We start from the raw sequence: 55,522 nt of genomic DNA on the forward strand, positions 1-55,522 counted from the left end.
ATCGTTTGATGTGGGAAGGGCCTCCTGGATTAGGGGGCCCTTCTCGCGTTTACGGCCCTGTGTTTACGGACCTGCCTGCGTGTTCGCTTGGTTGGTGGGGTTTGGTCGGGTTCCGTTCGGGGCGGGGCCCGGTCGGGCTTGTTCGGGCGGGTTTCGGGCGGGTGGGTTTCGGGCGGGCAGACCGCAGGCTTGTGGTTGGGCGGGCCGCAGCCGGTTGGCCGCGGGCGGGCTCGGGCTCGGGCGCGGGTTTTCGGGTGGTTGGTTTGGGGTTCCGGTGGCGGGGCCCCTTTTTTGTGTTCACGGTAATGCAGGTGCGGGGCAGATCCCTGAAAGCGCCTTGAAGGGACGAGGCGATCAGCGTGCTTCCAGGAGTGGTTCGATGCGGTAGGGGATCTGAGTGGAGAGCGAGATCGTGGTGTCCGTGCGTTGCACGGCCGGCGAGGCGAGGATATGGGCGATGATGTCCTGCAAATGGTCGGTGCTCCTGGCGACCACGCGGCAGAGCAGGTCGTGCTGACCGCTGGTCCCGTGCACCTCCAGGATCTGCGGCACGGCGTGTAGCGCCTGCACGGCTTCGGCCAGCCGTCCTTGGGCGATCTGCAACCATACGAACGCCAGGATCGGATAGCCGGCCTGCGCGGGTGAGACCGTGGGGCCGAAGTCCTCGATCACTCCTCGGGCGGTCAGCTTCTCGACGCGGGCCTGTACGGTCCCGCGCGCCACGCCCAGCACTCGGGCGAGTTCGGTGAGGCCGATGCGCGGGTGTGCACGCATGGTCACCAGCAACCGGGCGTCCAGCTCGTCCACCACTACTCCTCGGCTGTGCGATTCGACCAGGGAAAGCGAATTTTTCCGTACCAAACCCAGCGTATCGTGCAGGGAAACTGGGCGCTCTTGCCAGGAATCGTTGGAGTTGCTGTTATCTAGGACATGTTCGAGGAAGCACAGTATTTCGCCCCGATTGCGGCGCAGGATGACGGCTCGGTCGTGGTCGAGCTGGCGTCGTCGCATCCGGGTTTCGCCGACCCGGTGTACCGGGCGCGACGCAACGCGATCGCCGGGCTGGCGATGCATCACCGCAGGGGAACTCCGATTCCCTTCGCGGAGTACACCGAGCAGGAGCATGAGATCTGGGCGCTGGTCAGCAAGGAACTGGCTGCCAAGCATGCCCGATATGCCACGGCCGAGTATCTCGCCGGCACCGCCAGGCTGGGCCTGCCGGAGGCGCGGATTCCGCAGTTGGAGGAGGTCAGCCGGCTGCTGGAGCCGTTGACCGGATTCCGCTATCTGCCGGCCGCCGGGCTGGTGCCGTTGCGGGACTTCTACGGCGTGCTGGCCGACGGGTACTTCCACTCGACCCAGTACATCCGCCACCATTCCGTGCCCTTCTACACGCCGGAGCCCGACGTCATCCACGAGGTCATCGGACACGCCAACGCGCTGGCCAGTGACCGCTACGCGGCGCTCTACCGCCTGGCCGGGGCCGCCGCGCGGAGGGTGGAGAGCGTGGAGGCGCTGGAGTTCGTGTCCAAGGTGTTCTGGTTCACGTTGGAATTCGGGGTGATGCTGGAAGGCGCGGAGCTCAAGGCGTACGGCGCGGGGATTCTGTCCTCGTACGGGGAGATCGAGGAGTTCAGGGGAATGGACATCCGGCCCTTGGACATCCAGGAGATGGGCACCACTCACTACGACATCACGAAATATCAGGATGTGTTGTTCCGGGCCGACTCTCTCCAGCATCTGGAGGACGTCGTGGGTGGCTTCTGGGGCACCTGCGACGACGACTCGATCGCGAGATTGCTCGCCGTACGTGCCTAGCGGTCCTCACCGCTTTGTCGTGATGATTCATGAATGATCGCGGGGAAGGCGACACGCTGCCTCCTGGCGCTCGTCCTTCTGTTACCCATGGCGGCCTGGCTGCTGGCCGGGCAGGCGCCGGTGGCTCGTCCCCAGGCGCCCGCCCCGGCCAGGGCGGCGCCCGTGGGGCATCAGGAGCAGCCGCTCAGCATGGAGATGGTCAAAGAGGAACGGACCGCACCTCAGCCGCCCATCTCCGCCAAGAAGATCACCAAGCGTCTCGACGGGTTCCTGGCCGGCCGCCCGGGCCGGGTCACCGCCATGGTGCAGGATCTCGCCACCGGCCGACGCTACCGCTATCACCGCGGCGATCTCCTGATCACCGCCAGCTCCGCCAAAATCCAGATCCTGATGGCGCTCCTCCTCAAAACTCCGTGGCGCGAGCTCTCCGCGGCGGTCAGGCGCGACGCCGACCTCATGATCCGTTACAGCGACAACCACGCCGCCGACCGCCTCTGGCTCCGCATCGGCGGCGCCCCCGGCTTCAACCAGGCGGGCAGGAAGTACGGCCTGCGCGACACTCAGGGAATCGCCGGCACCTGCGTCGACCTCTACTGCTGGGGCATCACCCGTAGCTCCGTGGACGACCAGATCCGCTTGATGCGGGCACTGGTGTCCGAAAGCGGTCCACTCCCGGCCAAGGACCGCGCGCAGGTTCTCAGGCTGATGAGCGACGTCATCGATGGCCAGGACTGGGGCGTCAGCGCCGCGGCCTGCGAGGGCGACCGCGTGGCACTGAAGAACGGCTGGCTGAAGCGCGTATCGACCAAGCGGTGGGCCGTCGTCACCGTCGGGCTGATCCGCGACCAGGGTCACGACTACGCCGTCGCCGTGCTCTCCGAGGGGAGTGCTGACGTCGACCAGGGCATCGCGACGGTGGAGGGCGTTACCACGCGGATCATGACGTCTTTCCGGACATGCCGGACGTGACCAGGCGACAGCATCCGCGTAGCGGCTGGACGAGCGTGTCGTGCACCAGGAGGGGTGTCGTAGAGAATGCCTGGCGCCCCTCATGATGGAGAGTATGAGTTATCGCGTATGCCTCGTGTGCATGGGGAACATCTGCCGATCAGCGATGGCCGAGGTGGTGTTGCGCCACACGCTCACCGAGTTCGGGCTGGCCAACCGGGTGATGGTCGACAGCGCGGGCACCGGGGGCTGGCATGCCGGTGATCCCATGGACGCGCGGGCCCTGCGAATCCTGACCGATCACGGCTATGACGGCTCCGCTCACCGGGCACGGCAGTTCACCGATGACTGGTTCGACCGTTATGACCTGGTGCTGGCCATGGACCGGGACAATCTGGCGGTTCTCAAGAGGATGGCGCCACCCGAGGTCGAGGTGCGGCTCTTCCTGTCCTTCGACCCCAACGCGCCAGAAGGTGCGGAGGTGCCCGATCCCTATTACGGCGAGACCGAGGGCTTCGAAGAGGTGCTGGAGTTGGTCCGTGTCGCGTCCGAGGGCATCGCCAAGCACATCGCCGATGAGATCGACTGAGGACCTCGGCTCGTCCCACGGCTGGCGGCTGCGGCGTGGCGTGATGGAGGACGGGCGTGAGGTGTTCGCCAAGACCGGGGCCGCTTCCGAGGTGTTCGCCTCCGAGGCCGCCGGGCTGCGCTGGCTGGGCGAGGCGATCGCGGTCCCGGAGGTGATCGAGGTCACCGGTGACCGGCTCGTGCTGACGTGGGTGGACTCCGAACGGCCCACCGCGCAGACCGCCGGACGATTCGGGCGCGACCTCGCCCGGCTGCACCGTGCGGGGGCGCCCGCCTTCGGCGCGCCCTGGCCCGGCTTCATCGCCGAGTTGCCGATGGACAACACGCCCGCGGACGACTGGCCGGAGTTCTACGCCACTCGCCGAGTTCTGCCCTTCGTACGGCAGGCGAGGCTCCCTTCGGCCGACGTGCGGCTGATCGAGCAGGCAGTGGACCGGTTCGCCGAGGTCGCCGGGCCGCCGGAGCCTCCTGCCCGCATCCATGGCGACCTGTGGAGCGGCAACGTGCTCTGGTCGGGCGGCTCCGGCGTCCTCATCGATCCCGCGGCGCACGGTGGCCACCGGGAGACGGATCTGGCCATGCTGGCCCTGTTCGGCGTGCCGTACCAGGATCGGGTCTTCGGTGCGTACCAGGAGGAGAGTCCGCTCGCCGAGGGCTGGCAGGAGCGGGTCCCTTTGCACCAGCTGCATCCGCTGCTCGTACACGTGGTCCTCTACGGAGAGACGTACCGGGGCGGTCTCATGGCGGCGGTCGGACGAGTGCTGGCGCTGTAAACCAGGCGGGGCGTCATCAGGTAGGACCTGTGATCAGTTAGGCCCCGTGATCAGGCAGGTCCATGATCGGGCAAGGCTGTGATCAGGAGGGCTGTGATCAGGCAGGGCTGTGATCAGGTAGGCCCCATGATCAGGCAGGTCCGTGATCAGGAGGGCTGTGATCAGGAGGGCTGTGATCAGGCTCAGGCAGGGCCGTGATTAGGTGGGACGTAGCCCTGGGTCCGTGATCAGGCGGGGCCGCGCTGCCGGTAGGCGCGTTGGCGGCAGGCGTGCGAGCAGTATTTGCGAGGGCGTCCCGAGACGGATGCTTTCACCGGCTTGCCGCATATCCGACAAGTTTCGTCACGAATTTCGTCACGTCGGTGGATGAGCAACTCGATGCCGTCGAGGATCCGCGCCAGGCCGAACTCGAAGGAATCCTCGGGCGGGTCGTAGCCGCCGGCCTCCCACAGGTAGGTGAGGGTCGGGTACCGGTCGAGCCGTTCGAAGAGCGAGTCGCGGGAGCTCCGCCACTCCTCCTCGCTCACGCCACTCTCGCGCTGCCGCCGGGCGGCCTCCACCAGTAGCAGGGCCTCGGCGTCGAGAAAGCGGCCGACCAGGCCCACCGCGGCGATCATCTCGGCAGGGGTCAGGCCGGTGTCCCGGACCGCGCTCAGCATGCGCTCGTAGTGGGCGATGCCGTTGGGTCCCGGCAGATGGCGGCTGCCGCGCACCTCTGCCAGCCAGGGGTGCCGCCTGCGCAGCTCCCACGACTCACGCGCGTAGGCCTCCAACATGGCCCGCCAGCCGACCGTCGCTGTGTCCGTCGCGGTTTCCGTCCCGGGAACCGTCGCGGTGTCCGCGGGAACGGTCGCAGTGTCCGTCCCGGGAACCGTCCCGGGGGTCGTGTCTGAGTCCGTTCTGGGGTCGGTCGCGGGGACCGCCGTCTCGAGATCTGTTCCGGGATTCGTCTCGGGATTCGTCTCGGGATCTGTTCCAGGATTTGGCCCGAGGTTCGTTCCGGGAGGCGCCGTTCCGGGTGTCGTGTCCGAGGATGTCACGGGAGGAATCAAGGGGCGTTCGCCGATGACTGCGTCGCGCATGAGGTCGATGAGCTGGTCGCGGCCGGGGACATGGCGGTAGAGCGACATCGTGGTGAAGCCGAGCCGGTCGGCGACCTTGCGCATGGACAGCCCGGCCAGCCCCTCGGCGTCGGCCACCTCGATGGCCGCGCGGACGATCCTGGCCAGACTCAGGCCCGGCCGCGGCTCCGTGTCGGAGCCTCGCCACAGCAGCTCGCCCCCGTGATCGGGGTTTCCGACCCTGCCTCTCATGAACGCCCTTTCCGGGTTTATGTCGTAATACTACGTGTGCGCCATAAACAACAAAGAGAGGGCTGCCGTGTTCCACCTCCACGTCTCGCCTGCTGGTGACGATGCGTGATCGGGCACTCCGGAGCGTCCGTTCGCGGGCCTCAACCGGGCCCGATCGGCGGCGCGCCGGCTGGCCGGAGACGTTGTCGTCCACCTGGGCGGTGGCACGTACACGCTGACCACTCCACTGGAGTTCGGCGAGGCCGACTCCGGCCGGATCGTCTCCCAGGCGCGTGGACACAGCACCGCCGAGCAGGAGGAGGTCGTGCTCGGCGGCGGCCGCGAGATCACCGGCTGGTGGGAGGACGGCGGCATCTGGGTGGCCGACGTCGGCCCGCTGGACACGCGCCAGCTCTAGACGGCCGCCGGGCCGAGCGGGCCTCCATCGACGGCCTGTCCGGCGCGGCCACCATGACCGCGACCGGCTACGTCGCCGACAGCGCCGCCCCGCAGAGCCGGCGAAGCCCCGGCGCCGTCGAGTTCGTCCATCGCGGCGTCTACCCGTGGACCGCGGCCCGCTCCGGGGTGGCCGCCGAGTCGGGCGACGGCCGCGAGACCACGATCACCATGGCCAAGCCCGCTTTCGGCTCGGCCGTCGAGCTCTGCAACTCCACCTGGGAGGGGCAGTCGTCACGCGGCCCGGGACTGCCCACCCGGGTGGAGGACGACGCGAGCGCGATCGCCGGTGAGCGGGAGGTGGACGCCGCCACGGCCGCCCTCCAGGCCCCGGGCCGACCTGCTGACCCGGCGAGACGGGCCTCTCGCTAACGAGCGGAGCCGTTCAGGCGGCTGAGCACCTCGTCGTGCAGGAGGCCGTTGGTGCAGACCAGACTGCCGCCCTCCAGGCTCGGCACTCCGGCGACATCGGTCCAGACGCCGCCGGCCTCCTCCACGATCACCGTGAGCGCCGCCATGTCCCACGGCGACAACTCCGGCTCGGCCGACACGTCCACCGAGCCCTCGGCGACCATCATGTGTGACCAGAAGTCGCCGTAGGCCCTGGTGCGCCAGCAGGCGCGGCCCAGGTCGAGGAAGTTGTCGAGCCTGCCGGTCTTCTCCCAGCCGCCGAAGCTCGAGTAGGAGAACGACGCGTCGCCCAGCGTGCCGATCGACGACACGTGCATCCGGGTCGCCTTGGTCAGGCTCTTGCCGGTCCACGCTCCGCCTTCGGCCGCCGCCCACCAGCGTCGCCCGAGGGCCGGGGCCGACACCAGGCCGACGACGACCTTGCCGTACTCCATGAGCGCGATCAGCGTCGCCCACACGGGCACGCCGCGCACGTAGTTCTTGGTGCCGTCGATCGGGTCGATGATCCATGACCTGGCGCCCCAGCCGGTGCGGCCGAACTCCTCGCCGACGACCGCGTCACGTGGGCGCGCTCGCCGAAGCGTGCCGCGGATCGCCTCCTCGACGGCTCGGTCGGCATCGCTGACCGGGGTCAGATCGGGCTTGGTCTCGACCTTGAGGTCGACCGCCTTGAACCGTCGCAAGGTCAGGTCATCGGCGGCGTCCGCCATGACATGCGCGAGGCGTAGATCATCGGTATAACCCTGCACGGTCAGCCACGCTATCGTGCCGGGTATGCCGAGCATCAGTGCGGCCTCGCCCCTTTCTGGTGAGGCACTTCCGGTTACTCGCCAGTAGCATGTCTGGCATGTCACTCGACGTCGGCGATTTCCTGCTCCAAGCGGTCCCTTTCGCCCGGACTCTCGGCATCACGTTCGACCACGTCGGCGACGGCCGGGCCGTCTGCCGGCTCCCCGACCGTACCGACCTGCACAACCATCTCGGCGGGCCGCACGCGGGCGCCCTGTTCACGCTCGCCGAGTCGGCCTCGGGGGCGGCCATGCTGTCGGCCCTCGGAGACCAGCTGTCCCGGGCGGTCCCGATGACCACGACCGCCACGATCCACTACCGCAAACCCGCCATGGGCGAAGTGGTCGCCGAAGGGCGCCTGCTGGCCTCACGCGACGACGTGATCGCCCAGTTGGACGCGGGTGAGCGCCCGGAGTTCGACGTCGCCGTGGACGTCACGAACGCCGAGGGCGTCGTCGTCTCCAGCCTGACCGTCGGCTGGACCCTGCGCCCCAACACCCGCTGACCACCGGAGCCCGTCTCGGCGTCGCGAGGGCCGGCCGTTCGGGCGGATGGATCGGCTCGTGCCGGGTCGGCGAACCCCCTCTCATGGGTCGCGGACTCGTGATGGAGGCCCGCGACCGTCCGGTGAGGGGCGTGCACGGCCGAGCGGGTTCGCGCTGCGGAGCACTGGGGTGGCGAGGCGCCGGAGCCCGTCGGCGGTGAAGAACTCCTCGAAGCCCAGCAGTGGATCAGGAGGAGTCGTCGGGGATGCCGTCGCGGCTGGCCAGCAGGCGGCGCAGGGACTGGAGGCGGACGCGGCCGGCGTGGCCGGCCGTCACCCAGGCGTCGAGAGCGCAGCCGTCGCCCAGGTGAGTGCAGCCCTTCGGGCAGTCGACCGTGCCTTCGACCAGGTCGGGAAAGCCGGCGAGGACGGTCTCGACCGAGACGTGGGCCAGGCCGAAGCTGCGCACGCCGGGGGTGTCGATGATCCAGCCGCCTTCGGGCAACTCCAGCGCCACCGCCGAGGTGGAGGTGTGCCGGCCGCGGCCCGTCACCGCGTTGACCTGCGACACGGCACGGTTGGCATCGGGGACGAGGGCGTTGACCAGGGTGGACTTGCCCACGCCCGAATGGCCGACCAGCACGCTGATCCGCCCCTGGAGGTGCTCGCGCAGCTCGTCGAGCGGGCCGCCCTTGTGCACGATCACGTGCGGGACACCGAGTGGTTCGTACAGCGCCACCAGCTCGTCGGGGCGGGCGAGGTCGGGTTTCGTGAGGCAGAGCAGCGCGTCGATCTCGGCGTCGAACGCGGCGACCAGGATCCGGTCGATCATGCGCGGCCGGGGCGTCGGGTCGGCCAGCGCGGTGACGATGACCAGCTGGTCGGCGTTGGCCACGACCGGGCGCTCGATGCCGTCGGTGTCATCGGTGTCGTCGGCCGAACGGCGCAGCATGGAGGTGCGCGGCTCCACCCGTACGACCCTGGCCAGTGTGTGGGGCTCGCCGGACACGTCGCCCACCAGGGCCACCCGGTCGCCCACCACGATGCCCTTGCGGCCGAGCTCGCGCGCCTTCATCGCGACGACCAGCCGCCGCTGCGGCTGCTTGCGCTTCTGCGCCGACCCCTTCGGCCGCTCCGGCTCGACCAGCGTGGTGTAGCGGCCGCGGTCGACGGCCACCACGAACCCCTGGACGGCGTCCTCATGCGCAGGACGGATCCGGGTCCGGGGCCGTGATCCTTTGCCCGGCCTGACCCGCACGTCGTCCTCGTCATACTCCCGCTTTCTCAGCGGCCTACTCCCATGCGATAGCTTGCCTCGCCCGCGGGCCGCACATGCCCGTGGCTCCCGACCCCACACTTACCCGTCTGGCCGGCCCCCGCACCGCCGCGCGCCGCTCCACCGCCGTCACGCGCCGCTCCACGGACCCGCGAACCGCCCATGGTCGTCGGGCGCCGCCACGTCATCGGGATTCCAGCATGGCCGTCCACATCTGGACGAACTCCGGCAGCGTCTTGGCCGTGGTCGAGATGTTGGCCACCTCGATGCCGGGGACCGCCAGGCCGATGACGGCGCCGGCCGTGGCCATGCGGTGGTCGTCGTAGCTGTGGAAGACGCCCTCGTGAAGGGGGCGCGGGCGGATGATCAGGCCGTCGTCGGTCTCCTCGGCGTCGCCGCCGAGCCGGTTGATCTCGGTGACCAGGGCGGCGAGGCGGTCGGTCTCGTGGCCGCGCAGGTGGCCGACACCGCGGATCCAGCTCGGCGAATCGGCCAGGGCGGCCAGGGCGGCGATGGTCGGAGTCAGCTCGCCCACCTCGCGCAGGTCGGCGTCGATCCCGTGCACCCGGCCCGTGCCCGTGACCGTGAGCGGGCCGGAGCCCGCGGCCGGCGGGCCGCCGGCCGCCTCGGAGGCGCCGGACGGGTGGCCGGACGGGTGGCCGGACAGGTGGACCGTGGCGCCCATGCGGGCCAGCAGCTCACGCAGGGTGTCGCCGGGCTGGGTGGTCTGGTGTGGCCAGCCGGGGATCGTGACGGCGCCGCCGGTGACCATGGCCGCCGCGAGGAACGGGGCGGCATTGGAAAGGTCGGGCTCGACGGTCAGGTCCATGGCCGCGATGGGGCCGGGCTCGACGCGCCACACGTGACGGTCGCCGTCGTCGACCGTCACGCCCGCCGCCCTGAGCATCTGGACGGTCATCTCGATGTGCGGCTGGGACGGCACCGGCGGGCCCACGTGGCGGATCGTGACGCCCTTCGCGAAGCGCGGCGCGGTCAGGAGCAGGCCCGAGACGAACTGCGACGACCCCGAGGCGTCGATCGTGACCTCGCCCCCCGAGAGCGGGCCGCGGATGGTGAACGGCAGGGCGTCGTTGTCGACGTGGGCGCCCAGGGCGCGCAGCGCGTCGAGGATGGGGCCCATCGGGCGCTTGCGGGCATGGGGGTCGCCGTCGAACGACACCGGGCCGTCCGCCAGCGCCGCCACCGGGGGGACGAAGCGCATGACCGTGCCGGCCAGGCCCGCGTCGATGCTCGCCCCGCCCCGAATGGGACCCGGGGTCACCCGCCAGTCGACGGCGGCGGGCGTCTCGGAGGTGGCCTCCAGCGTCGCGCCCAGGGCGCGCAGGGCCGCGACCATGAGGTCGGCGTCGCGGCTGCGCAGCGCCTGGCGTACGGTGCCGGGACCGTCGGCCAGCGCGGCGAGCACCAGGGCGCGGTTGGTCACCGACTTGGAGCCGGGCAGGCGGACGGACGCGACGACAGGAGCGGTCGCGGTCGGTGCGGGCCAATGCGGTGCTGAAGCCATGGTCAAAGCCTACTGGCAGCCGGTACGCCCGGCCCCGGCCTGTGGACGACGACCCCGTCCACGGGTAGGTCGTGGCGGGCACACGCGAGCGAAAGCCGTACGTGGCAGTGTGGGGTCATGTGCGGTAGATACGCCTCGGCGCGCAAGAAGCACGAGTTGCTGGAGGAGTTCCAGGTCGAGCTCGACGGCGACCCCGGCAAGGAGCTGGGTCCCGACTACAACGTCGCGCCGACCAAGAACGTCTATGCCGTCCTCAGCCGGGTGCCCAAGGACGCCGAGCGGGCGGTGCGGCAGTTGCGGATCGTGAAGTGGGGCCTGGTCCCCGCCTGGGCGAAGGACCCGTCGGTCGGGTCGCGCATGATCAACGCCAGGATCGAGACGGTGGCCGAGAAACCGTCGTACCGGCAGGCGTTCGCCAAGCGCAGGTGCCTGCTGCCCGCTGACGGCTACTTCGAGTGGATGCCGGTGGCGGCGGAGGGCGCGGGCAAGCAGGCGAAGAAGAAGCAGCCCTACTTCATCCATCCCGCCGACGGCGGGGTGCTGGCGATGGCGGGCCTGTACGAGTTCTGGAAGGATCCGTCGCGCGCCGACGACGACCCGCTGAAGTGGCTGGTGACCTGCACCGTCATCACCACCGACGCCGAGGACGACCTGGGGCGCATTCACGATCGGATGCCGATGATGATCGAGCGCGAGCGCTGGGCCGAGTGGCTCGATCCCAAGCTGACCGACACGGCGCAGGCCTCGGAGCTGCTGGTGCCGGCCGATCCCGGGCGGCTGACCGCGGTGCCGGTCTCCACGGACGTCAACAATGTCCGCAACAACGGGCCGGACCTCATCAAACCCCTCCCTCCCCAGGAGGAAAGCCCTCTTTTCTGAAGGTTAAAACCAGCTTCAAATGGGCATCCGGTGAGGAAAGCGATGCGTCCGTGCACTCGGAGTCACCGCCATACACATTGCCCCCTCTTGCGCCGGGCGGGACCACCGGGGAATCTCGCCGCGGTTTGCATTCCTTTACCCGGAGGTGCGGATTCGTGGATGTCACGACCGCTCGTGAACGGCTGGAGAAGATGCTCGCCGACCTGGACCGGTCGATCGGGGTGCTGCAGGGCGACCCCGTCGCGGTCCGCGAGTATTCCGCGGCCGACGCGGGTTCAGATCTGACCGACGCCGACCGGGCCCAGGCCATGCTGACCGTCGCGACCGCGCAGCGGCGGGCGGTCGTCGACGCGCTCAAACGGCTCGACGACCGCTCCTACGGCAACTGCGTCGACTGCGGCAAGCCGGTGCCGGAGGGCCGGCTCGAAGCACGTCCCGAGGCCGCGCGGTGCGTGCAGTGCCAGGGGAAGCGCGAACGCCGGCGCTAGGACTCGCCCGCGTCAGGCCTTGCGCGCGCTCGCGACGAGATGGATGCCGACCGTGTCGTCGTCGTCGGGGTGCGCCTCGAGCTCGGTGCGCACCAGCCAGGTGAGCGCTCTGCTGTCGGAGCCGAGCACGTGGTCGACGGTCGAGGGTGACAGCACCGTGCGCGGGCGCATCCACTCGACCTCGAGCCCCGCGCCCATCAGCAGCTCGCGCAGCTGGCCGCTGCTGAAGCACCGCGTGATGCTGCCGTCGGGCCATGGCACCAGCATGACCTCGCCGGTCTGCCGCAGGTGCTGCCACTGGCCCTGCTCGGCCAGGATCGCCATGCCCAGCACCAGCGAGTCGACGCAGACGAGGGTCCGGCCGCCCGGCCGCAGCACGCGCGCCACGTCGCTCATCACCGACTCGGACATGAGCTCGATCGACATCGCGCGTTCCTCGGCGACCACCGCGTCGACGCTCTCGTCGGGCAGGAACGACAGGTCGTCGGCGCGTACGTGGCGCACCCGGCCGGCGTCGCGCAGCCGGGACTGGGCGTCGACGGTGCGCCGGAAGTCGAGCAGCTCGATCACCCGATGCCCGGCCCGGGCCGCCTGGCCGGACCAGCGCCCGCGTCCGCCGGACAGATCGAGTACCACGGAGGGCTCGCCGGGTAGCCAGCGGCTCAACTGCTCGGCGACGACCGCGCGGTAGAAGTTCCAGTACGGTCCGAGCGTCCCTGAGCCGTTCAGTTCCTCGGCCGGAATGGGCAGCACACGCGACTCCTGGGTTCCGGGAAATGGCTACCAGCCGGTACGTATGGTTTTCCCCGCACCGGGTCGTTCGTCACCTTCTATCTTGCGGGAACAGACGATGGCGCGAGCGTGTTGCGACGAGCATGCTCTCATTGCTCGACCCCCTCCCCAGTGGCCGGCCGGTCGCTGACAAGCGGGTATTCTCCCCTGAATACGGTGTACCGCCACAGTCGGCCACCGGTGATCTTAGGGGGGTGGGCCCGGTGCCCGCGACAGGCGCGGAGACTCTGGAACAGCGAAGTGAGCGGTTCGAGCGCGAAGCCATGCCTTTCCTCGAGCAGCTCTACTCCGCCGCGCTCCGGATGACCCGGAATCCAGCAGACGCGGAGGACCTGCTGCAGGAGACCTTCGCGAAGGCGTTCGCGTCGTTCCACCAGTTCCAGGAGGGCACCAACCTCAAGGCCTGGCTCTACCGGATCCTGACCAACACCTTCATCAACAGCTACCGCAAGAAGCAGCGCGAGCCCAAGCAGTCGGGCACCGAGGAGATCGAGGACTGGCAGCTGGCGCGGGCCGAGTCGCACACGTCGAGCGGCCTGAAGTCGGCCGAGGTCGAGGCGCTGGAGCATCTCCCCGACGGCGACATCAAGGAGGCGCTCGCGGCCCTTCCCGAGGAGTTCAGGATCGCGGTCTACCTGGCCGACGTCGAGGGGTTCCCGTACAAAGAGATCGCCGACATCATGGGCACTCCGATCGGCACCGTGATGTCGAGGCTGCACCGTGGACGAAGGCAGTTGCGGGCACACCTTGAGGACTATGCTCGCGAGCGTGGCCTGGTCCCGACGGAGGGATCCAAATGAGCTGTGGCAAGCCGCACGACACCGACTGTCGCGAAGTGCTGGACAAGGTCTACGCGTACATCGACGGGGAGCTCACCGAGGGCGATGTGAGCGACATACGCGTGCATCTCGACGAGTGCGACCCATGTCTGAAGGAATACGACCTCGACAAGGTGGTCAAGCAGTTGGTGGCCAAGCACTGCGGCTGCGACCCCGTGCCAGGTGACCTGCGCGCCAAGGTGCTGGCCCGCATCGCGCAGGTGAGGGCCGAGCTCTCCGACTAGGATCTCCACCATGCGCGTCCTTGTCACCGGTGGTGCCGGGTTCATCGGTTCCAATCTCGTCGACCGCCTGCTGGCCGAAGGCCATGAGGTGGTGGCCGTCGACGACCTGTCGTCCGGCGACCGTGACAACCTCGCCCAGGCGTCGACCCATGACCGTTTCCGGCTGGAGGTCCTCGACGTCCTCGACCCGGCGATGATCAGGCTCGCCGCCGAGGCGCGGCCCGAGGTCATCTGCCACCTGGCCGCGCAGATCAGCGTCCGCCGGAGCGTCGCCGATCCGGTGCACGACGCCCGCGTCAACGTCGAGGGCACCGCGTCGGTGCTCACCGCGGCCCACGAGGGCGGCGCCCGTAAGGTGGTGTTCGCCTCGTCCGTCGCGGTCTACGGCCGGCCGGCCACGATCCCGGTGCCCGGCGACGCGTCCACCGATCCGCGCTCGCCCTACGCGGCCTCCAAGCTGAGCGGCGAGATCTACCTCGCGGCGTTCCGCGCGCTGCACGGCATCGAATACACCACGCTCGTGCTCTCCAACGTGTACGGCCCGCGCCAGTCGCCCGAGGGCGAGGCCGGGGTGGTGGCCATCTTCACCGACGGCCTGCTCGGCGGCACCCCCACGATCCTCTACGGCGACGGCACCCAGACCCGCGACTACGTCTACGTCGACGACGTGGTCGACGGCTTCGTCAAGGCCTGCGGCTCGGGCGGCGACGGCCGCAGGTTCAACCTCGGCACCGGCATCCAGACGCCCGACCGCAGGCTCCACTCGCTGGTCGCCGACGCGGCCGGCGCCCCCGACAAGCCGGGGTTCGCCCAGCCCCGGCCGGGCGACCTGCCCGCCATGGCCGTCGACCCGGTGCCCGCCTACGAGGGGCTCGGCTGGGAGCCGCGCACCGATTTGTCCACCGGCCTGAAGAACACCGTCGAGTGGGCCAGAAGTCGCCGCAGGTAGTGGCTTGATTACGCTTTGCTTGCGATTCGTGACTCCGCCGGTGCGACGAGGCCGTCTTCTGTAGCGTGACCTCCAGGACTCGACCTGGAGGCAAGCGGATGTCAAAGGTCATGATCACGCGATTGATCACGGTCATGGTGCTGGTCGTCCCCGTCATGCTGGTGCTGGCCGGGGGTGGCGAGGCGATCTTCCCGCCCGGGGTGTCGTGGACCTGAGCTACCCGTAGGGGGCCGCAATGCGTGATCTGCCGTGGCCTGCGAAGGTCTACCTGGTCGTCGTCATCGGCACGGCGACGGCCCTCCTCGGGCACAGCCTGTTCCTCTCCGAGCGTCCGGTGGCCACGACGGAGCTGGGCACCCTGCTGGTGCTCGCTCTGCTGTTCCTGGTCTGCGAGTCGATGCCGACGCTGCTCAACGTGGAGCAGTTCGCGGTGTCGGTCAGCTTCTCGGCCGCGCTGGCCGCCGTGGTGCTGATCGGTCCCGAGGGCGCGGCGGTGGTGGGGTTCACCGCGACGCTGAGCGTGCGGCCGGGCCTGCCGTTGATCAAGAGGCTTTTCAACGGGGCGCAGTTCGCCATCTGCGGTTACGCGGCCGGGTTGGTCTACGCGTGGCTGGGCGGCGAGTCGGGAGTGCCCAAGGTCAACGCCTTCGACGATCTCATCGGCCCCTACGTCGCGGCGACCACCGTGTTCGTGCCGCTCAACATCGTGCTCACGCTGACCATGATCCGGCTGGCGACCAGGGCGGGGCGCGTCGAGGTGCCGATGCGCGGCATGGTCCAGTTCCTGCTGTCCTACCTGGGCTACGGCACGTTCGGGCTGTTGGTGGCCGGGCTGTGGGCGACCGTGCAGTCGATCTCCGCCGTGCTGGTGCTGCTGCCGTTGTTCGTGGCGCGCTGGGCGTTCGGCCAGTATCACGCCCAGCAGCGCTCGTACGACGCCACGATCGCCGCGCTGTGTCAGGCCGTGGAGACGAAGGACTACTACACCAGGGGCCACTGCACCCGGGTCTCGGCCGCCTCGACCATGATCGCCCAGGAGATCGGCATGGGGCTGGAGCGGCTGCGCGCCATCGGCTACGCGGGCATGCTGCACGACGTGGGCAAGCTCGGCGTGCCGACCAAGGTGCTGCAGAAGGACGGGCCCCTCACCGAGGAGGAGTTCGCCGCGATCCAGCTGCACCCGATGCGCGGGCTGGAGATCGTGCGCGGCATCGACTTCCTCGACGAGGCCTACGCCGGGATCATGCACCATCACGAGCGCCACGACGGCACTGGCTACCCGATGGGCCTGGCCGGTGACGAGATCCCCGAGTTCGCCCGGGTGATCGCGGTGGCCGACGCGTTCGACTCGATGACCTCCGACCGCTCCTACCGGGGCGCTCGGCCCGTCGAGGTGGCCGTCGAGGAGCTGCACAAGTGCGCGGGCACCCATTTCGACCCGGTGATGGTGACGGCCTTCGTCCGGGCGCTCGAACGCCGGCCGTGGCAGCCGCCCCGCCGGGTCGACCTGCCGCCTCCCGAGGCCGACGACAAGCCCACCAAGGACCACGACGACCCGACCATGCCGATCGAAGTGGTGAGCGGGCCGTGACACGCGCCTTCCGGGGGCTCGACTCGGGGCAGTTGCTGCTCATCTGCGCCGCGGGGCTGGTGGCCGTGGCGGGCGTCGCGCACACGGCCGCCGTCGGGCTGGACCATCCCGAGATCGCGGTCGGGTTCGGCGCGCTGATCGCGGTCGGTGAGCTGGCCAGGCTGACCATGCCGGGCAACAGGGAGGTCGCGCCCATCGGCGCCGCCGCCGCCCTCGGCTACACGCTGCTGCTCGACCTCAGCCAGCACCAGCTCCGCCACTCGGCGCTCCAGGTGGTGGCCGTGATCGCGGTCGGGATGATCGCGGGCGCGCTGCCCCACCTGGCGGTCGGCCGCCCGCCGCGCCTCGACGCGATGGCCCGCCGCCTGCTGACGGGCGCCCTGCTCGCGTTCGCCTTCCGGCCGCTGGTCGATCCGCTCTACCTGCTCACCAGGCCGCCGACCGAGACCTGGTGGCCGGCGCTCGCCGTGATGATCGTCCTGATCGCGCTCTCTTTGCTCGTCGACGTGCTGATCGCGGCGCTGCTGAGAGCCGAGCAGGTGCGCACGGCGTTCAGGGTGGCGGTGCGCGACGAGATCAACATGGCGTTCCCGCTCGGCGCCGCCGTGGGCGCCTCGGGCGTGCTGCTCGCGCTCGCCACGCACAGCATGGACCTGGTGGCGCTGCTGGTCTTCGCCGCGCCGCTGCTGGTCACGCAGGTGGCCTTCCGCAAGTACGCCGGGATCCGCGCGACCTACCTGCAGACCGTACGCGCCCTGTCGCGCGTCACCGAGGTGGGCGGCTACGTCGAGCCCGGCCACTCGCGCCGGGTGAGCCGCCTGGCGGTGGCCGTCGGCAGGGAGCTGGGCATGGCCGAGCCGGAGCTCCTGGAGCTCGAGTACGCGGCTCTGATGCACGACATCGGCCAGCTGTCGCTGCGTGACCCCATTCCGGGGGGCGCCACCGTGCTCACCGATCCCGAGCAGGCACGCCGCATCGCCGAGCTGGGCGCCGCGGTGATCAAACAGACCGGGGTGCTCGACCGGGTGGCCGACCTGGTCCGGCGGCAGTGCGATCCGGTCGCGTCCGACCCGCCGCTGTCGAGCCGTATCATCAAGGTCGCCAACGCCTACGACGACCTGGTGGGCGGGTCCACCGACCGCGATCGGGCGGGCGCCGCGCTCGAACGGCTGCGCCTGGGGGCGGGCACCGCCTACGACCCGGCCGCCATCGAGGCGCTGGCTCGCGTGGCCGACCGCTACACCGCCGTCCACCGTCTGTGATACATGGCCTTGACATATGGCGAAACCGTGAGAAGTGGCAGGCCGCTACCGGGTTTCTCGCGGCTCACAATTGTGGGATTCCTACAGATCGCGCTCTCCGGATCGGTGGTTTAGAGGGAAAGGGGTGGGCCCCTTTCGCGCCGTAGTGTTGGCGGCGTGCCTATTGAGACGCTCGGACCCGTCCTGATCGCCAACCGAGGCGAGATCGCACGACGGATCATCCGCACGGTCAAGCAGATGGGGCTGCGCGCCATCGCCGTCCATTCCGAGGCCGACACCGGGCTGCCTTTCGTGCGCGAGGCCGACGAGGCGGTGCTCCTCGGCCCGGCCGACCCCACGCGAAGCTACCTCGACGCCGGCAAGGTGCTCCAGGCGGCCCGCGCGACCGGGGCGAGGGCGATCCACCCGGGTTACGGGTTCCTCGCCGAGAACGCCGCGTTCGCCCAGGCCGTCGTCGACGCCGGGCTGGTGTGGATCGGGCCGGCGCCCGAGGCCATCGCCCGGATGGGCGACAAGATCAACGCCCGAAACCTGATGGAGGCCGCCGGCGTGCCGGTGGCCGCGGGCACCCGCGAGCCCGTGACCGATCTCGACCTGGCGCTCAAGGCGGCCTACGAGATCGGTTTCCCGGTCATGGTCAAGACCGCGGGCGGCGGCGGTGGCATCGGGATGAGCGTCGCCCATGACGAGGAGGGCCTGGTCAAGGCGTACGAACAGGCGGCGAGGGCGGCGGCCAGGTTCGCGGGAGCGGCGGGCGGCGAGGGCGACGCGCCGGCGGGCCCCGCGATCCTGTTGGAGCGCTTCATCGAGCGGGCCCGTCACGTCGAGGTGCAGATCCTCGGCCTGCCCGACGGCCGGGTCGTGGCGCTCGGAGAGCGTGACTGCTCCGTGCAGCGCCGTCACCAGAAGGTGGTCGAGGAGTCGCCGTCGCCCGGCATCACGCCGGAGCTGCGCGAGAGCATGCTGGCCGCGGCGGTGCGGGCCGGCGAGACGGTCGGCTATCTGGGCGCGGGCACCGTGGAGTGCCTGGTCGACACCGACCGGCAGGACTTCGTGTTCCTCGAGATGAACACCAGGCTCCAGGTCGAGCATCCGGTCACCGAGCTCGTCACCGGGCTCGATCTCGTCGAGCTGCAGCTCCGGGTCGCGGCCGGAGAGAGCCCCGAGGTGCGGTCCGCGACGAGCGGTCACGCCATCGAGTTCCGCGTCTATGCCGAGGATCCCAAGCGCTTCTTCCCCGGGCCAGGCAAGATCACCGCGTGGCGGGAGCCCGCCGGCGAGGGGGTCCGTGTTGACTCCGGCTACGCGGAGGGCGATATGGTCACGCCGTTCTACGATCCGCTCATGGCCAAGCTCTGCGTCCACGCGGCCAGCCGGGCCGAGGCGCTGGCCAAGGCGCGCAGGGCGGTCGCGGAGTTCGCCGTCGAGGGGCCGAAGAACAACCTGCCCTTCTGCGCCGAGCTGCTGGACAACCCGGAGTTCGGCTCGGGCGACTACGACACCGGCTTGGTCGGGCGGATGCGCGCGTAGCGACATGACATTGTTGAATCACTGAACGTCAGATCACTGAACGTTAGATCACTGAGAGAGGGGAGTCGCGGTGGCTGAGGTGCGAGCTGAGATGGTGGCCAATGTCTGGAAGGTCGTCGTCAAGGAGGGGGACACGGTCTCCGACGGCGACACGCTGGTCATCCTCGAGTCGATGAAGATGGAGATCCCGGTCCTGACGGAGGACGACGGTGTGATCGCTCAGCTCAGGGTGAAAGAGGGCGACGTGATCCAGGAAGGCGACCTCATCGCCGTCATCGAGTAGCGCGCTCGATGAAGGCGGCTCGGTCGACCACCACGCGCTCGATCGTGCCCCGGCCGACGACCTTGTGCCGGTCGCGGGCTTCGAAGGCGAAGACCAGCCGCCTGCCGTCGGTCTCGGTGAGCTCGGTGGTGAACTCGACGTGGGTGCCGATCGGGCTCGGAGCCAGATGCTGGAGCTCTGCCCGGTTGCAGACCGACGTCTGGCCGGGGGCCAGGTGGGGGCGCAGGGCCTCGACGGTGGCCATCTCGGCGACCGCCAGCAGGCGTGGGGTGGCGAGCACCGGGACATCACCGCTGCCGACCATGCGAGCCGTGTCTTCCTTCTCGACCATGATGAGCAACTGGGAGCGGAGACCCGGAGCGAGCTTCATGCGGTCAGCCTACTGTGATCGTTGTGGGCTCTGACGGGAGGCAGGGCCTGTGGGGTGGACGGTGTGGCATGGGAAGGATGGGCCCTGATCTTCTGGAAACGGGGACAAGTATCGCCACAAGGCCGCAGGATAGGCTTTGTACGGCTTGTGGCATTTGAGTGGCATGTGAGACGGGCGGGGTCGTACACTCTCGGAGTTCCGTGACCTCTGCGTTACCTTGCCGCGACACAAGTTCGCTTTCTTGAGATTCTTGGGGTTGCAGAGTTCGGAGAGGTAGGGGGGTAACGGGGGAGTCATGGTGGCCCAAGGGACGACGCTGGCGGGGCGGTATCGCCTGGATACCCGCATCGGCGCCGGTGGCATGGGCGAGGTGTGGAGAGGCGAGGACATCGTCCTGGCCCGCACCGTCGCCGTCAAGGTGCTGCTCCCGGGCCGCATGGACGATCCCGGCTTCGTCGCGCGCTTCCAGGCGGAGGCGCGGGCGATGGCGACGATCAACCATCCGGGTGTGGTGGACGTCTACGACTACGGGGTGAGCGGCGACACCGTTTACCTGGTGATGAAGTTCGTCGACGGGGAGCCGCTCGACAGGCTGCTGGCGCGGCTGGGCAGGATCCCCCCGCAGCCCGCGATGGAGCTGATCGCGCAGGCGGCCTCGGCGCTGCAGGCGGTGCACGATCGGGGGATCGTGCACCGCGACGTGAAGCCGGGCAACCTGCTGGTGCAGCGTGACGGCACGCTGGTGCTGACCGACTTCGGCATCGCCCGCTCCGACCTGGCCAACCGGCTCACCGACGCGGGCATGGTGCTCGGCACGGCCGCCTACTGCGCGCCGGAGCAGGCCGAGGGCGCGCCGGTGACACCGGCCGTCGACATCTACGCGCTCGGCGTCGTGGCGTACGAGTGCCTCGTGGGGCAGCGGCCGTTCGACGGCGACAGCGCGGTCACGATCGCGCTCAAGCACATTCGCGAAGCACCTCCGCCCCTGCCGGCCGAGGTCCCCCCGCCGGTGCGCGCGCTGGTGGAGTGCGCGCTGTCGAAGGATCCCGCGCGGCGCTACCCGACGGCCAAGGCGATGAGCGACATGGCTCGCCAGATCGCCGCCGGCGAGTTGCCCGCCGCGCTGCCGCCGTCCACCGGAGCCACGATGGCGCCGCCGGTGGAGGCCTACCAGACAGGGGCTCAGCAGGCGCCCGCCCCGAACACGACGTTAGCCGGGCCCAGGCAGGGCAGCAGGCGCGCGGCCAAGGTGCGCCGCAGGGGCGGCCTCGTCGCCGGCCTCGCCGCCGCGGTGGTGCTCGGCGTGGGCGCGGGCGCGGTGGCCCTCACGGGCATGACCACCGGCGACGACCCGGCCCCCACGATGACCACCTCTGACATCGCCGCGTCCGGAAAGATCAAGACGCCCACGCCCACCACCTCGCGGGGCAGGCGCCCCAGCATCAAGCCGTCCTCCCAGGTGCCGACCGTCAGGCAGGAAGCCGAGCCCGAGGAGAGCCGGGAGCCGTCCCGCACTCCGACCCCCACGCACTCGCCGACGCCGTCCACCGACAAGTCGCCGTCCACCTCCCCGTCCCCCACGCCGGTCGTGAAGAGGGAAGTGCCGCGCGTCGTCGAGCTGCCCTACTCCGAGGCGCAGATGCTCATCCACGCCGCCGGCTTCAAGATCGAGATCGACGACCAGACCCGGGGCGAGGTGCCCGCCGAGTGCCTCAAGGTCGGCCAGTCCTTCCCCAACGGGGGCACGATGTTCGACATCAAGAAGAAGGTCAAGCTGGTCCTGATCCCCGCAGGGACGTGCCCCTCGGCCACTCCGACCCCGACCGCCACCCAGACGGCCGGGAAGTAGTAGCGCGTCAGACGCCCGTCGTGTTGCGGGGATAGGCGATCTGCGGATCGGTGGCGATGTTGACCATGTAGGGGATCCCGGAGTCGAACGCGCGGCGGAGCGCCGGCCCGATCTCCGACGGCTTGGTGACCAGCTCGCCGCCGCCGCCGAGCGCGGTCACCACCTGGTCGTAGCGGCACTGCGGCTGCAGCTCGGCGGCCACGTCGTAGCCGTACAGCAGTTGCATCGGGTGCTTCTCCAGCCCCCAGATGCCGTTGTTGCCGCAGATCATGACGACCGGGAGGCGGTGGCGCACCAGGGTGTCGACGTCCATCAGCGAGAACCCCGCCGCGCCGTCGCCCAGCAGCAGCACCACCTGCGAGGACGGCCTGGCCAGGCGGGCCGCGATCGAGTAGCCGAGACCGGTGCCGAGGCAGCCGTAGGGGCCGGGGTCGAGCCAGTTGCCCGGCTGCCTGGGCTCGACGTACTTGCCCGCGTAGGAGACGAAGTCGCCGCCGTCGCCGATGACCACGGCGTCGTCCGCGAGCACCTTGCCCAGCTCACCGTAGATGCGCATCGGGTGGATCGGGTCGCTCTCGGAGGCCAGCAGCTCGGCGTCGCCGGCGATGGCGGCGGCGGCCGTGTCGGCCAGCCTGGTCACCCAGCCGGCGTAGCGCTCCGGCTTCACTCCGGCCTCGCCGCACGCGGTGCCGAGGCTCCAGAGCACCACGGACAGGTCGCCCGCGGCGGACGCGACCGGCCGCATGTGCGTGGCCAGCTGCGACGGCGCGTCGGCGAGGTGCACCACCTTGGCCAGGGGGGCGCCGTCCTTGCCGCCGAACCAGCCGTAGCCGAGGCGGAAGTCGAGCGGGGTGCCCACCACGATGACCAGGTCGGCCTGGGCGAAGGCGAGGCCGCGGGCGCGGGTGACGAGCAGCTCGTGGCCGGCGGGCAGGATGCCGCGTCCCTGGCCGTTGGGGATGACCGGCAGCCGCCAGCTCTCCGCGAAGTCGCGGGCGGCCTCCTCGGCCCGGTCCATCCACACGTCCGAGCCGTAGACCAGCACCGGCCGCTCGGCCTCGGCGATCAGCCGGGCCACGTCGCGCAGCGCGTCGGGGTCGGGCTCCAGCGGCGACGGCGACTGCGTCTTGACATCGTGTACGGGCGAGGGGGCGAACAGGTGGTCCATGTAGAAGTCGAGGAACACCGGTCCCCGGTGCGGCGCGACGGCCGTGCGGAAGGCCGACTCGACGTCCTGGCCGATCGACTCGGCGCCGCTGGAGGTGAACGCCAGCTTGGTGATCGGGGCGAGCAGCGGCGGGTGGTCCATCTCCTGCAGGGCGCCGCTGCCCCAGCGGGACTGCGGCGCGCGACCGCCCATCACCACCACCGGTGAGCCGTTGAAGTGGGCCGTTGCGACGCCGCTGACCCCGTTGGTGATGCCCGGCCCGGCGGTCAGGACGGCCAGGCCGGGCTTCCTGGTCAGCCTGGCCGTGGCCTCGGCGGCGAACACCGCGCTCTGCTCGTGGCGTACGTCGAGGATGCGCATGTCCTCGTGCACCGCCCCGTCGTAGAGCGGGAAGACGTGACCTCCGGAGAGGGTGAACATGGTTTCGACGCCATAGGCCTTGGACACGGCGACGGCGGCGTCACCGGCGTGCTTCGCAGACTCCATGCCGGGAACCTACCAACGAGTCACAAGAGTAAACAGCCCGCCAAGCCCGGAGCTCATCGGCAGCAGAGGAAGACCACCCCGTCAGGTGTCCCCGCGGTGATCTTCCTTGGCGACTCTTTGTCGGTCAGGACGTTGACGTCGATCCGCAGGGCGTCGGTCGTCACGTCGTAGGTGAGCTCGGAGGGCACGAACACGTCCACGTCGCCGGCCGCCCTGGCGACGGCCCTGACCTCGGACGGCGACGCCCGGAACGACAGCTCCACCCTGGCCGACCCCACCTCCACGTCGACGTGGTAGCCGGTCAGCCCGTCGGCCCGGACGTCGCCCGAGCCGCTGCGGACCCACAGGTCGCCCCGTGTGTCCTCGATGTGCACCGGGCCGGAGACGGAGGTCGCCCGCACGTCGCCGTGGACCCGGCTCACGCCGAGCCCGCCGTTGACGGTGGCGATCTCGAGGTCCGTCTCGGGGGGCACGAGCAGGAGGTAGTCGGCCTGGCAGAGCGGCGGGTCGAACCGGTCGGAGCCGGGGCAGACCGCGCTCAACCGTAAGGTCCGCCCGTCCCAGTCCTCGGTGACCGCGGGCTTGTCCGCCGACCACCGCAGCATCCGTTCGAGTACGAGCTCCCCGGCCTCGCCCGGCAGGACCTGGAGGCTCACGTTGCCCCGCTCGGCCTCGAGCTTGAGCTTGGCCAGCTCGAAGGGGATGGACCTGCGGGTGGACTCCTTCGGTGGTTGCGCCTCGGCGAACGCGTGCCAGAGGCCGACGGTGGAACCCACCAGGGTGAACGCCGTCGCCACGGCGCCCAGGGTCAGCCAGAGCTTCCTCATGCCAAGCTCCTGATCTTGAGGAATCGCAGGACGGCCAGCACCCGCCGGTGGTCGCCCTCGGCGGGGGACAGGTCGAGCTTGGTGAAGATGTTGCCGATGTGCTTGCCGACCGCACCTTCGCTGAGCACCAGCTCCTGGCCGATGCCGGCGTTGGAGCGGCCCTCGGCCATCAGCTTGAGCACCTCGCGCTCCCGGGGCGTCAGCCGGTCCAGCGGGTCGCTGTGGCCCCGCAGCAGCAACTGGGCGACCACCTCCGGGTCGAGAGCGGTGCCGCCCGCCGCCACCCTGCGCAGCGCGTCCACGAACTCGGCCACGTCGGCCACCCGGTCCTTGAGCAGGTAGCCGACGCCGCCGGTCGCCGAGGCCAGCAGCTGGGCCGCGTAGCGCTCCTCCACGTACTGCGAGAGGACCAGCACGGCCAGGCCGGGCCGCTGGCGGCGCAGCACCAGCGCGGCCCGCAGCCCCTCGTCGGTGTGGGTGGGCGGCATCCGCACGTCGGTGATCACCAGCTCGGGCTCGTGCTCCTCGGCGGCGCGCAGCAGGCCCTCGGCCTCGGCCACCGCCGCCACCACCTCCATGCCGGCCGCGTCGAGCAGCCTGATCAGCCCCTCGCGCAGCAGCACGGAATCCTCGGCAAGCACTACTCGCACGGCAGGTCCACCTCGATCGTCGTCGGCCCGCCGAACGGGCTGGTAAGCCGCAGGGTGCCGTCCACCGAGCGGATCCGCTGGGACAGGCCGCGCAGCCCGGTGCCGCCGTCGAGCGTTGCCCCGCCGCGGCCGTCATCGTAGACGAGCAGCCGCAGCCGGTCGCCCTCGCGCCGCACGGTCACCTCGGCCCGGGTCGCCGCGGCGTGCTTGGCGATGTTGGTCAGCGCCTCGGACACGGTGAAGAACGCCACCGCCTCGATCGTGGGTGAGGTGCGCCGCTCGATGTCGACGCGCAGGCGCACCGGAAGGGGGGCGCGCGCGGCGACGCCGGAGAGCGCCGCGTCCAGGCCCTGGTCGTTGAGGACGGCGGGGTGCAGGCCGCGGACGAAGTCGCGCAGCTCCTTCAGCGCCTGCTTGGCCTCCTCGTGGGCCCGCTCGATGGCCTCGCGGGCCGGCTCGGGCAGGTCGGTCAGCGTGGCGCGGGCCAGTCCCAGGTTCATCGCCAGCGAGACGAGCCGCTGCTGGGCGCCGTCGTGCAGGTCGCGCTCGATGCGGCGGCGTTCGGCGTCGGCCGCGTCGATCATCCCGGCGCGGCTCTCGGTCAGCGTCTCGATGCGCCGGCCCAGCTCGTCGCGGCTGGGGCCGAGCAGCGCGCGGGCCACCGCCAGGTCGAGCGAGGCCATGGCCCGGGCCAGGATCGGCGCCAGCAGCAGCAGCGCCGCCCCGGCCAGGAAGTAGATCGCGGCCACGGCCGGGTTCCTGAGGTCGAAGGTGAACTCCAGCGGCTGCGGCTGCATGGCCGGCTGCGTGAACCCTGTCAGGCCGACCACGGCCCCTCCCCACGCGGCGGCCACGATGACGGCGCACAGGCCGCTCACCACGGGGGAGAGCAGGTGGTAGCCGATCTGCCGCCACGTGCTGTGGCTGCGCCAGGAGGCCGGTGACGGCACCGGTGGGATGCGGGCGCCGTGGAAGGCCGCGAACCGGGAGCGCTGCACCCGGGTGAACCACGGCACGCTCCGGCGCAGCGCGGGCGGAGCCACGGCCAGCACGAGGGTCAGACCGGCGAGGACCGCGGCGACCGGAGGGCCGGTCATCACGTGGGCGGTGTCCAGCCAGGCCCGAGCCGACCAGGGGCGGGGGACTGTCATGTCCTCCACGGTATTGACCGGGGACCGATCCGCGACATGGGCTTGGTGTGCGCCTGTCCGGTAGGGCTAGCCCCACCCCTCACAGCGGCGGCACCGACCATCCCCTCTCGTGGAACAGCGGCGCGTGCTCGGCGTTGACGAACAGCCGGTCCTCCGGGTTGGGCACGCGGAAGACCGGCCGAGCGCGCCGGCCTCGGCGATCCCGCGGTCGCCGCCGGGCGCCGCGTGCGTGGCGTGGTTGGCCGCGGTCAGCGGGCCGAGCCGGGCCAGCAGGTGGCCGTGCAGGGCGGTGCGCAGGGCGAGCTCCGGGAAGCCCTTGGCGAACGGGTCCGTCAGGAACGTCGTCCAGGCGGGATGCCCGATGGCGGTGAAGCCCTTCGGGAAGTCGGGCAGGCCGTGGCCCACCATGATGCCGGGGACGGGTTGTTCGATCGCCCTTGCCATGCCTGCATCATCACCCCATCACGGCAACAAGTCCTGATATATCCGAACGAAACCGGGGTGTCGGACATCTCATGAATTGTTGCCACTATGGGGGAGGTTCTGGTGTTCCAGATGGGACTGGCCGTGGTCACCGCCGCGACGATGCTGGGCGGGGGAAGCGGGCTGCCGAAGGGCATGTTGTTCATGGAGTCGCACCCGCCGGCGAAGGCGTGGGAGACGTACACGACGAGCGACTCGACCAAGCGCCAGATCCAGCTCAACCCCTGCTTCCGCAAGAAGGCGTGGGACGGCGGGCGGATCGCGGCGCGGACGCTCGGCTACAGCTCCGAGGACCGGATGAAGTACGAGCAGCTCGTCGTCTACAAGGACGTGAGGCACGCGAAGAAGGCGATGCGCGGGCTGCGGGCCGAGCTCGCGCGCTGCGCGGACGTGGGCAAGGGCTACCACCGCTACCGCTACTTCACCAAGCCGCTCGCGGTGGGCGACGAGGGGCTGCGGGCGGGAGGCCGCTTCTTCGAGAACGGCGAGCACGCGGTGGTCGTACGGCGAGGAGCCACGGTCTACGTCGTCGGCGAGTCGGGCTTTCCCACCAAGAGCCTGCCCATCAAGCGCTTCCGCGGCCTGATCGCCCAGGCCGAGAAGATGACGGTCAAGGTCTGCGACCTCCCCCGGGCGGCCTGCTGACCCCGCGAAGACCGGGTTCCGCGCGGGCGGCACATGGGGGGCGTCCACGCGGGGCCGGTCAGCGCGAGAGCCTGAGAGTCCTTCTGAAGTCGCCGGGGTCGAAGACACCGCCCAAGGTGGCCGCCAGCCCTCTGCGCGCCTCGGCGGCGAACTCGGCCGCGTCCAGCGCCCCCGCACCCTCGGCCAGTGCGCCCGCCAGCGGGCGCGCGGCCAGCATCTCCAGGTCGGCCACGTTGCTCCGCTCGGCCGGTCCCGGCTCGGCGGGCCACGACCCGATCACGATCCCGGCCAGGTCGAGCCCGCGGTTGGCCATCGCCTCCAGGGTGAGCGCGGTGTGGTTGAGAGTCCCCGGCCCGGCCCGGACGACGACCAGCAGCTGCGCGCCGATCGACCGGGCCAGGTCGGCCACGGTCGTTCCGTCCTCGTCGAAGCGCACCAGCAGCCCGCCGGTGCCCTCGACCAGCACCAGCCGGTTGCTCTCGGCCAGCTCACCGACCAGCTCGGCGGCCCCGGACAGCGACACCGGCGGCACGCCCGCCGCCCTGGCCGCCGCGGCGGGCGACAGCGCCGCGGGATGGCGGGCCAGCTCGAACGTGGTCGTCACGCCGGACAGCCGGATCACCTCGTCGACGTCGCCCGGCTCGCCGGCCGCCGCCCCGGTCTGCGCCGGCTTGACCACGGCCACGCTGGATCCCCGCTCCCGGGCCAGCGCCGCCACGGCCGCGGTCACGACCGTCTTGCCCACCCCGGTGTCGGTGCCGGTGACGATGAGAACGCTCACCTGACCAGCCTAGACACCGGCGCCGGGGCCGGGGATCACGGCCGGCGCAGGCGAGTGACGAACTTGTAGCGGTCGCCGCGGTAGAGGGACTGGGCCCATTCGACCGGGTGGCCCTCGGCGTCGAAGGCGTGGCGGGTGAGCAGCAGCATGGGCAGGCCCACGTCGACGCCCAGCGCCTTGGCGTCGTAGGGGGTGGCGAGCACGGTCTCGATGATCTCCTCGGCGTCCGTGAGGCGCACGTTGTAGGCGTTGTGCAGCGTCTCGTACAGCGAGGAGTGCACCTCCAGCTCCCGGCGCAGCCTGGGGAAGCGGCGGGCGGACAGGTGGGTGGTGTCGATGGAGACGGGCTCGCCGTTGGCCAGCCGGAGCCGGTGGATGCGCAGGACGCGACCGCCCGGGTTGATGGCCAGCCGCCGAGCCAGCGCCTCGTCGGCGGTGATGTAGCCGATCTCCAGGATCTTGGTGTCGGGCTCCAGCCCGGCGGTGCGCAGGTCGCCGATGTAGGAGGTCAGCTGCAGCACCTGCGCCACCTTCGGCTGGGCGACGAACGTGCCCTTGCCCTGGATGCGCAGCAGCCGTCCCTCGACGACCAGCTCGGTCAGGGCCTGCCGGACGGTGGTGCGGGAGGTCTCGAACTTCACGGCCAGCGCCCGCTCGGGGGGCAGGGCCGTGCCGGGGGAGAGGCTCTTGGTGAGCTCCAGCAGGCTCCGCTTCACGTCGTAGTACTTCGGTACGCGAGGGCCGTCGTCCGTCACGCTCTCACCTTCACTTCTGCCACGGCGGTGAGGGCGTGTCTGATCACCGCGAGATCATCGGAACTCAGATTGGCCCGAGCGGTCAACCGCAAGCAAGAGCGGTCTGCCGGCACCGAGGACGGGCGGGGGTGTCCCACGCGCACTCCCGGCCCCGCACAGGTGGCGGCGGTCAGAAGTGCGGCCTCGGGCGGGCCGGGCACCGCAGGGGTGACCGCACCCGCCGGCTCGCTCGTCCGCAGGCCGGGTCCGCCGGTCACAGGGGACCGCGAGCCCGCCCTGGCACGTGCGTGTCCGGGCAGCTCAGGCTGATGGTGAAGGATATCCACTGCGGTGCGGGCCCCGGAAACCGAGGCGGGCGTCAGGCACCTGTCGAAGGCCCATGACCTGCCGAGATCGACCAACGTCCCGATCACCTCCGGTGGCCCGGCACAGCTCCGCCCGGCGATCCGGGCGCGCGGGCAGTGTGACGGTTCTCACAATGTGGGATTCCCGAAATAAGCGGATTGACCGCACGTACTCGCACATCCGATGGCGCAGGGGTCCCAGCCGGTCGGCCCGGGCCGTGCACGGCCCTGCCAGGGGATTCATGTCCGCATTCAACCAGGGCCGGTTTGGTTGTCGCGGCGGGAAGCGCGCATGATGCACTCGTGCCGACTCTCAGCGACCTCGTCGTCCGTCACACCGCGCTCGACGCGGCGGACCTCGACTGGCTCCACTCCCTGGTCTCCGACTGGCAGCTGCTCGCCGACCTGTCGTTCGCCGACCTCGTCCTGTGGGCGCCGCTGGTGCCGCCGGGGGAGGAGCCCCGCGACGGCCTGGGACACCGGCACGAGGGCGGCTGGATCGCGATCGCGCAGATGCGCCCGACCACCGGTCCCACGGTCTACCACGACGACATCGTCGGCACCGTCTCCGCCAAGGGCGAACGCCCGCTGCTCGACACCGCCTGGAACGAGCGGCGCATCTGCCGCGAGGGCGATCCCGACTGGTCGACCGGCGTCCCGGTGCGCGAGGAGACCATTCCGGTGCGCCGCGCGCTTCCGGGCGGCGAGGGCCGCTTCCTCGCGGTGATCCAGCGCTCCACCAACCTCTCCTCGGCCCGCACGCCGTCGCGCCTGGAGCTCACCTACCTGCAGAGCGCCTCCGACCTGGCGCAGATGGTGGCCGAGGGGCGCTTCCCCTTCTCCGGCGAGGAGCCGATCCTCGTCCGCTCGCCCCGCGTGGGCGACGGGCTGCTCCGGCTCGACCGGGGCGGCCGGGTGACCTACGCCTCGCCCAACGCGCTGTCGGCCTACCGGCGGCTCGGCCTGCACGCCGACCTGGTGGGCGCCGAGCTGGGCAGGGTGACCGCGACGCTCTGCTACTCGGACGAGCCGATCAACGAAGACCTCATGATCGTGGCCAGCGGGCGGGCGGCCAAGGAGACCGAGGTCGAGTCCGGCGGCACGATCGTGCAACTGCGGGCGATCCCGCTGATCGTCGGCGGCGGGCGCATCGGCGCGCTGGTGCTCATCCGCGACGTGACCGAGCTGCGGCGGCGCGAGCGCGAGCTGATGACCAAGGACGCGACGATCCGCGAGATCCACCACCGGGTCAAGAACAACCTCCAGACCGTGGCGGCGCTGCTCCGGCTGCAGGCCAGGCGGTTGCAGGTGCCCGAAGGGCGCGAGGCGCTGGAGGAGGCGGTGCGCAGGGTCGGCTCGATCGCGATCGTGCACGAGACGCTGTCCCACGCGCCGGAGGAGTTCGTCGACTTCGACGACATCGCCGACCGGGTGATCGCGATGGCCGGCGAGGTGTCGTCGCCGGAGGTGGCGGTCATGCCGCGGCGGGTGGGCGCGTTCGGGGTGCTGCCGTCGCTGATCGCCACCCCGCTGGCGATGGCGCTGACCGAGCTGCTGCAGAACGCGCTCCAGCACGGCTGCCCGAAGCGGCTCCAGGTGGTGGTCGAGGCGGCTCCCGACCGGCTCAACGTGCTCGTGTGGGACGACGGGCAGGGCCTGCCGGAGGGTTTCGACCTCGACAGTTCCACCAGCTTGGGGCTGCAGATCGTGCGCACGCTGGTCGAGGGGGAGCTGTCGGGCAAGCTCACGGTCTCGCCGCGCGACGGCGGCGGCACCGAGGTCACCCTGTCGATCCCGCTTCCCGCCGCGTGACACGACGCGGGCCCGCCGTCCCGCCCAACGCTGAACGGCGCCGCATCCGCGCGGGATGCGGCGCCGTCAGGGAGCGTGCACGCCGCGTCCTGGAGAGGACGTCGGCGCCGTCTCGGAGCCTGTACGCCGCGTCCGGGGTGTCCGGGGTGGACGCGTCGTGGTCCCGGCGGGAAAGGTGTCGCGCCAGGCGGGGCGGCTCGGTCAGGTTCGGCTGGGTCAGGTTCGGCTGGGTCAGGTCGGCTCTGTCGGATCGGATCCGTCGGGGGTGCACTCGGTCGGGCCGGCCGTTCGTGGGCGGCTCGGTCAGGCGGAGGCGCGGGAGCGAGCGCGGGCCGTGCGGCGTTTGAGCGCACGACGCTCGTCCTCGCTGAGCCCGCCCCAGACGCCGGCGTCCTGGCCGGACTCCAGGGCCCACTTCAGGCAGGATTCGACGGCCGGGCAGGACCTGCAGACCTGCTTGGCCTCCTCGATCTGCATGAGGGCCGGACCGGAGTTGCCGATCGGGAAGAACAGCTCGGGGTCCACGTCACGGCAGGCAGCTCGGTGGCGCCAGTCCATGCGTCCACTCCTTAGTAGATGGGGCCTTGGGTCGGCCCCGTGCGGCTACTACTTTGTGAAGAGATTCACTAACTCGCGCGAACAATGACCCGGATCTTGGTGAAGATCGGGCCTGATCGCTGACGGCGGAACGACCTCGGGGTTTGTCAAAGGTCCTACGTTCCGACGTCAGTCTTGAGCTTTTCAGCCACGGAGAGTGCACGCAAGAGGGTTGACGCGAAGTTTTGGCGGTGATGGATGTCGGATGCGTCACACAATGACCGAATGTAACGGGCTAGACCAGAACTTGTAACGCGTTCGGTGTAGACCGGAACGTTACGGACTCACGTTCGCCCAGGTAATCCCCGTCCAGTTCGAAGGCCACCGGCCGTTGCGCGGTGAGGGTGAACTCGGGCTCGTCGTGCAGTTGCACGAGGTGTTTCCCCGAGGGAAGCGCGTCACGCTCCGTGAGGATCTTCCGGATCAGGGGCAGCAGGGCTATCGGTCCCATGCGCTGGAGGCCCAGCAGATCGAGCCCGGTCTCGAAACTCGCCCACGGAGTGGGGTGGACCGGCCTGGTGCCGAGATAGGTCCACGGCGAGGTGTTGGAGATGATCGCCATGAACACGCCCTCGACGGTCGGGATGCCCGGCCCGGTCAGGGTCATCGCCGGCTGCCGCTTGTCGGTGGCGAGATAGTGGCGCAACGCGGTGTTCACGTAACGCATGGGGGTCGCCTTGTGTCCCGACCCGCGCAGCCCCTCTACCGCGCGGATCACCTCGGCGTCATATCCCATCCCGGCGCAGAAAGTGAAATATCGGCTTTCGCCGTTCCAGAGGGCCTGTCCCAAACCCACGGTCCTGCGCCGGTTCTCCCGCAGCGCCTCCAGCACCGCCCCGGTGGACTCGACCGGATCGTTCGGCAGGCCGAGCGCACGGGCGAACACGTTGGCGCTGCCGCCCGGGATGACGATCAGCGCGGGGCGTCCGGCGCTGGGGTCGGGCTCGGGCGTGGTGGTGGCGCCGTTGACCGGGTTGAGCAGGCCGTTGACCGCCTCGTTGATGGTGCCGTCACCGCCGAGCACGGCCACCACGTCGTATCCCTTGGCCCGCGCGGTGCTCGCCAGCGTCGCGGCGTGACCCCGGTAGCCCGTCTGCTCGACGGTCAGCTCGACGGCCGCGCCGAGCGCTCGGATGAGGACGTCACGGGTCCGTGCATTCGTGGTCGTGGCCTTGGGGTTGACCAGGAGCATCGCGCGCATGACGTCAGCGTAGCCGCTGGTCGATGTCTGTCTTGTCGCGAAGATCCCATTTGTAGGCAAGGGTGCCTCTAAGGCGTGGGACGGAGCGACAGGCGGGCCGGATAGGGTTTCGGTGTGTCGAAACGTCCGCTGAGCTTGGTCGTCGCCGCCCTCGTCGTCGCCCTGGAAGGGCTGGTGGCCCTGGGGCTGGGGCTTTACGCCGGGGTGGAGACGCTGCGCGGCGACGCGGAGGACATCACGGCCGCGATCGCCGAGGCGGTGTTCGGGATGCTGGTCGGCGCGGGCCTGCTCTGGGTGGCGTGGGGCGGGCTGCTCAAGGTGGAGCGGTGGGGGAGGTCGCCGAGCGTGCTGGCGCAGATCTTCATGATCCCTGTCGCGGTGACGCTCATCCAGGCCGACCGGCCGGTCCTCGGGATCCCGGTGATCGTCGTCGCCCTGGTCGGCCTCGTCGCGCTGCTGGCTCCTCCCACCACCCACGCCCTCTACGGCGAGGACTAGTCTTCCGCGGTCAGGCCCTCGCGTAGCTGGGCCAGCGTGCGAGCGAGCAGCCGTGACACGTGCATCTGCGAGATGCCCAGCTCGGTGGCGATCTGCGACTGGGTCATGTTGCCGAAGAACCGCAGCAGCAGGATGCGCTTCTCGCGCGGCGGCAGGCGTTCGAGCAGCGGCTTGAGCGACTCGCGATACTCGACCCCCTCGAGCGACTCGTCCACGATGCCGAGCGAGTCGGACACGGCGGGCGCGTCGTCGTCGCCGGAGTCGGGGGCGTCGAGCGAGACGGTCGAGTAGGCGTTGGCCGACTCGAGACCCTCGAGCACCTCCTCCTCGGTCATCTTCAGGTAGGCGGCGAGCTCGGCCACCGTCGGCGCCCGGCCCTCGCGCTGCGAGAGCTCGCTGATCGCCTTGGTCAGCGAGAGCTTGAGCTCCTGCAGGCGGCGCGGGACGCGGACCGCCCAGCCCTTGTCGCGGAAGTGCCTCTTGATCTCGCCGACGATGGTCGGCGTGGCGTAGGTGGAGAACTCCACGCCGCGGTTGAGGTCGAAACGGTCGATCGACTTGATCAGCCCGATGGTGGCGACCTGGGTGAGATCGTCGAGCCACTCGCCCCGGTTGCGGAAACGGCGGGCCAAGTATTCGACCAGGGGAAGGTGAAGCTCGACCAGCTCGTCCCTGATGCGCTGGCGGCGCGGCTCCTCGGGACCCAGCTCGGCCAGCTCGGCGAAGAGCCTGCGAGCCCGCACCCGGTCGGGCACGGCGTGTTCGCTGGTGGCCATGGCTCCAGTCCTTTCCGTCACGCCGGCCTCGCCGCGCCTCGGCGCTTACGCAGGACGATCGCCATGCGGTCAGGGGAGTCGGTCACCGCGTCGACATCGTCGGCCAGGGCCGTCAACACCATCCAGGCGAAGTCATCGCGCTTGGGAGCGGACGTGCCGGCCGTCGCGACCTCGACCCTGACCTGCATCTCCTGCCCGGTCAGCTCGAACTCGGCGGTCAGGTCGGTGCCGGGCACCGCCTCACTCAGGAGCATGGCGCACGCCTCGTCGACCGCGATCCGCAGATCCTCGATCTCGTCGAGCGTGAAGTCGAGTCGCGCCGCGAGCCCGGCGGTGGCCGTGCGAAGCACGGACAGGTAGGCACTCGCGGCTGGGAGCCTGATGCTCACTATGTCACGGATGCCGGCCTCGCCCTCAACACGCGTCTCCGTTTCCTCGGTCACGTTCCTCCTCGCGCTATCCGACGCTGACTGCAACTTACCGCCCCTGAGAGGTGCTTGGACGAATCAGACTCGCCATCAACGGAAAAGGCTCTGTGCGGCCTGGTAACCACACAGAGCCTTAAATGCCGGTTTAGGCGGCCTTGGTCTCCCAGAAGATCTTGGAAATGTCATCGATCTTGCCCAGGAGCTCGTCGGCCTTGGCGACGTCGACGGTGCCCTTGGCGCCCGCGGCGCCCGCGAGCTTCGTCGCGTCCCAGAACAGCTGGTGGAGCTGGGGATACTGCTCGAGGTGCGGCGGCTTGAAGTAGTCGGTCCAGAGCACCCAGAGGTGGTGCTTGACCAGCTCGGCCCGCTCCTCCTTGATGGTCAGCGCGCGGGCGCGGAAGATCGGGTCCTCGTTGCCGGCGTACTTCTCCATGATCGCCTTGACCGACTCGGCCTCGATCCGAGCCTGAGCGGGGTCGTAGACGCCGCAGGGCAGGTCGCAGTGAGCGGAAGCGACATGCTTGGGTCGTAGCAGTCGTGCGAGCATCGGAAAGTCCTTCCTTGATGCTGAGTCAGCTTGGTCCAGTTACCGACCTTACTCGGGTGCGAAGGCCTGCGACGGAGGGGGTCACAGCCCATGAGAGTGCGTGTCGAGGGCGACTCCATGCGTCCCGCGCTGCTTCCGGGCGACTGGCTGCTGGTGCGACGAGGCGCCCAGGTCCGTCCGGGTGACGTGGTGGTGGCCAGGCTGCCCGGCGACCCCGACCGGCTGATCGTCAAGCGGGCCCGGTGGCGCGAGGAGGAGGGCTGGTGGCTGGAGAGCGACAACCAGCGGGCCGGCGGCCGCCGCGACAGCTGGGACTTCGGCCCGGTCGACGACATCGTGGGCCGCGTGGTGCTGCGCTACTGGCCGCCGCGGCGGCGGGCGCGGTAGGCGGCGACGTTGGCCCGGCTGGCGCAGCGCGCCGAGCAGTAACGGCGCGAGCGGTTGGAGGAGGTGTCGAGGAAGGCCCGCGAGCACCGGGGGTCCTGGCACCGGCCGAGCCGGTCGGCGCCCAGCTCGGCGACCATCGCCGCCAGGCCCATCACGGCGCTCGCGGCGGAGTCCTCGGCCAGGTGCAGGTGCCAGCGCTGCCCGTCGTGGTCCGACAGCCGGGGGCGCACCGGATAGCGCGCGAGCAGGGCGTTGAGCAGGGCCGCGACCTCGGCCTCGGAGGCCGCGGCGAAGACCTCGGCCAGCGCGTCGCGCAGCTCCCTGAGGTGGGGCGGCGGGTCGGGATCGTTGACCAGGTGGACCGCCCATTCGGCGTAAGAGGTGAGGTCCATGCTGGAGTATTACATGCCGCGCGGGAGAGGGCCGGGGCGCCCGGTGCCGGGCGCCCCGGTTCCGTCACTCCCCGGGGTGCAGGACGCGCCTGAGGAACGAGCGGGTCCGCTCGTGCTGCGGGTCGCCGATCACCTGGGCGGGCGGCCCGTCCTCGACGATCACGCCGCCGTCCATGAACACGACCCGGTCGGCCACCTCGCGGGCGAAGCCCATCTCGTGGGTGACCACCAGCATGGTCATGCCCTCCTCGGCGAGCTTGCGCATGACGGTGAGCACGTCGCCGACCAGCTCGGGGTCGAGCGCCGAGGTGGGCTCGTCGAACAGCATCAGGTCGGGGTTCATGGCCAGCGCCCTGGCGATGGCCACCCGCTGCTGCTGCCCGCCGGACAGCTGCGCGGGGAAGGCGTCGCACTTCTCGATGACGCCGACCTTCTCGAGGTTCTCCCGGGCGACGACCTCGGCTTCCTTCTTGCCGCGCCTGAGCACCCGCTGCTGGGCGATCATCACGTTCTGCAGCGCGGTCATGTGGGGGAACAGGTTGAACTGCTGGAACACCATGCCGATGCGGCGCCTGACGGCGTCGATGTCCACGTCGGGATCGGTGACCTCGACGCCCTGCACCCGCACCTGGCCCCTGGTCGGCTCCTCCAGCAGGTTGACGCAGCGCAGCAGCGTGGACTTGCCCGAACCCGAGGGCCCGATCACGCACACCACCTGCCCGGGCTCGACCGTGACGTCGATGCCCTTGAGCACCTCGTTGTCACCGAAGTGCTTGTGCAGGTCCTTGATCTCGATGGCGTGGGTCATCGGCGGCTTCCCTTGCGATGCTCCAGCCGGGACGCGAGGCGGCCCAGCGGGATCGTGACGATGAGGTACGTCACACCCGCCACCAGGATGGGCGTGGCGTTCGCGTACTGGGAGGCCAGGTCGTTGCCGAACTTGGCCAGCTCGACGTACTGGCCGGAGACGCCGAGGAAGAACACCAGCGACGAGTCCTTGAGCAGGGCGACGAACTGGTTGGTGGTCGGCGGGATCACGATCCGGATCGCCTGCGGGATGACCACGGTGAGCTGGGCCCTGAACGCCGACATGCCCAGCGACCTGGCCGCCTCGGTCTGGCCCCTGGGGACGGCCTGCAGGCCGGCCCGGAAGACCTCCGCCTGGTAGGCGGAGCCGATCAGGCCGAGCCCCAGGATGCCCTGACCGAAGGTGCCGCCCGGCACCTCGAAGCCGCGCAGCGCCATGGGCAGGAAGGTGATCATCAAGAAGATCAGCATCGCGGGGAGGCCGCGGAAGATCTCGATGTAGATCCCCGAGATCCAGCGGTACGGCCCGACCGTCGAGAGCCGCATCAGCGCGAGCAGCAACCCGAACACGAAGGAGAGGATGAAGCCGCCGACCGCGTAGATCATCGTGTTCCGGAGCGCGATCGTGAACAGCTCCGGGAGCGCCTTCTCCGCCACGTCGAGCCTGGTGAAGTTCTGCGCCAGGCCCGGCCAGTCCGCGTACACGACGACGCCGACGACGATGGCGACCAGCAGGGCGTACTGGATGCCCCGGCCGATCTGCCGCTTCTTGCGAGGGCTGAGCCGGGCTTTGCCCGGCGCAGCCGTCACCGACTGGTCCGTCACTGGATCAGCCCAGCTCACCGGGCTTCTTGCCGAACCACTTCACGAAGATCTGCTCGTAGGTGCCGTCGGCCTTGGCGGCCTCGATCGTCTCGTTGATGGTCTTGAGCAGGACCGGGTCGGCGCCCTTCTTCAGGCCCACGCCGTACTGCTCGCCGGTGTCGAGGCTGGCGATCAGCTCGAACTTCTCGGCGATCTCCGGCTTCTTCAGCCAGGTGAGCACCACCGGGAGGTCCTGGACGATCACGTCGGCCTGGCCGGACTGCAGGGCCAGCAGTTCCTTGGGCGAGTCGGCGTACTCGGTGGGGTCGAAGCCGTTCTTCTTGACGTAGTCGAGGCCGGTGGTGCTGGCCTGCGCGCCCAGCTTGAGGTTCTTGGCCTTGACGTCGTCCAGCGACGTGGCGCCGGTGCCCTTCTTGGCCAGCAGGGCCTGCGTGGCGTCGAAGTAGGGGACGGAGAAGTCGATGTTCGCCTTGCGCTCCTCGGTGATCGTCATGCCGGCGGCGGCGACGTCGCACTTCTTGGCCGCCATGGCGGCACCGCTCTTGATCACGGCGAAGTCGATGTCGACGATCTCCTGTGTCACGCCGAGCTTCTTGGCGGCCAGGTCGATGATGTCGACGTCGAACCCGACGATCTTGCCGCTATCGTCCTTGAACTGGAACGGCTCGTAGGGGATGTTCGTGCAGGTCGTCAGCTTGCCGGGGTTGACGAGCTGGGCGCCGCCCGACGCGGAGGCTCCGGCGCTGGTGGAGGCGGTGGTCGAGTCTCCCGAGCCGCCACAGGCGGACAGGGCGAAGACTGCGGTCAAGGCGAGCGCGCCGACGGCGGATGTGCGGCGGCTCTTGGTCCAGAGGGCCATCTGCGGGCCTCCTCGTAGGGTTATGCCACGAAAGGTTGGTTTTTGTGAAGTTTAAATGCCCTTTAGCGTCGGTCCGTCCACCGGGAATTAACAATGCGTCAACAGAACGGCGTCGGCCCTGAGACCGACGCCATCTCAGCATGTGGCACTATGGACCAACGGGTGACCCCCGTACCCCCTCACGAGACGATCGGGAGGGGACCCTGGCGGCTACCGAAGCCAGGCCTCTCGCGCCGTCTGCCGAAGGTCTCTCGTCCGTTCGATGACTACTGGGGTCTCTCTGTGACTACCACACCCACTTCCGCGTCCGTCCCGTCGCTCGACGCCGATCCCGCCTTCGCGCTGCACCGCGGCGGCAAGATCGAGATCCGCTCCACCATCCCCGTCCGCGACGCCGACGACCTGTCGCTGGCCTACACGCCGGGCGTCGCCCGGGTGTGCAGCGCCATCGCCGAAACGCCCTCGCTGGCCGACGACTACACCTGGGTCTCCAACGTGGTCGCCGTCGTCTCCGACGGCACCGCGGTGCTCGGCCTCGGCGACATCGGCCCCTCGGCGGCGATGCCCGTGATGGAGGGCAAGGCGCTGCTGTTCAAGGAGTTCGGCGGCGTGGACGCGGTCCCGATCTGCCTCGACTGCACCGACGTCGACGCCCTCGTGGAGACCGTCGTCCGGCTCGCGCCCTCGTTCGGCGGCATCAACCTGGAGGACATCAGCGCGCCGCGCTGCTTCGAGGTCGAGGACCGCCTGCGCGAGCTCCTCGACATCCCCGTCTTCCACGACGACCAGCACGGCACCGCCATCGTGGTGCTCGCGGCGCTGACCAACGCGGCCCGCCTCACCGGCCGCTCCCTCGGCGACCTGCGCGTGGTCGTGGCGGGCGCCGGCGCGTCGGGCGTGGCCGTCGCCAGGATCCTGCTGGAGGCGGGCATCGGCGACATCGCGGTGGCCGACTCCAAGGGCATGATCTACACCGGCAGGGAGGGCCTCAACCCCGTCAAGGAGGCACTGGCCCGCGACACCAACAAGGCGGGCCACATGGGCTCGACCGAGGAGGCCCTGGCCGGCGCCGACGTGTTCGTGGGCCTGTCGGGCTCGACCGTGCCGGAGGCGGCCATCGCCTCCATGGCCGCCGACTCGATCGTCTTCGCGCTGTCCAACCCGATGCCCGAGATCGAGCCGTCCGTGGCCGCCAGGCACGCCAGGGTCGTCGCGACCGGCCGGTCCGACTTCCCCAACCAGATCAACAACGTGCTGGCCTTCCCCGGCGTCTTCCGCGGCGCGCTCGACGTGCGGGCGACCGCGATCACCGAGAACATGAAGGTCGCCGCTGCGGGCGCGCTCGCCTCCGTGGTGGGCGACGCCCTCTCGGCCGACTACGTCATCCCCAGCCCCTTCGACGAGCGGGTCGCCCCCGCCGTGATCGCCGCCGTGGCCGAGCAGGCCAGGAAGGACGGGGTGGCCCGCCGCTGACCGTGGTCTCCTGACGACGCCTCACCCTGGAGCCGGCGACCCGATTTCCGCGAGAGTTCGGCTGAGCTTTGAGGAACTCGCAAAGATTCCTTTACTCAGCGTGCTATAACAGAAACTCTCTGTATGGATACGGGCGTCGGCTCCTGTGACGAGGAAAGCGATGGTACGCGAGGCCAACCGGCTGCTACAGCAGCTCATCGCGGAGGCGGGCTTCTCCCACAAGGGTCTGGCCAGGCGCCTCAATGATCTGGGGGCCGCGCGCGGCACACCTGGGCTGAAATACGACCACAGCTCCGTGCTGCGGTGGATCGCCGGTCAGCGGCCGAGGGGCCCCGTGCCGTCCCTCCTCACCGAGATTTTCGCGCTCAGGCTCGGCAGACCGGTGTCTCCCGAGGATCTGGGCATGCCGGCCATCATTACGCCCCTCGATCTCGGGCAACAGTTCACGCACACGTGGCAGGAGGGGATCGCGACCGTGACCGCGCTGTGGCGGGCCGATGTCGAGAGGCGGAGGTTCCTGATCGACTCGACCTTCGCGATTGGAGCAGGCTCCGTAGGAGCGGTGCGCTGGCTGACGGCGCCCAAGGAGAGCTGGGTCGCCAGTGGCGGCTCGCGGCGGGTGGGCAAGGCCGACATCGCCGCGATCCACGAGGTGACCCGCTCGTTCGGCGAGCTCGACAACCGGTTCGGCGGTGGCCGGGTCCGCTCGTCGGTGATCAGATACCTCGACTCCGCCGTCTCGCCGCTCCTCAAGGAGGGCTCGTACGACGACTCGACCGGCAAGGAGTTAGCCGCGGCCGCCGCCGAGCTGACCAGGCTGGCCGGCTGGATGGCCTACGACCTGGAGCAACACGGCCTGGCCCAGCGCTACCTGATCCAGGCGCTCCGCCTGGCCAGGGGAGCCGACGACCACGCCCTGGGCGGCGAGATCCTGGCGGGCATGGCCCACCAGGCCATCTACATGGGCCAGCCGGGCCACGCCCTCGACCTGGCCAGGGCGGCCCAGCTCTCGGCTCGCCAGGCGGGCATTCCGACGCTGCTGTCGTCCAGCCAGGTGCTGGAGGCCCACGCCCATGCCGGGCTCGGCGACGCCCGCTCCTGCGCCGCGAGCCTCCACCAGGCCGAGACGACCTTCGACCGGCGTGACCCGGGGCAGGAGCCGCCCTGGCTGAGCTACTTCGACGAGGCCTATCTGTCGGCCAAGTTCGCCCACTGCTTCCGCGACCTCGGCGACGGCCCGCGGGTCGTGCGGCAGGCGCGCCGCTCGCTCGACATGGACGGCCGCTTCGTGCGGGGCCGGATGTTCAACCTGTCGCTGCTGGCGGCGGGGCTGTTGCAGTGCGGGGAGCTCGACGAGGCCTGCAAGGTCGCCTCGACCGCGTTCAGCCTGGCCAGCGAGCTCCAGTCGGTCAGGTCCCGCTCCTACGCGGCCGACCTGCGCAGGCGGCTGGAGCCGTACAAACGGGAGCCGGCTGTGGTGGCGTTGCAGCAGCGCACCAGAGAGCTCGCCCTGGCATGACGAAGCCCGCCCCCGGTGGGGGCGGGCTTCACGGCGGGTGGGCTCAGTTGGGCAGCTCGCCGTTGGGGCCGACGACGCTCTTCGTCTCCGCGTAGTTCGCCTTGTTGTAGACGTCGGCGACCTCGCCGTCGAAGTACGCGGAGCTGATGAAGTCGATCCGGTCGTTGCCGTCCTGGTCGTGGAACAGGCTCGTCACACCGTTGACGTAGCCGGTGCGCTTGTTGTTGTCGTACTTGAGCAACCAGGGGCCGCCGTCGGCGCCGCCGGTCATCGAGCACTTGAGCACCTGGTGCGTCTCGACCTTGAACATGTTGACCTGGTACGTCTTGGTGCCGGTCTTGCCCGAGCACCACTTGGGCGTGGTGCCGGTGTAGGGGCGGTCACCGTCGGGGTGCGGCGCCGACGGGTAGCCGAAGACCATGACCTGCTGGTTCATCGGCTGGTTCCAGGCGATGCCCTGACCGCCGACGACGTCACCGAGCCGCCCGGCGTCCTTGGCCAGGCCGATGACGTACTCCGGCATGTAGTACTTGCGGGAGGTGCCGGGCTTGACCCACTTCTGGACGTAGTACGTGGTGAGCGAGTAGTTGCCGCGCTTGTCGTCGCCCTTGGTGCCGAGACCCTTGTACGCGTCGTGCTCGGCCTTGGTGATGGGCACCGTGACCGGCTCGCCCAGCTTGAAGCCGTTGCCCTTGCCGGTCTTGGCGTCCTTGTACGTCTTGCCGTCGACCTCTTCCTTCTCCAGGACCGCGCCGGGGTAGTCGGGCCCCACCTTGTCGGCGGGCGTGTCCTTGCCCTCCGACCAGCACTCGCCCAGGTCCAGCTGACACTTGGCGTACTCGGCGGCGGTGATCTCGTGCGGCTTGACCCACTTGTCGCCCTGCCACGCCTTGAACTCGCGGAACGTCACCTTCTTCTCGCCCGCGAGGCGGAAGCCGTTGTGCACCGCGACGAAGGCGAAGTCGCCGTCGTAGTCGTCGTAGGTGTCGAGGTCGTAGGCGGTGAAGGCGTAGGCGCCCGCGTAGACGCCGTAGGGGGCCTTGCCCTGGTAGTAGCCGGGGACGAACACCCACTTGGCGAAGACGTCCTCACCGTGCTCGTAGACGCAGTGGCCGGCCGTCGCGACCAGGTTGCGGTGACGGGACTGGATGGAGGTCGCCGAGCACCAGCGGTAGTCGCCCTTGCGGTCGAGGAAGAAGACCTTGCCGATCGTCTTGGGCAGGTTGACGTTCTTGACCTTGGTGGCGACGGGCTTGGCGCCGGTGGGCGCGGTCATGCCGGGCTTGCCGTCGCCGGTCTGTGTCTGGGGACGGACCAGCTTGGGGACGTCCTTGGCATCCAGGCGATATTGGGTCGCCTTCCTCAGCGCGGCGCCGTTGGCGTCGAGCCAGAAGGAGGCGTTGCTGTAGGCGTCGGCCGCCTTGGGGGCCAGCGGGTCGCTGATCCAGGTGGGGGTGGCGGCGGCGGGGAGGGAGAGGGTGGCGGCGCTCAGGCCGAGTGCGGCTAGGGGGACGAGCAGGCGCTTCACTGGGGGACTCCACAACGGGGACAAGTCTGGCGTAAGGACCCTATCGGCGCACTGATCACACAGGTAAGGCCTTGAGAACAAAGTCCAATAACGGCCGAAGGGCCCGGCAGAAGCCGAGCCCTTCGGGTGAAGCAGGTGAACTCCGACCTAGGTCGTCGTTCGGTCCGCAGCGAACTACGGGATGAGCTTGCCGGACCACGAGGCCGCAGCGGCCTTGTAGATCGCGGCGGTCTCACCGTCGAAGTGCGGCGAGGTGATCGTGTCGTAACGGCTGTTGCCGTCGGTGTCCACGATGAGGCTGGTGACACCGGTGACGTAGCCGAGACGCTTGGCGTTGCTGTACTTGTACAGCCAGGGGCCACCGTCGTAACCAGCGGTCACGGCGCAACGGAACGACTGGTGCTCCTCGACCTTGCGGGACGGGACCTGCAGCACGTTCTTGTTGGTCTTGCCGTAGCACCACTTCGGCGTGACACCCGTGTAGGGCTTGTTGCCGTCGGGGTGCGGGCCCGCGGGGTAACCGAAGGTACGGACGTACTTGCCGCCCGGCTGGTTCCACGCCACACCCTGGCCACCGACGTTGTCGCCCAGGCGACCGACGTCCTTGACCTCGTGCACGACGATGAAGAAGTCGGTACGGAAGAACTTCTTGTCCGTGCCCGGCTTGAACCACTCCTGCACGTAGTACGAGGTGATGAAGTAGTTCCCGCGCTTGTCCTCGCTCTTGGTGCCGAGACCCTTGTACGCGTCGTACTCGGTCTTGGTCACCTGCTCGGTGACGGGCTCACCGAACTTGAAGCCGGTGCCCTTGCCAACCTTGGCGGCGTCGTAGACCTCCTTGGTGACTTCCTTCTTGGAGACCTCAGCGCCGGGGTAGTCGGGGCCGACAACCTCGGACGGGACGCCCGGCTGACGCCAGTAGTACTCGGCGGTCTTCGGGTCGAGACGGCCCTTGCGGAACTCGTCACGGGAGACCTCGACGTCCTTGGCGAACTTCTCGCCCTTGTAGGCGTCGAACTCGGCCTTGGTGACCTGCTTCGGCTTGTTCAGCGTGCCGCCGATGCCGTTGTACACGGTCACGAACGCGTAGTCGCGGTCGAAGTCCTCGTACACGTCAAGGTCGTAGTGCGTGAACGCCTGCTTGCCGATGTACAGGCCCCAAGGAGCCTTGCCCTGGTAGTAGCCCGGGACGAAGACCCACTTGGACACGACCTCGTCGTTGCCGGCGATGTCGTAGACGCAGTGACCGGCCGTGGCGACCAGGTTGCGGTACTGCGACTGGATCGAGGTGCCGGAGCACCAGTACAGGTTGCCGTCCTTCCACTCAAAGAAAACCTTGCCGATGGTCTTCGGCAGGTTCACGTTCTGAGTCTTGACGGCGGCCTTCTTCTCCTCGCCGATCGGGGCGGAAGAGCCCGGCTTGGTGTCGGAGCTATACCCGCCGCCGCTCTTGATCTTCTTGACCTCGAGGGCGTCGGGGTTGAAAGCGACGGCCTTCTTCAGAGCGGCGTAGTTCGACTTGGACCAGAAGTCCAGCGTCTCCGCAGCCTGAGCTTCCGTCTTGGCGAGCGGGTCGCTGGCGACGTCGCTCTGCGCCTGAGCCGTACCGGCGAGGCCGGCGGCCAGGAGACCGGTGGCCAGAATGGCGCCACCGGCGGGGAGGAGGATGCGCTTCAAGGTAACTCCTTGGTCTGTCGTGGAACGCTTCTTGCGTCCCATGCGTCAGTAAAGGGATAGCCAGGAACATACAGTGTCGATCTTGGGGTGCGGTAGCTGGTTTGAAGGGAAAAGATGCGTCTCGTGGGCCGTGATGCTTCTGTGATGTTTAAGAGGCCATTGCTGGTGACTTGCCGGAAGTGCCTGACGCGTCCGTTTTCCCAGATCAACATAAGGAAGTTGTCAGTGTGACTGCCGTGACGGCAGCGGTGTCCGCCCGGCGTCGCGGCGCCTGGTGTGACGCAGATCACACAGACTTCATGGCACCGGATGCGCGCGGCGTGCGTCCAACGGCCCTTCACATTCCGCCGGGCACGACGAAGGGCCCGGCGATGCCGGGCCCTTCGCGAGTGACACTCACACGATCGGCTCCAGGCCGGTCGCTACGCGTTACTTAGAGAATCTCGACTCAGAGAATCTTGCCGGACCACACGTTCGAGGCGGCCTTGTAGATCGCCGCGGTCTCACCGTCGAAGTACGGCGAGGAGATGTAGTCGACGCGGTCGTTGCCGTCCTGGTCGTTGAAGGTGCTGGTGACACCGTTCACGTAACCGAGACGCTTGGAGTTGTTGTACTTGTAGAGCCAGGGGCCGCCGTCGGCGCCCTCGGTCATCGCGCACTTGAGCGCGACGTGCTCCTCGATCTTCTTGGCGGCCGAGCCGACCAGCTTCTTCGTGGTCTTGCCGTAGCACCACTTCGGCGTGACACCCGTGTAGGGCTTGTTGCCGTCGGGGTGCGGAGCGGCCGGGTAGCCGAACACGCGGACGTACTTGCCCGTGGGCTGGTTCCAGGCGACGCCCTGACCGCCGACGTTGTCACCGAGACGGCCCGCGTCCTTGGCGTAGCCCTCGATGATGTAGAAGACGGTCTTGTAGAACTTGGTGGCGGTGCCCGGCTTGTACCACTGCTGGGTGTAGTAGTGGGTGATCGTCCAGTTGCCGCGGGGGTCCTGCTTGACGGTCGCCGGGTACTTCTCGGCGTCGCCCTCCTGGAGCTTCTTGTACTTGGCGGCGTCGGTGGCGGTCACGATCTCGACGACGGGCTCGCCGAACTTGAACCCGTTGCCCTTGCCGACCCGAGCCGCCTTGTACTTCTCGGCGGAGACCTCGACCTTGGTGACCTCGGCGCCGGGGTAGTCGGGGCCGGTCGGCTCCGCGTCCGTGCCCCTCTTGGCCCAGCAGGCCTCGATCGACGTCGGGTCGAGCTTGCACTTGCGGAACTCGGCCCGGGTGATCTCGACGTCCTTGGCGTCCTTGATGCCCTGGTACTTCTCGAACTCGGCCTTGGAGACCTGCTTCGCCTTGCCGCCACCCAGGTGGATGCCGTTGTACACGGTCACGAACGCGTAGTCGCGGTCGTAGTCCTCGTACACGTCGAAGTCGTAGTGCGTGAAGGCCTGCTTACCGACGTAGATGCCCCAGGGGGTCTTGCCCTGGTAGTAACCGGGCACGAAGACCCACTTGGTCATGGTGTCGGCGTTGGACTGCGTGTCGTACACACAGTGGCCGGCCGTGGCGACCAGGTTGCGGTACTTCGACTGGATCGAAGTGGCGGAGCACCACTTCTTCTCGCCCTTGCCGTTGACGAAGAACACCTTGCCGATGGTCTTCGGCATGTTGACGTTCTGCGTCTTGGTGGAGGGCTTCTTCTCCTGGCCGATCGGCGCGGCGGAGCCGGCCTTGGAGTCGGGGCTGTAGCCGCCCTTGCTCTTGAGCTTGGCGACGTCCTTGTTGTCCCAGATGTTGGACTGAGTGGCAGCCTTGAGGGCCGCACCGTTGGAGTCGGCCCAGAACTGGGCGATGGCCTTGGCGTCAGCCGCGCTCTTCGCCATCGGGTCGGAGGCGACGTCGCTGGCGGCCGTGGCGGCGCCGGCGAGCCCGGCGGCCAGAAGGCCGGTAGCCAGGATGGCGCCACCGGCAGGGATGAGGATGCGCTTCAAGGGAACTGCTCCTTGCTCTGTCGTGGGTCGCAACTTGCGTCCCATGCGTCAGTAAAGGGATAGCAAGGAACATAGCGCGGCGATCTTTGCAGGTAAAAGCTGGTTTGCCGGATCCGGATGGAACCCCAACCCCCGTGACCGTTCCGTTACCAGTCAGAGATCTTCGCTCACGGTGATCATCTCGCTGCGTTTTCGCTGGGCATGTCGGGGGTGTGGCGGATGGCGCAAATGCGAGGTAACCGCCGGGCTACTCAGAGCGAGCAGTCAAATGTGACTTAGATCACAGGAACCAAATCGAGTCCTAGATCCGTCTAATCTCGCCTCTTGGCGTTATCGATCTTGAAAGTCGTGCTCCGGAGGGGGGTTCCGCGCCCTCCCGGGTGACGCCGTACCCGAACGGGAGCGCGAAAAAGAAGGGGGGTCCGGCCGAAGCCGGACCCCCTTCTCGCGGTGGGCGCGTCTACTTGTACAGCTCCCCGTCGCGACCGACGATCTTGCCGGACCACACGTTCTTGGCCGCGTTGTAGATCGCGGCCGTCTCGCCGTCGAAGTACGGCGAGGTGATGTGGTCGATCCGGTCGTTGGCGTCCTGGTCGGCGAACGTGCTGGTGACGCCGTTGACGTAGCCGAGTCGCCTGCTGTTGCTGTAGTCGCGCAGCCAGGGGCCGCCGTCGTGGCCGGGTGTGACGGCGCACTTGAGACCGACGTGCTCCTGGATCTTCAGCCACGGCGCGCCCACGGCCTTGGCGGTGGTCCTGCCGTGGCACCACTTCGGTGTCACGCCGGTGTACGGCCTGTCGCCGTCGGGGTGCGGAGCGGCCGGGTAGCCGAACGAGCGGACCTGCCCGCCGGCGGGCTGGTTCCAGGAGACGCCCTGGCCGCCGACGTTGTCGCCGAGGCGGCCCACGTCCTTGGCGGGCAGGAGGTAGTAGCGCTTGCCCCAGCTGCGCTTCGGGCCGCTGAAGCGCTGATACTCCTTGCGGTCCACCTGCTTGGCCCCGTCGAACGCGATGCCGTTGTAGACGGTGACGAACGCGTAGTCGCGGTCGTAGTCCTCGTACACGTCGAAGTCGTGGTGGGTGAAGGCCTGCTTGCCCACGTAGATGCCCCACGGGGCCTTGCCCTGGTAGTAGCCGGGCACGAAGATCCAGTTGGCCAGGGTGTCCCTGTCGCCGTCGGTGTCGTACACGCAGTGGGCGGCGGTGGCGACCAGGTTGCGGTAGTTCGACCGGACGGAGGTGGCCGAGCACCAGCGGAACTTGCCGGAGCCGTCGACGAAGAAGACCTTGCCGATCGTCTTCGGCAGGTTGACGTTCTGCACCTTGGCGACGGGTTGGCGCTCCTCGCCGATCGGGGCGGCGCTGTCCGGGCCACCGTCAGGGTTGACGCCGCCCTTGGACACGACCTTCCGCACGTCCTTGGCGTCCCAGGTGTAGGCCGAGGCGGAGCGGAGCGCGGCGCCGCCCGCCGCCGCCCAGAACGACGCGACCGAGGAGGCCTGTGCGCTGTCGCGTGCCATCGGGTCGGTGGCGAGGTCACCGCGCGCCTGCGCGGCGCCCGCGAGACCGGCCGCCAGCAGGCCGGTCGCCACCACGGCACCACCGGCTGGGAGAAGGATGCGCTTCAAGGTAACTCCAGGCTTCGCCTTGCGCCGAGTGATGCTCATATTCGGCAAACGGTCAGCCCGGAACCTACAGCCACGTCTTTGATCTTGTGAATTTCGCCGGGAGCGGCCTGGTCGCCCGGGACGCGGCTGTGATCGTCCCGAGATGTGGTCTGGGCTGATCACCGGAGGCGACGCGACGCTCCGTGTAACTTACGTCACATTTGCCGGAGTGGTGAGCGAGGCGGCCCGCTTGTAGACCTCGCCCGTGGCGGCCGTGAAGTTCGGCGAGGAGACCGCGTCGTAGGCGCCCTTGGCGTCACGGTTCCAGGTCAGGCTGTTGACCCCGTTGAGGCTGCCGACCCCCTTGGCGGCCTGGTAGCCGATCAGCCAGGCGCCGCCGCTGGCCCCCGCGCTGAAGTTGCACGGCTGGAGCTGCACGCCGTACTGCAGGTCGAGGCTGGGGGCGACGGTCCACCGGGTGCCGCCGGTGCACGACTGCAGGGTCCGGCCGTTGAACGGGCGGCTGCCGTCGGGCTGGGGGCCCGCCGGGTAGCCGAAGGCGGTGATCCTGTTGCCGACCCCCTTGGAGAGGGCGAGGCCCTGGCCGCCGACCTTGTCCTGCAGCCTGCCCGTGTCCTGCATGGCCAGCCGGCCGCTCTTCGTCGTCCAGGTGAAGCCCCGGTGGACGGTCACGAACGCGTAGTCGTAGTCGTAGTCGCCCTTGCCCGGCCAGTGCTCGTGCATGGTGATCGCGGCGCCGACGTAGATCCCGTCGGGCGTCTCGCCATTGGGGCCCGGGTTGGGGACGAAGATCCAGTATTCGGCGGCCTTGGCCTGCCGCGAGTCGTAGGCGCAGTGCCCGGCCGTGGCGACGACGCTGCGGTTCTTGGCCGCGACCGCGCTGGCGGAGCACCAGTATTCCTTGGCGCCGAACCGGAAGAAGACCTTGCCCATGGTCCGGGCGGCCGTCGCCTGCTGCGGCAGGGCGGCGGGCACGGTGACCGTGGTCCTGGACTTCTTGGCCGAGGCGGCCTGGCCGCTGGGCCCGGCACTGGCCCCGGCCGCGGAGGTCGGGGCGGGCGCGGACTGCGATCCCGGTGTCGCGGGGCTGTAGCTGTCGGCCTGCTTGAGCCGCTCGGGCTTCCAGTAGGCGGCCACCCTCTGCACATCGGCCGCGGTCTTGGCCAGTGTGACCGAGTAGACCCAGCCGTCGGCCGAGGCGCTTCCCCCGAAGGCGGGCAGCACGAGCAGCGCGCTGAGCGCGGCCGCTACCAGGTGCCTGGCCCGGGGGATCATCAAATGCCTTTCATTGGGGGTGTAAGGCTGGATTTTTGCAGATCAACACACTGTATTGCAGCCGGGATGGGGATTTGTTATCGGATCAAGAGTGACTTCCGTCCCATAAGGATGCCGTCAAGGCATCCATCCGGATAGTTCCGCCAGGACTTAGGTGATCGCCATCGCCGCAGGTCAGCATACCGGTTGCGCTCTCTCGACGGCCATTCCCGTATGGCATTCAGGGCTTTCTTGATCATTATTGGCCGGCGCCGATCCTCCTTGCGACAAGGCCCCGGCCCTAAGGCAGGACCGGGGCCCCGGGGGTGTCGGCGGAGGGGCGGGTTACGGCATGTTGCCGGTCCACCGGTTCGCGGCGGCCTTGTAGACGTTGTAGGTGTCGGTGTTGAAGTAGGGGGACGAGATGTGGTCGTAGCGGTCGTTGCCGTCGGTGTCCCACGCCACGCTGTTGACGCCGATCAGGTAACCGGTGCGGGTCGAGTTCTTGTAGTTGTAGAGGAACGGTCCACCGCTGGCGCCGGCCGTGAAGGCGCACTTGAAGCCGATGTGCTCCTGCAGGTTGTACTTCGGCGCGGCGGGCATCGGCGTCGTCTTGCCGTAGCACCACTTCATCGTGCGCCCGGTGAACGGCTTGTCGCCGTCGGGGTGCTCGCCGGCCGGGTAGCCGAAGGAGAAGACGTTCGCCTTGGTGCTGCGGTTCCAGGTGAAGCCCTGGCCGCCGACGTTGTCACCGAGGCGGCCGGCGTTCTGCTTCGTCCAGCGCCACCGGTCGCCGACCTTCTCCCACTTGACCTTGATGCCGTTGTAGACGTTGACGAACGCGTAATCGAAGTCGTAGTCCTCCTTCACCACGAAGTCGTCGTGCGCGTTGAACGTCTTGGCGGCGTAGATGCCGTAGGGGGCCTTGCCGTCCCAGACGTTCTTGCCGTCCCAGTACGACGGGATGAAGATCCAGTTGTCGTAGAAGCGGTTCGTCTTGATGTCGTAGACGCAGTGACCCGAGGTGGCCACCAGGTTGCGGTACTTGCCCTGGACGGAGCTCGCCGAGCAGTACCTCCAGCTCTTCGGGTCCCTCGGGTTGGCCCCCGGCAGCGTGAAGAACACGCGGCCGACCGTGTTGGGCAGGTTGACCTGCTTGCTCTTGACGGTCTTGGTCTTCTCCTCGCCGATCGGGGGGACGGAGCCGGGCGGGCCGTCGGGGGTGGAGTTGGTGCCCTTGACGCCCCTGGAGGTCGCGTCGAGGGCGTCGTCGTGGTCCGTGGCCTGCTTGATCCGGTCGGGGGTCCAGAACTGCACGGCCTGGGAGGCGGGTGTCGCCGCGTTCTTGGAGACGACGTCTGAGGGTGCCGTCGCGCTCGCGCTGACCGTTCCCGCGGTCAGCCCGACGGCCACCAGGCCGGCGAACGGGACCGCGATGCGCCTTGCTCGGGAATACATGGAGCTCCTCTCAGTTCTCGGCGGCCCAGAGCGGGGTACTGCGCCCCGGTGGGCCAGGAAAACGATCGGAACGCTAATGAATGGCGCAGGGCGGCGGCCAGGAAACGACGCGAAAAAGCATGGCCCGGTTCCATTCCGTTATAGAGATAACTGATCCGCATGTATTCTGAAAAAGCATTTCCGCAGGTCAGGCGGGTTTAGAATTGCATCTGGCATCAGTGGTAACTCTGTTGATCAGAGCGCGTCGGGCAACACCGGTAACAGAACTCATCAATGGCCACTGCTTATCAACCGAATCTTATTCTGGTTAGATGGCGGCATGGATCCACGCACCCCCTGTCTCGTCGGCGCGGCCCAGCGCACCGTCCGCGACCAGCCCGGCCCCGAACCACTCGACCTGTGGGAGGAGGTCGCCCGCCAGGCCGCCCGCGAAGCCCGGCTGCCCGCCGAACGCCTCGACTCGATCCAGCTCGTCTACACCGACTCGTGGCAGTACGACTCCCCGGTCGGCCGGCTCGCCGAGCGCCTCGGCGCCACCCCGCGCCACCGGGCCTACTCCCGCGTCAGCGGCACGGCGCCGCACCTGCTCATCGGCGAGGCCGCGGCCAGGATCGCGGCGGGCGAGCTCGACTCGGCCCTGGTCGCCGGGGCCGAGGCGCTGGCCACCCGCCGGGCCTACCGCAAGGCCGGCGAGCACATGCCGTGGAGCCATCCGGCCGACCCCAAACCGCCCTACGGCTGGGAACGCCCGCCGCACCCGGCCGAGCTGGCCCACGAGCTGTTCCTCCCGGTGCACACCTACGCGATCATGGAGACGGCCCGCCGGGCGGCGCTCGGCTGGTCGGTGGCCGAGGAGATGGCCGACCGGGGCCGGATGATGGCGCCGATGACCGAGGTGGCCGCCGCCAACCCCCACGCGTGGCGGCGCACCGTGCGCGCGCCGGAGGAACTGGTGACCGGCAGCCGGTTCGTCGGCTGGCCGTACACACGCGACACCGTGGCCGTCATGGAGGTCGACCAGGCGGCGGCCGTCGTGCTGGTCAGCTCCGAGCTGGCCGACCGGCTCGGCGTGCCGCGCGACCAGCGCGTCTACCTGCGCGGCTGGGCGTACGCGGAGGACACCTGGGAGGTGGCGGCGCGGCCCGCGCTCGGTTCGTCGCAGGCCATCGCGCGGGCCGCCGAGGCCGCCTTCGAACGGGCCGGGCTCGGGCTCGACGACATGCACGCGCTCGACCTCTACAGCTGCTTCGCGATCGCGCTGCGGCAGGCCTGTGACGCGATCAAGCTCGACCCGACGGACCCGCGCGGGCTCACCGTCACCGGCGGCCTGCCGTACGCGGGCGGGCCGGCCAGCGACTACGTGCTCCACTCGACCGCGACGATGGCCGGGCTGCTGCGCGCGCAGTCGGGCCACGGCCTGGTCACCGGCGTCGGAATGCACCTGACCAAGCACACCTACGCCGTCTGGTCCAGCGAGCCCGGCGGCGCTCTGGGCGACGCGGCGCCCGTCCACACCGCCGAACCGGTGGAGATCGTCTCCCTGTACGACGGTCCCGCCGTGGTCGCCGGATACACGGTGGCGCACGGGCGCGACGGGGCGGCCGAGAAGGGGATCCTCGTCGTGGACCTGCCGGGCGGCGGCCGGGCCCACGCGCTCGTGCTGGAGCCCGCCCTGCTGGCCGACGCCGAGTCGCGCGAGCTGGTCGGGCAGGCGGTGACGCTGGCCTCCGACGGCAAGGTCAATGTGGCGCGCTGGTAAGGGGAAAGGCTGTGCAAAGATTGTGAGCGCATGACTACTGTCAGCCATTGACATTTTTATGTCAGGCGCGGATGCTGGTGCCATGCGGAGGACCACGGTGCGGATCGACGAAGCACTCCTCAACGAGGCGAAGGCGTACGCGGCACGCAATGGACGCAGTCTCACCTCGGTGATGGAGGATGCCTTGCGGCAACTACTCAACCGCTCCACGGAGGCGGCCCGACGGCCCCGCGTGAAGCTGATCGTCTCCGACCAGCCGGTCGGCTTCCAGCCCGACGTCCAGGCCAGGCTCGATGCGGGCGAGAAGCTGGAGCACATCGCCTGGGATCTCGACGACGCGGAGAGGATGACGGGTGATGTTGCTCGCTGACGTCAGCGTTCTCGTCAACGCCTTCCGGCGGGAGGCGCCTGACCACGATCGCCACTTGGCCTTCATCGACGACATGATCAACGGGGAGTCGAGCTATGCCGTGAGCGACTTCGTGGTCAACGGCTTCATCCGCATCGTGACCAACCGCCGGATCTATCTCCATCCCGATCTACTTCAACGGGCCGTGACGTTCGCCGATTCCTACCGCAATCAGCCACATGCCGTGCTGGTCACCGGCGAGGAGAGGCACTGGGAGATCTTCACGCGCCTCTGCCGGACGGCCGGGGCGACGGGCAACCTCGTGCCCGATGCCTATCTGGCGGCGCTGGCCATCGAGCATGGTTGTGAATTCGTGACCTGTGACAAGGACTTCGCCCGGTTCGAGGGGTTGCGCTGGCGGTCGCCCCTCAACTGAACTGAGGGCCAGGGCGCAAACGCCAGGCAAACTCGGCAAGGAACGTCGTGGCCGATCAGTTCGATGTCATCGAGGTGGGCGAGCGCGGCCGCCGCAGGTGGCTCGGGTTCGTGATTCTGCTGGCGCTCCTGGCGATCCCCGTCGTCGGCCTGCTCGCCAGCCGCGACCCCGATCCCCGGCCCGATCCGCAGCTCGAGGCGGTGCCCGCTCCCGTCCAGTCGCTGCGCACACTGCGCGACAGCGCCCCCAACGTCCTCTACGCCAAGCCCGCGGCCAAGGGCGACGACGAGATCATCCAGGTGGTCTTCCCGCACGGGGCACGGGCCGAGATCCGCTACCCCGCCCGGCTCGCGCTCGACGAGCTGGGGTCGCGCCCGTCCCAGGGAGTCTGGATCGACGGCCAATACCGCCGGTTGTCCGCGCCCTACGGCGGCGAGGTCGAGGTGTCCAAGGGAGGCGAGCCGATCAGGGAGCTCACTCCCAACGTCCAGCTCTGGCCGCGCCAGCCGGGCAGCGGCTCGTACGGGCAGGTGCTGCTGTTCTCCTTCGGGCCGTGGCGGCTGGCGCTCTACGACCGGCCCGAGGGGCTGACCTTCGAGCAGCGGATGGCGACGGCCGAACACCTGCGCGGCAGGCTCACCAAGAACGGCTACCTCGTCCTGACGGGCGACGGCCCGGTCCGGCTGGCCAAGCCGGGCGAGACCATGCGGGGCGAGCCGATCGGGCCACAGCTCTGGTTCGGCGGGGTCACCGGCGACATCGTGACGTTCGCCCCGGCACCCGGCTGCGCCAAGGCCGCGAAGGCGCCGATCCTGATCGACCGGCGCGGGCGACCGGCCCAGAGCGTGTGCAGGGGCGACGTGCAGATCGCCGCCGCCGGCTCGCCGTCGTTCGTTGAGCAGGCCGTCAAGGAGATCCGGATCACGCTGAAGTAAGGTGCGGCCATGTTCGCCGTAACCGCCACACAGACCGATCCCGACAACCCTCTCGCCGGGCTGACGCTCGGCGAGCGCCCGGAGCCGCAGGTCCCGGACGGCTGGACGACCGTCTCGGTGCGGGCGGCCGCGCTCAACCACCACGATCTCTGGACGCTCAAGGGCGTCGGCATCAGGCAGGACCGGCTGCCCATCGTGCTCGGCTGCGACGCGGCAGGCGTCGACGAGGAGGGCAACGAGGTCATCGTGCACTCGGTGATCGGCACCGGCGCCGACGAGACGCTCGATCCCAAGCGCACGCTGCTGTCGGAGGTCCACGACGGCACGTTCGCCGAGCGGGTCGCCGTGCCTCGCCGCAACCTGGTGCCCAAGCCGGCCGCGCTGACCTTCGAGCAGGCCGCCTGCCTGCCCACGGCCTGGCTGACCGCCTACCGGATGCTGTTCGACAAGGCCGGTCTGCAGCCCGGCGCGACCGTGCTCGTCCAGGGCGCCGGCGGGGGGGTCGCGACCGCGCTGATCGCGCTCGGCCGGGCGGGCGGCTACCGGATCTGGGCGACCAGCCGCTCGGCGGGCAAGCGCGAGCAGGCGCTCAAGCTCGGCGCCGACCAGGTCTTCGAGACGGGCGCGCGGCTGCCGGAGCGGGTCGACGCGGTCATGGAGACGGTCGGCCAGGCCACCTGGGACCACTCGCTCAAGTCGCTCAAGCCCGGCGGACGCATCGTGGTGTCCGGAGCCACCAGCGGCGCCGTCCCGTCGGCCGATCTCAACCGGGTCTTTTTCCTCCAGCTCTCGGTCGTCGGCTCCACCATGGGCACGCGCGACCAGCTCCGGCGCCTGGCCGTCTTCCTGGAGCAGACCGGGGTCCGGCCGGCCATCGACCGGACGATGCCGCTGACCGAGGCCCGCGACGGGTTCGCCGCCATGCACGAGGGCGGGCTGTTCGGAAAGATCGTCTTCACCGTCTGATAAGTGAAGGGTTACTTCTGCTCGTCCCGGGTGATACACAAGACCTGAGGTTGTATCACCCGGGAGGCGTCGTCATGGACGTTGAACCGTTCGGCCCAGGCTCGATGCACTGGGAGTCCGCAGGGGAATACCGCAACCTGCTGGTGGCCGGGAGCGCGCTGGTCATCCAGACCATGCACCCCGCCGTCGGCGCGGCCGTCGCCGAGCACTCCACCTACAAGCAGGACCCGTGGGGACGGCTCAACCGCACGCTCGCCTCGGTCCAGAAATGGGTGTACGGCGGGGCGGCCGGGCAGGCCGAGGGAGCGCGGCTACGCGAGCTGCACAAGCCGATCAGCGGCGTGGACGAGCAGGGCAGGTCCTATCACGCGCTCAACGGTGCTGCCTGGGCCTGGGTGCACCTGTCGCTGTTCGAGCGCTTCGTCACGCTCAACCGCTACTTCGGCACGCCGTACACGCCGGAGCAGGAACGGACGCTCTACGAAGAGGCGCGGCGGCTGGGCGCGATCCTGCGGGTGCCCGAGCGGGAGATGCCCGAGGGCCTTGAGACGTTCTGGCCGTACTTCGCCGCGATGGTGGCCGACCGGCTCGAACCTCACCCGACCGCGCTGGAGGTGCTCGCCGTCATGCGGGGGACGCCCGCGCCGCCTGGGCTGCCCAGGGCGCTGCGCCGGATCTGGACGCCGGTGGGCGCCGGGTCGGGCGAGTTCAACCACTTCGTGACCGTC

Annotated in this window: 57 protein-coding genes (1 of these 57 cut by a window edge); 28 read left to right on the forward strand and 29 right to left on the reverse strand. The window is 69.4% G+C overall.

The window, feature by feature from the left end; all coding sequences use genetic code 11:
- Positions 1–354: 354 nt before the first annotated feature.
- Positions 355–807: an Lrp/AsnC family transcriptional regulator gene (locus tag AB0C16_RS29970; RefSeq protein WP_357687618.1), complete on the reverse strand. Its 453-nt coding sequence runs from the start codon at positions 805–807 to the stop codon at positions 355–357.
- 123 nt (positions 808–930) lie between these two features.
- Here AB0C16_RS29970 and AB0C16_RS29975 point away from each other — a divergent pair, with 123 nt between their 5' ends.
- The 4 genes from AB0C16_RS29975 to AB0C16_RS29990 all read left to right on the forward strand — a co-directional run bounded on the left by AB0C16_RS29975 (position 931) and on the right by AB0C16_RS29990 (position 4,127).
- Positions 931–1,818 (forward strand): phenylalanine 4-monooxygenase, encoded by an 888-nt coding sequence (locus AB0C16_RS29975; RefSeq protein ID WP_357687620.1) that lies wholly within the window; start codon positions 931–933, stop codon positions 1,816–1,818.
- Between the two features lie 87 nt (positions 1,819–1,905).
- Entirely contained in the window at positions 1,906–2,787 is an 882-nt protein-coding gene (locus AB0C16_RS29980; protein WP_357687622.1) for a serine hydrolase, read from the forward strand.
- 94 nt (positions 2,788–2,881) lie between these two features.
- The gene (locus AB0C16_RS29985; protein ID WP_357687624.1) at positions 2,882–3,355 is read left to right on the forward strand and encodes a low molecular weight protein-tyrosine-phosphatase; all 474 of its coding nucleotides are present in this window, start codon (positions 2,882–2,884) and stop codon (positions 3,353–3,355) included.
- Positions 3,342–4,127, forward strand: a complete 786-nt coding sequence (locus tag AB0C16_RS29990) for a fructosamine kinase family protein (protein ID WP_357687626.1) — start codon at positions 3,342–3,344, stop codon at positions 4,125–4,127. Before AB0C16_RS29985 ends, AB0C16_RS29990 begins: the two co-directional genes overlap by 14 nt.
- 227 nt (positions 4,128–4,354) lie before the next feature.
- Here the strand turns inward: AB0C16_RS29990 and AB0C16_RS29995 are convergent, their stop codons facing one another.
- The gene (locus tag AB0C16_RS29995; RefSeq protein WP_357687628.1) at positions 4,355–5,440 is read right to left on the reverse strand and encodes a TetR/AcrR family transcriptional regulator C-terminal domain-containing protein; all 1,086 of its coding nucleotides are present in this window, start codon (positions 5,438–5,440) and stop codon (positions 4,355–4,357) included.
- A 450-nt stretch (positions 5,441–5,890) separates the two neighbouring features.
- Here AB0C16_RS29995 and AB0C16_RS30000 point away from each other — a divergent pair, with 450 nt between their 5' ends.
- Positions 5,891–6,247, forward strand: coding sequence for a hypothetical protein (locus tag AB0C16_RS30000; RefSeq protein WP_357687630.1), 357 nt, complete (start codon positions 5,891–5,893; stop codon positions 6,245–6,247).
- Here AB0C16_RS30000 and hisN read toward each other — a convergent pair.
- Positions 6,244–7,035, reverse strand: coding sequence for a histidinol-phosphatase (gene hisN / locus AB0C16_RS30005; protein WP_357687632.1), 792 nt, complete (start codon positions 7,033–7,035; stop codon positions 6,244–6,246). The two genes, AB0C16_RS30000 and hisN, sit on opposite strands and share 4 nt — an antisense overlap.
- 89 nt (positions 7,036–7,124) lie before the next feature.
- On the opposite strand from hisN, the gene AB0C16_RS30010 reads away from it, so the two are divergent.
- Positions 7,125–7,580, forward strand: coding sequence for a DUF4442 domain-containing protein (locus tag AB0C16_RS30010; RefSeq protein ID WP_357687634.1), 456 nt, complete (start codon positions 7,125–7,127; stop codon positions 7,578–7,580).
- A 226-nt stretch (positions 7,581–7,806) separates the two neighbouring features.
- Here AB0C16_RS30010 and rsgA read toward each other — a convergent pair whose 3' ends face one another.
- Positions 7,807–8,847 (reverse strand): ribosome small subunit-dependent GTPase A, encoded by a 1,041-nt coding sequence (gene rsgA / locus AB0C16_RS30015; RefSeq protein WP_357687758.1) that lies wholly within the window; start codon positions 8,845–8,847, stop codon positions 7,807–7,809.
- 172 nt (positions 8,848–9,019) lie between these two features.
- Positions 9,020–10,360, reverse strand: coding sequence for a 3-phosphoshikimate 1-carboxyvinyltransferase (aroA, locus tag AB0C16_RS30020; protein ID WP_357687636.1), 1,341 nt, complete (start codon positions 10,358–10,360; stop codon positions 9,020–9,022).
- Between the two features lie 117 nt (positions 10,361–10,477).
- On the opposite strand from aroA, the gene AB0C16_RS30025 reads away from it, so the two are divergent.
- Positions 10,478–11,239, forward strand: coding sequence for an SOS response-associated peptidase (locus tag AB0C16_RS30025; protein ID WP_357687638.1), 762 nt, complete (start codon positions 10,478–10,480; stop codon positions 11,237–11,239).
- Positions 11,240–11,394: 155 nt separating this feature from the next.
- Positions 11,395–11,727, forward strand: a complete 333-nt coding sequence (locus tag AB0C16_RS30030; RefSeq protein WP_357687640.1) for a TraR/DksA C4-type zinc finger protein — start codon at positions 11,395–11,397, stop codon at positions 11,725–11,727.
- Positions 11,728–11,739: 12 nt separating this feature from the next.
- Here the strand turns inward: AB0C16_RS30030 and AB0C16_RS30035 are convergent, their stop codons facing one another.
- The gene (locus AB0C16_RS30035) at positions 11,740–12,480 is read right to left on the reverse strand and encodes a class I SAM-dependent methyltransferase (RefSeq protein WP_357687642.1); all 741 of its coding nucleotides are present in this window, start codon (positions 12,478–12,480) and stop codon (positions 11,740–11,742) included.
- 242 nt (positions 12,481–12,722) lie between these two features.
- Between AB0C16_RS30035 and AB0C16_RS30040 the strand changes: the two genes are divergently transcribed.
- The 7 genes from AB0C16_RS30040 to AB0C16_RS30070 all read left to right on the forward strand — a co-directional run bounded on the left by AB0C16_RS30040 (position 12,723) and on the right by AB0C16_RS30070 (position 19,197).
- Complete coding sequence (locus AB0C16_RS30040; protein WP_357687643.1) at positions 12,723–13,319, forward strand: sigma-70 family RNA polymerase sigma factor; 597 nt, start codon at positions 12,723–12,725, stop codon at positions 13,317–13,319.
- Entirely contained in the window at positions 13,316–13,582 is a 267-nt protein-coding gene (gene rsrA / locus AB0C16_RS30045) for a mycothiol system anti-sigma-R factor (protein WP_357687645.1), read from the forward strand. The genes AB0C16_RS30040 and rsrA overlap by 4 nt, the downstream gene beginning before the upstream one ends.
- Positions 13,583–13,592: 10 nt before the next feature.
- The gene (locus AB0C16_RS30050) at positions 13,593–14,531 is read left to right on the forward strand and encodes an NAD-dependent epimerase/dehydratase family protein (RefSeq protein WP_357687647.1); all 939 of its coding nucleotides are present in this window, start codon (positions 13,593–13,595) and stop codon (positions 14,529–14,531) included.
- A gap of 235 nt (positions 14,532–14,766) precedes the next feature.
- A complete protein-coding gene (locus AB0C16_RS30055; protein WP_357687649.1) occupies positions 14,767–16,122 on the forward strand; it encodes an HD-GYP domain-containing protein in 1,356 nt (451 codons plus the stop codon).
- Positions 16,119–17,384 (forward strand): HD domain-containing phosphohydrolase, encoded by a 1,266-nt coding sequence (locus AB0C16_RS30060; protein WP_357687651.1) that lies wholly within the window; start codon positions 16,119–16,121, stop codon positions 17,382–17,384. The genes AB0C16_RS30055 and AB0C16_RS30060 overlap by 4 nt, the downstream gene beginning before the upstream one ends.
- Positions 17,385–17,540: 156 nt before the next feature.
- Entirely contained in the window at positions 17,541–18,914 is a 1,374-nt protein-coding gene (locus AB0C16_RS30065; protein WP_357687653.1) for a biotin carboxylase N-terminal domain-containing protein, read from the forward strand.
- A gap of 70 nt (positions 18,915–18,984) precedes the next feature.
- Positions 18,985–19,197, forward strand: a complete 213-nt coding sequence (locus AB0C16_RS30070) for a biotin/lipoyl-binding carrier protein (protein WP_357687654.1) — start codon at positions 18,985–18,987, stop codon at positions 19,195–19,197.
- On the opposite strand, the gene AB0C16_RS30075 is transcribed toward AB0C16_RS30070, so the two are convergent.
- A complete protein-coding gene (locus AB0C16_RS30075) occupies positions 19,187–19,567 on the reverse strand; it encodes a hotdog domain-containing protein (RefSeq protein WP_357687656.1) in 381 nt (126 codons plus the stop codon). The two genes, AB0C16_RS30070 and AB0C16_RS30075, sit on opposite strands and share 11 nt — an antisense overlap.
- Positions 19,568–19,862: 295 nt before the next feature.
- On the opposite strand from AB0C16_RS30075, the gene AB0C16_RS30080 reads away from it, so the two are divergent.
- Positions 19,863–21,416, forward strand: a complete 1,554-nt coding sequence (locus AB0C16_RS30080) for a protein kinase (protein ID WP_357687658.1) — start codon at positions 19,863–19,865, stop codon at positions 21,414–21,416.
- Between the two features lie 7 nt (positions 21,417–21,423).
- On the opposite strand, the gene AB0C16_RS30085 is transcribed toward AB0C16_RS30080, so the two are convergent.
- The 5 genes from AB0C16_RS30085 to AB0C16_RS30105 all read right to left on the reverse strand — a co-directional run bounded on the left by AB0C16_RS30085 (position 21,424) and on the right by AB0C16_RS30105 (position 26,142).
- Positions 21,424–23,070 (reverse strand): acetolactate synthase, encoded by a 1,647-nt coding sequence (locus tag AB0C16_RS30085; RefSeq protein ID WP_357687660.1) that lies wholly within the window; start codon positions 23,068–23,070, stop codon positions 21,424–21,426.
- 53 nt (positions 23,071–23,123) lie between these two features.
- Positions 23,124–23,897, reverse strand: a complete 774-nt coding sequence (locus AB0C16_RS30090; RefSeq protein WP_357687661.1) for a hypothetical protein — start codon at positions 23,895–23,897, stop codon at positions 23,124–23,126.
- Complete coding sequence (locus AB0C16_RS30095; RefSeq protein WP_357687663.1) at positions 23,894–24,547, reverse strand: response regulator transcription factor; 654 nt, start codon at positions 24,545–24,547, stop codon at positions 23,894–23,896. Before AB0C16_RS30095 ends, AB0C16_RS30090 begins: the two co-directional genes overlap by 4 nt.
- A complete protein-coding gene (locus AB0C16_RS30100; protein WP_357687665.1) occupies positions 24,538–25,698 on the reverse strand; it encodes a histidine kinase in 1,161 nt (386 codons plus the stop codon). The genes AB0C16_RS30095 and AB0C16_RS30100 overlap by 10 nt, the downstream gene beginning before the upstream one ends.
- A gap of 66 nt (positions 25,699–25,764) precedes the next feature.
- A complete protein-coding gene (locus AB0C16_RS30105) occupies positions 25,765–26,142 on the reverse strand; it encodes a hypothetical protein (protein WP_357687667.1) in 378 nt (125 codons plus the stop codon).
- 87 nt (positions 26,143–26,229) lie between these two features.
- Between AB0C16_RS30105 and AB0C16_RS30110 the strand changes: the two genes are divergently transcribed.
- Positions 26,230–26,826: a hypothetical protein gene (locus AB0C16_RS30110; RefSeq protein ID WP_357687668.1), complete on the forward strand. Its 597-nt coding sequence runs from the start codon at positions 26,230–26,232 to the stop codon at positions 26,824–26,826.
- Positions 26,827–26,884: 58 nt separating this feature from the next.
- Here the strand turns inward: AB0C16_RS30110 and bioD are convergent, their stop codons facing one another.
- Positions 26,885–27,607, reverse strand: a complete 723-nt coding sequence (bioD, locus tag AB0C16_RS30115) for a dethiobiotin synthase (RefSeq protein ID WP_357687670.1) — start codon at positions 27,605–27,607, stop codon at positions 26,885–26,887.
- A 35-nt stretch (positions 27,608–27,642) separates the two neighbouring features.
- Complete coding sequence (locus AB0C16_RS30120; protein ID WP_357687672.1) at positions 27,643–28,362, reverse strand: GntR family transcriptional regulator; 720 nt, start codon at positions 28,360–28,362, stop codon at positions 27,643–27,645.
- A gap of 647 nt (positions 28,363–29,009) precedes the next feature.
- Here AB0C16_RS30120 and AB0C16_RS30125 point away from each other — a divergent pair.
- Entirely contained in the window at positions 29,010–30,518 is a 1,509-nt protein-coding gene (locus tag AB0C16_RS30125; protein ID WP_357687674.1) for a histidine kinase N-terminal domain-containing protein, read from the forward strand.
- 303 nt (positions 30,519–30,821) lie between these two features.
- Here the strand turns inward: AB0C16_RS30125 and AB0C16_RS30130 are convergent, their stop codons facing one another.
- Positions 30,822–31,076, reverse strand: a complete 255-nt coding sequence (locus AB0C16_RS30130; RefSeq protein ID WP_357687676.1) for a WhiB family transcriptional regulator — start codon at positions 31,074–31,076, stop codon at positions 30,822–30,824.
- A gap of 274 nt (positions 31,077–31,350) precedes the next feature.
- The gene (locus tag AB0C16_RS30135) at positions 31,351–32,316 is read right to left on the reverse strand and encodes a diacylglycerol kinase family protein (protein ID WP_357687678.1); all 966 of its coding nucleotides are present in this window, start codon (positions 32,314–32,316) and stop codon (positions 31,351–31,353) included.
- Positions 32,317–32,430: 114 nt separating this feature from the next.
- Here AB0C16_RS30135 and AB0C16_RS30140 point away from each other — a divergent pair, with 114 nt between their 5' ends.
- The gene (locus AB0C16_RS30140; RefSeq protein ID WP_357687680.1) at positions 32,431–32,814 is read left to right on the forward strand and encodes a hypothetical protein; all 384 of its coding nucleotides are present in this window, start codon (positions 32,431–32,433) and stop codon (positions 32,812–32,814) included.
- Here AB0C16_RS30140 and AB0C16_RS30145 read toward each other — a convergent pair.
- The 3 genes from AB0C16_RS30145 to sodN all read right to left on the reverse strand — a co-directional run bounded on the left by AB0C16_RS30145 (position 32,811) and on the right by sodN (position 34,565).
- Entirely contained in the window at positions 32,811–33,590 is a 780-nt protein-coding gene (locus AB0C16_RS30145) for an RNA polymerase sigma factor SigF (protein WP_189123185.1), read from the reverse strand. The genes AB0C16_RS30140 and AB0C16_RS30145 overlap by 4 nt on opposite strands.
- Before the next feature lie 17 nt (positions 33,591–33,607).
- Positions 33,608–34,033: an anti-sigma factor gene (locus tag AB0C16_RS30150; protein ID WP_357687682.1), complete on the reverse strand. Its 426-nt coding sequence runs from the start codon at positions 34,031–34,033 to the stop codon at positions 33,608–33,610.
- Between the two features lie 130 nt (positions 34,034–34,163).
- Entirely contained in the window at positions 34,164–34,565 is a 402-nt protein-coding gene (sodN, locus tag AB0C16_RS30155) for a superoxide dismutase, Ni (protein ID WP_357687684.1), read from the reverse strand.
- A gap of 90 nt (positions 34,566–34,655) precedes the next feature.
- Here sodN and AB0C16_RS30160 point away from each other — a divergent pair, with 90 nt between their 5' ends.
- Positions 34,656–34,952: a S24 family peptidase gene (locus tag AB0C16_RS30160; RefSeq protein WP_357687686.1), complete on the forward strand. Its 297-nt coding sequence runs from the start codon at positions 34,656–34,658 to the stop codon at positions 34,950–34,952.
- Here the strand turns inward: AB0C16_RS30160 and AB0C16_RS30165 are convergent.
- From AB0C16_RS30165 to AB0C16_RS30180, 4 genes are all read right to left on the reverse strand, one after another.
- Positions 34,922–35,344 (reverse strand): CGNR zinc finger domain-containing protein, encoded by a 423-nt coding sequence (locus AB0C16_RS30165; RefSeq protein WP_357687688.1) that lies wholly within the window; start codon positions 35,342–35,344, stop codon positions 34,922–34,924. The two genes, AB0C16_RS30160 and AB0C16_RS30165, sit on opposite strands and share 31 nt — an antisense overlap.
- A 64-nt stretch (positions 35,345–35,408) precedes the next feature.
- Positions 35,409–36,152, reverse strand: coding sequence for an amino acid ABC transporter ATP-binding protein (locus AB0C16_RS30170; protein WP_357687689.1), 744 nt, complete (start codon positions 36,150–36,152; stop codon positions 35,409–35,411).
- Positions 36,149–36,961, reverse strand: a complete 813-nt coding sequence (locus AB0C16_RS30175; protein ID WP_357687691.1) for an amino acid ABC transporter permease — start codon at positions 36,959–36,961, stop codon at positions 36,149–36,151. The genes AB0C16_RS30170 and AB0C16_RS30175 overlap by 4 nt, the downstream gene beginning before the upstream one ends.
- Before the next feature lie 19 nt (positions 36,962–36,980).
- On the reverse strand, positions 36,981–37,835 hold the full coding sequence (locus AB0C16_RS30180; protein ID WP_357687693.1) for an ABC transporter substrate-binding protein: 855 nt from the start codon (positions 37,833–37,835) through the stop codon (positions 36,981–36,983).
- A gap of 282 nt (positions 37,836–38,117) precedes the next feature.
- Here AB0C16_RS30180 and AB0C16_RS30185 point away from each other — a divergent pair, with 282 nt between their 5' ends.
- Positions 38,118–39,308: an NADP-dependent malic enzyme gene (locus AB0C16_RS30185; RefSeq protein WP_357687695.1), complete on the forward strand. Its 1,191-nt coding sequence runs from the start codon at positions 38,118–38,120 to the stop codon at positions 39,306–39,308.
- A gap of 160 nt (positions 39,309–39,468) precedes the next feature.
- Positions 39,469–40,827 carry a hypothetical protein gene (locus AB0C16_RS30190; protein ID WP_357687697.1) on the forward strand — a complete coding sequence of 453 codons (1,359 nt, stop codon included), beginning with the start codon at positions 39,469–39,471 and terminating at the stop codon, positions 40,825–40,827.
- 43 nt (positions 40,828–40,870) lie between these two features.
- Here AB0C16_RS30190 and AB0C16_RS30195 read toward each other — a convergent pair whose 3' ends face one another.
- From AB0C16_RS30195 to AB0C16_RS30220, 6 genes are all read right to left on the reverse strand, one after another.
- Positions 40,871–42,355 (reverse strand): hypothetical protein, encoded by a 1,485-nt coding sequence (locus tag AB0C16_RS30195; RefSeq protein WP_357687699.1) that lies wholly within the window; start codon positions 42,353–42,355, stop codon positions 40,871–40,873.
- A gap of 174 nt (positions 42,356–42,529) precedes the next feature.
- Positions 42,530–44,032 (reverse strand): hypothetical protein, encoded by a 1,503-nt coding sequence (locus tag AB0C16_RS30200; protein ID WP_357687701.1) that lies wholly within the window; start codon positions 44,030–44,032, stop codon positions 42,530–42,532.
- Positions 44,033–44,480: 448 nt separating this feature from the next.
- Complete coding sequence (locus AB0C16_RS30205) at positions 44,481–46,010, reverse strand: hypothetical protein (protein WP_357687703.1); 1,530 nt, start codon at positions 46,008–46,010, stop codon at positions 44,481–44,483.
- Positions 46,011–46,470: 460 nt separating this feature from the next.
- Positions 46,471–47,637 (reverse strand): hypothetical protein, encoded by a 1,167-nt coding sequence (locus tag AB0C16_RS30210; protein ID WP_357687705.1) that lies wholly within the window; start codon positions 47,635–47,637, stop codon positions 46,471–46,473.
- Between the two features lie 189 nt (positions 47,638–47,826).
- Positions 47,827–48,912: a trypsin-like serine protease gene (locus AB0C16_RS30215; RefSeq protein WP_357687760.1), complete on the reverse strand. Its 1,086-nt coding sequence runs from the start codon at positions 48,910–48,912 to the stop codon at positions 47,827–47,829.
- A gap of 324 nt (positions 48,913–49,236) precedes the next feature.
- On the reverse strand, positions 49,237–50,349 hold the full coding sequence (locus tag AB0C16_RS30220) for a serine protease (RefSeq protein ID WP_357687707.1): 1,113 nt from the start codon (positions 50,347–50,349) through the stop codon (positions 49,237–49,239).
- Positions 50,350–50,668: 319 nt separating this feature from the next.
- On the opposite strand from AB0C16_RS30220, the gene AB0C16_RS30225 reads away from it, so the two are divergent.
- The 6 genes from AB0C16_RS30225 to AB0C16_RS30250 form a co-directional block, all read left to right on the forward strand.
- On the forward strand, positions 50,669–52,108 hold the full coding sequence (locus tag AB0C16_RS30225) for an acetyl-CoA synthetase (protein ID WP_357687709.1): 1,440 nt from the start codon (positions 50,669–50,671) through the stop codon (positions 52,106–52,108).
- A 97-nt stretch (positions 52,109–52,205) separates the two neighbouring features.
- Positions 52,206–52,478 carry a hypothetical protein gene (locus AB0C16_RS30230; RefSeq protein ID WP_357687711.1) on the forward strand — a complete coding sequence of 91 codons (273 nt, stop codon included), beginning with the start codon at positions 52,206–52,208 and terminating at the stop codon, positions 52,476–52,478.
- On the forward strand, positions 52,465–52,893 hold the full coding sequence (locus AB0C16_RS30235) for a type II toxin-antitoxin system VapC family toxin (RefSeq protein WP_357687713.1): 429 nt from the start codon (positions 52,465–52,467) through the stop codon (positions 52,891–52,893). The genes AB0C16_RS30230 and AB0C16_RS30235 overlap by 14 nt, the downstream gene beginning before the upstream one ends.
- Before the next feature lie 47 nt (positions 52,894–52,940).
- The gene (locus tag AB0C16_RS30240) at positions 52,941–53,828 is read left to right on the forward strand and encodes a hypothetical protein (protein WP_357687714.1); all 888 of its coding nucleotides are present in this window, start codon (positions 52,941–52,943) and stop codon (positions 53,826–53,828) included.
- A 9-nt stretch (positions 53,829–53,837) separates the two neighbouring features.
- Positions 53,838–54,794, forward strand: coding sequence for a zinc-binding dehydrogenase (locus AB0C16_RS30245; protein WP_357687716.1), 957 nt, complete (start codon positions 53,838–53,840; stop codon positions 54,792–54,794).
- 74 nt (positions 54,795–54,868) lie between these two features.
- Positions 54,869–55,522: the 5' portion of an oxygenase MpaB family protein gene (locus AB0C16_RS30250; protein ID WP_357687718.1), read on the forward strand. The gene runs 204 nt beyond the window's last position; 654 of the gene's 858 nt are visible here — the first part of the coding sequence; it begins with the start codon at positions 54,869–54,871; its stop codon lies off the right edge, out of view.

This window comes from Nonomuraea sp. NPDC048916, from assembly GCF_040649575.1.
Classification (GTDB): Bacteria; Actinomycetota; Actinomycetes; order Streptosporangiales; family Streptosporangiaceae; genus Nonomuraea.

Bases quoted from the DNA above. Each gene is read 5' to 3' on its own strand.
- AB0C16_RS29975 (WP_357687620.1), top strand. From the start codon at position 931: ATGTTCGAGGAAGCACAGTATTTCGCCCCGATTGCGGCGCAGGATGAC.
- AB0C16_RS29980 (WP_357687622.1), top strand. From the start codon at position 1,906: ATGGCGGCCTGGCTGCTGGCCGGGCAGGCGCCGGTGGCTCGTCCCCAG.
- AB0C16_RS29985 (WP_357687624.1), top strand. From the start codon at position 2,882: ATGAGTTATCGCGTATGCCTCGTGTGCATGGGGAACATCTGCCGATCA.
- AB0C16_RS29990 (WP_357687626.1), top strand. From the start codon at position 3,342: ATGAGATCGACTGAGGACCTCGGCTCGTCCCACGGCTGGCGGCTGCGG.
- AB0C16_RS29995 (WP_357687628.1), bottom strand. From the start codon at position 5,440: ATGAGAGGCAGGGTCGGAAACCCCGATCACGGGGGCGAGCTGCTGTGG.
- AB0C16_RS30000 (WP_357687630.1), top strand. From the start codon at position 5,891: ATGACCGCGACCGGCTACGTCGCCGACAGCGCCGCCCCGCAGAGCCGG.
- AB0C16_RS30010 (WP_357687634.1), top strand. From the start codon at position 7,125: ATGTCTGGCATGTCACTCGACGTCGGCGATTTCCTGCTCCAAGCGGTC.
- aroA (WP_357687636.1), bottom strand. From the start codon at position 10,360: ATGGCTTCAGCACCGCATTGGCCCGCACCGACCGCGACCGCTCCTGTC.
- AB0C16_RS30025 (WP_357687638.1), top strand. From the start codon at position 10,478: ATGTGCGGTAGATACGCCTCGGCGCGCAAGAAGCACGAGTTGCTGGAG.
- rsrA (WP_357687645.1), top strand. From the start codon at position 13,316: ATGAGCTGTGGCAAGCCGCACGACACCGACTGTCGCGAAGTGCTGGAC.
- AB0C16_RS30050 (WP_357687647.1), top strand. From the start codon at position 13,593: ATGCGCGTCCTTGTCACCGGTGGTGCCGGGTTCATCGGTTCCAATCTC.
- AB0C16_RS30055 (WP_357687649.1), top strand. From the start codon at position 14,767: ATGCGTGATCTGCCGTGGCCTGCGAAGGTCTACCTGGTCGTCGTCATC.
- AB0C16_RS30075 (WP_357687656.1), bottom strand. From the start codon at position 19,567: ATGAAGCTCGCTCCGGGTCTCCGCTCCCAGTTGCTCATCATGGTCGAG.
- AB0C16_RS30080 (WP_357687658.1), top strand. From the start codon at position 19,863: ATGGTGGCCCAAGGGACGACGCTGGCGGGGCGGTATCGCCTGGATACC.
- AB0C16_RS30085 (WP_357687660.1), bottom strand. From the start codon at position 23,070: ATGGAGTCTGCGAAGCACGCCGGTGACGCCGCCGTCGCCGTGTCCAAG.
- AB0C16_RS30090 (WP_357687661.1), bottom strand. From the start codon at position 23,897: ATGAGGAAGCTCTGGCTGACCCTGGGCGCCGTGGCGACGGCGTTCACC.
- AB0C16_RS30100 (WP_357687665.1), bottom strand. From the start codon at position 25,698: ATGACAGTCCCCCGCCCCTGGTCGGCTCGGGCCTGGCTGGACACCGCC.
- AB0C16_RS30105 (WP_357687667.1), bottom strand. From the start codon at position 26,142: ATGGCAAGGGCGATCGAACAACCCGTCCCCGGCATCATGGTGGGCCAC.
- AB0C16_RS30110 (WP_357687668.1), top strand. From the start codon at position 26,230: ATGGGGGAGGTTCTGGTGTTCCAGATGGGACTGGCCGTGGTCACCGCC.
- AB0C16_RS30130 (WP_357687676.1), bottom strand. From the start codon at position 31,076: ATGGACTGGCGCCACCGAGCTGCCTGCCGTGACGTGGACCCCGAGCTG.
- AB0C16_RS30135 (WP_357687678.1), bottom strand. From the start codon at position 32,316: ATGCGCGCGATGCTCCTGGTCAACCCCAAGGCCACGACCACGAATGCA.
- AB0C16_RS30145 (WP_189123185.1), bottom strand. From the start codon at position 33,590: ATGGCCACCAGCGAACACGCCGTGCCCGACCGGGTGCGGGCTCGCAGG.
- sodN (WP_357687684.1), bottom strand. From the start codon at position 34,565: ATGCTCGCACGACTGCTACGACCCAAGCATGTCGCTTCCGCTCACTGC.
- AB0C16_RS30160 (WP_357687686.1), top strand. From the start codon at position 34,656: ATGAGAGTGCGTGTCGAGGGCGACTCCATGCGTCCCGCGCTGCTTCCG.
- AB0C16_RS30165 (WP_357687688.1), bottom strand. From the start codon at position 35,344: ATGGACCTCACCTCTTACGCCGAATGGGCGGTCCACCTGGTCAACGAT.
- AB0C16_RS30170 (WP_357687689.1), bottom strand. From the start codon at position 36,152: ATGACCCACGCCATCGAGATCAAGGACCTGCACAAGCACTTCGGTGAC.
- AB0C16_RS30180 (WP_357687693.1), bottom strand. From the start codon at position 37,835: ATGGCCCTCTGGACCAAGAGCCGCCGCACATCCGCCGTCGGCGCGCTC.
- AB0C16_RS30190 (WP_357687697.1), top strand. From the start codon at position 39,469: ATGGTACGCGAGGCCAACCGGCTGCTACAGCAGCTCATCGCGGAGGCG.
- AB0C16_RS30215 (WP_357687760.1), bottom strand. From the start codon at position 48,912: ATGATCCCCCGGGCCAGGCACCTGGTAGCGGCCGCGCTCAGCGCGCTG.
- AB0C16_RS30220 (WP_357687707.1), bottom strand. From the start codon at position 50,349: ATGTATTCCCGAGCAAGGCGCATCGCGGTCCCGTTCGCCGGCCTGGTG.
- AB0C16_RS30225 (WP_357687709.1), top strand. From the start codon at position 50,669: ATGGATCCACGCACCCCCTGTCTCGTCGGCGCGGCCCAGCGCACCGTC.
- AB0C16_RS30235 (WP_357687713.1), top strand. From the start codon at position 52,465: ATGTTGCTCGCTGACGTCAGCGTTCTCGTCAACGCCTTCCGGCGGGAG.
- AB0C16_RS30245 (WP_357687716.1), top strand. From the start codon at position 53,838: ATGTTCGCCGTAACCGCCACACAGACCGATCCCGACAACCCTCTCGCC.